Here is a 57671-nt window from a genome sequence, read left to right on the forward strand (position 1 = left end):
CGGCCAGCGACCAGCGCCAGGCCGGGGCCAGACCACCGTAGTCGGCGAAGATGTCCTCGACGATCTCCACGACCGTCCTGTCGTGGAACACATAGCTGTCCACCCGCTGCGACAGGAACGCCAGCCACGGCTGCAGGCGCAGCCGGTAGCGCGCCAGGCCGCCATTGCTGCCCAGCCGCTCGGCGGCGGTGATGCGTCCATGCAAGGGCCGCAGGCTGCCGTCGGCCTGCTGCATCTGCAGCAGCGCGCCCTGCCCGATCAGCGGGCCCAGCGGCAGGCCCGCATCCAGCGACAGCGCCGTGATCGTCCACTGGAAACCGATGCCGTCGATCTGTTCGACGCCATCCAGCGTTTCGGCTACCAGCACTTCGCTCCCCAGCGAGGTGTGCAGCCGCAGGAAGCGCTGTGCATGCGATGGGCCGGCCAGCGCTGCCCGCAGGTTGTTTACCAGGTCCATGGTGATTCCCCGACTTCCCGTGCTTCAAGGTGGTCTGCATGCGGCGTGCGCATCGGCTTCCTCCGGTTCCCGCTTCCGCGTGGCCTGCGCCCCTGTGCGGGGCGACAAGCTCACACGATCATCAGGCGGCCTGGACGATTTCTTCCAGCTGCAGGCGGACGCCTTCGCTGATCTTCAGGCGGTAATCGCGTCCACCGGCCGTGATCTGCAGTTCGCGCACGTTGCTCACCAGCTGCGGCTTGCCCACGACCGGGGCATCCATGTGGATGCGCCAGGAACCGCGGCTGATCTGCGCGGCCACGTTGCGGGCATCCTGGCGGGCAGCGGGCACCGCGGTCTCCAGCAGCTCGATCACATGTTCGGGGCGCAGCCGGTTCCAGGCACGCACACGGTCCAGCTCACGGCCAAGGCCGAGTTCCAGGCTGTCACAGTGGTTGAGAGCCGCTTCGCGGTCGAATCCATAGAATTCCATTGCCTTCTCCATTTGCTCAGTGTCAAGACACTTTGTATTTGAAGTCACCCTTCTTGCCGGCGGTGACCTTGATGGCGTTGATCCGGTTCCCCTCGGCCATCGCCGCCAGCACGCTCTCGGCGATTTCCGGCAGCAAGGTTCCATTGAGGATGTGGTCAACGTTGCGGGCACCTGAGTCCACTTCGGTGCAACGCGCAAGCACGGCCTCCACCAGACTGTCGTCCCAGCTGAAGGTGGCCTTGTGGTTGGCAATGACGCGGTCGCGGATGCGACCGAGCTTGAGCGTGATGATCCGCGCAAGCACGTCATCGTTGATCGGGTAGTACGGTACGACCTTGAGGCGGCCGAGGAAGGCCGGCTTGAAGCTGCGCATCAGCACCGGGCGCAGCGCGTCGGCGAGCGCGTCGGCCGCCGGAATCTCCTCGGCCGGCTTGTTCAGGCAGGCCTGCATGATCTGCGAGGAGCCGATGTTGGAGGTCAGGATGATGAGGGTATTGCGGAAGTCGATTTCGCGGCCTTCCGCATCATCCATCACGCCCTTGTCGAACACCTGGAAGAACATCTCCAGCACGTCGGGATGGGCTTTCTCCACCTCGTCAAGCAGCACCACGCTGTAAGGGTTGCGGCGCACGGCTTCGGTCAGCACGCCGCCTTCGCCGTAACCGACGTAGCCCGGCGGCGAGCCTTTCAGCCCGGACACGCTGTGCGCTTCCTGGTATTCGCTCATGTTGATGGTGATCAACTTGCGCTCACCACCATAGAGGATGTCAGCCAACGCCAGCGCGGTCTCGGTCTTGCCGACACCGGAGGGGCCGACGAACATGAAGACACCGCGTGGCTTATTCGGGTCTTCCAGTTTGGCCGTGGCGGTGCGCACGCGCTGAGCGATCGCATCCAGCGCGTGGTCCTGTCCGATCACGCGCTCGACCAGCAGGTTTCCGAGCGTGCGCACGGTACGGATCTCGTCCTTGACCATGCGGCCCAGCGGCACGCCGGTCCATGCCGACACGATCTCCGCGACCACGGTTCCGTCAACCTGCAGCGGTACCATCGGCGTCTCGCCCTGCAGCTCGCGCAGCTCGGCCTGCAGTCGCGCCAGTTCAGCGTGCTGCGGCGACAGTTCTGGCTTAGCCTTGCCGCGCTTGGCGGCCGGCTTGGCCACGGCGACGTCGCCCTCACCGTCATCGCTGGGCGCTTCGCCATCGGCCGCCTGGGCCTGGCCCTGCTCCATCTGCTGGCGCAGGGCGGCAATGCGGCTTGCCAGTTCGCGCTCGCGGGTGAGGCGCTCCTCATTGCTGGCCAGCACCGCCTGCGCTTCCGCCTGCTGGGCATGCAGCTCGTCCAGGCGCTCGCTGTGCTGTGCACTGCCCCCTGCGGTTTCGCGCTGCAGCGCGCTGATTTCCGCCTGCAGGCGATCCAGGTGCTTGCGGGTGTCTTCGATGATCGCAGGCGTGGCGCTCTGTCCAAGCGCGACCTTCGCGCAGGCGGTATCTAGGACGCTGACAGCCTTGTCCGGCAGCTGGCGACCACTGATGTAACGGTGCGACAGACGCACGGCTTCGGTCACCGCTTCGTCCAGCACGCGGATGTTGAAGTGCGACTCCATCAACCCGACCATGCCGCGCAGCATCGCTGCGGCCAGCACTTCACTGGGCTCTTCAACCTTGACCACCTGGAAGCGGCGGGCCAGCGCCGCGTCCTTCTCGAAGTACTTCTTGTACTCGCTCCAGGTGGTCGCCGCGATCGTGCGCAGCTCACCGCGGGCCAGCGCCGGCTTGAGCAGGTTCGCCGCATCGTTCTGGCCGGCGGTGCCCCCGGCACCGATCATCGTATGCGCTTCATCGATGAACAGGATGATCGGATGCGGGCTCTTCTTGACCTCGTCGATCACGTTCTTCAGGCGGTTCTCGAACTCGCCCTTGACGCTGGCACCCGCTTGCAGCAGCCCCATGTCCAGCGTGTGCAGCTCGACACCCTGCAACACCTCCGGCACGTCCTTGTCGGCAATGCGCCGGGCGAGACCTTCGACCACGGCGGTCTTGCCCACGCCGGCTTCGCCGGTGAGGATCGGGTTGTTCTGGCGGCGACGCATCAGGATGTCGATCACCTGGCGGATCTCGCCATCACGGCCGATCACCGGGTCGATCTTGCCCTCACGGGCGCGCTGGGTCAGGTTGGTGGTGAACTGGTCCAGGGCCGGCGTCTTGGACAACCCACCCTTGGCCTCGCCGGATACGGCTTCCTCGCCCTCACCGCCCTCTTCCTTCGCCGAGGCATCGGCGAAGCGGACGGTCTGCACCGCCTCCTGCGAGCCCTCGGTGAGCTTGGCGAAGTCGTGCTTGAGCTCTTCGCGCTTGAAACGCACGAACAGCTTCGAGCCACGGTAGGCCAACTGCGCCAGGTCCGGCTCGGTCAGCAGCGCCAGCAGCAGATGGCCGCTACGGATGCGGGTAGTTTCCGAGTCCAGCGAGGCGATCAGCCAGGCGTGCTCGAACAGCTTGGGAATGTGCTGGGAAAACACCGGCGTGCGGCCGTTGCCGGTCTTGAACTGACTGATCTCATCGTTGAGATCACGCTCCAGCGATTCCGGCAGGATGCCGCTGCGACGGGCAATCAACACGAAATCGCTCTGCGGCTGCTCGAGCAGGGCCAGGAACAGATGCTCCAGGTCCACCTCATAGTTGCCGCGGGCCATGCACAGGTTCGCGGCCCGCTCGGCCGCCTGGCGGCAGGTGTCGTCCAGCTTGCTGATCAGGGTCTTGAGGTTGATGCTCATGCGGAAACACGCACTCCTTGCTGGAACCGTTCGAGGACCGCAGGCACGGACGCCTGCGGCGGGTTGTCATTGCAGCGTGTGGATGCCATAGGTGGTGTCCTCACGCGATGTGGTCTGCGCCTGGGTGCACATGTAGCTGTCCCAGCCCAGCCGAGCGCCGCCGCCGCTGCCGAGGGCGCTGCCCTGCACATCCTCGGCGCGCAGCACCAGCCGCACTTCGTACTCGAGAACGCCGCCGGTCAACAACGACAACCACTTGGACAGGGCTTCGGCCGCACTGCCACCCGGCAGGAAGGCGTCGAACTGATCGCGCCGCAGCGGCCCGATACGCAGTCGCATGCGCAGGTCTCGCTGCCAGACGCGATCGCCAGCCAGGGCACTCGCCCCCAGCACCGCATTAGCTTGGCCCAGCCGCGTTGCCTGACCGGCGGGCACCCGGTACCACGCGCCGACAAACTGCTCCAGGTGCAACGGCACCTGGAAATAGTCCGACAGGATGCGCTGCATCAGCACGGCCGATACGGGGCGCTGGCGCACGGCACCGGCGTAATAGGCAACGGCCTGATCGAAGATCTCGCCCTCGCCCTCGTGCAGGCGATCGCGCAGCTCGCTCATGCCCATGCCGAGCAGCGAGAGCACCAGCGGCAGGAAGCGCTCGCGGCGATCCAGTTCGTACTGCAGCGCCAGCCGATGCTTCTTCCACGCCGCGTAGTGCAGCGATACGGAGCGTGTGGAGAAGATGTCCAGGAACGCGCGCGCGGTGCGGTCGCGCTGGTACAACTCGCGCAGCTGCAGGGTCTCGGTGTAATGCAGCGGCAATGCGCCAGCGGTGCCCAGCAGGCCCATGAACTGCGGAGTCAGGTGGACCTCGGCCAGTTCCTCGCCGTGCAGCGCCTGCTCGATGGCCTCGCGCCCCTCCAGCCGCTCGCCTTTCAGCGAGTAGACCTCACCCTCCGCGGACAACTCGGTGGCCGGGAAGCCCAGCGACAGCGAGTTGCGGAAGCGCACGCGCATCGGCACGGCCTGGCCGGGCTTGACGCCTTGCCGCTGGAACACCTGCTCAAGCAACCGCACCGCCTGGAAGAACTGGAAGCGGTGGGGCTCGGTGAGCAGCTGCTGGGCTACGCCAGGATCGATTCGCCGCTGCGCGCTGGGCATCGGACGATCTCCTCCCCGCTGTCGCCGGAAACCAGCACCAGACGGGTAAAGCTGTTGGCATGCACGTAAAGTGCGAAGAAGTGGTCCATCACCTGGGCAAAGGCGGCCACACCGGTACCCACGAAGTGGGCTTCATTGATCGTCAGGCGGATCTCCAGGCCACGCACCACCGAAGCGAACTGGCGACCATGCATCCAGGTGGTGGTCGGGGTCTGCTGCAGCTCAAGGATGCCGTCGATCTGGCGAGCGGAAACATTGCTGCCAGACAGGTCGTACAGGCGCAGCATCTCCTTCAGCGCTGGCAGGCCGCTGGCGGTCAGTGACAGCTGGTTCAACGACAGGTGCGAGATCAGGCGCCACTGCGCATTGCGGCCATGGCGGAAACGCAGCGGTTTGGTCGGCTTGCGCAGCAGGCTGATCGCCCTGGCCGGGCTGCCGCCCTCGATGTTCAGGTCACCACCGGCCACACCGAAGGCAAGCTGGTTGGGCAGATCGCGGTTGCTGCAGGTCAGCTCCAGGCTGACCGTGTCGGTCTGCGGAAGTACCGGATTGAATGACAGGTCAACGAAGCTGATCTCCGTCTCGAAACCGGGGCTCTGCCGTGCGACATCCTCATCACGACGTGCCACCCAGTACTGACCGGTCCGCTCCGGATCTTCACCGTGATGCAGCGAGTAGAACGGACGGAAGGCCTGGATCAGTTCGCCCTGCGGTGTCTGCCGGATGCGGTGCACCGAGTCGATCGAGTGCACCTCGTAGGCGAAGGCGCGACGCGCGTCGGCCAGCACCGGATAGTTGACCGTGCGATGGGTGACGCGGATCGGCTCGCCACTGGTCCTGAACAGGTTGACGATGGGGGTGCAGCCCAGGCGCACGTTGTGCGTTCCCAGCTCCTCCAGCACCATCGTGTTGCCCCGGTCCTGGCCCTGCGCATGCAGCACCAGGTGAAGCGTGAAACGACGGCTGGCGCCGGCGGTCACTGTGGGCAGGTGCAGATCGACGAATCCGAACTTCTCCGGATAGGCGAACAGCTCGGTCAGCAGCCGGTACGCCGGATGCGAGCGCGCCGGGAAGTCGATCAGCGCCTCATCCTCGGCAAAGCCCACCGGGCTCAGCGGGACCTTTTCCAGGCGTCGCCAGCGGCCATCGCCATCGGATTCGACATAGGCCGCCTTTACCCCGAGCATCAGCGCATCGCGCAGAGCGGCCCGCACCGACGGCTCGCCATCCAGGAACAGGCGAAGCTGATCGGTGCCCAGCTGGCCGAAGCCGAGCTGATCGGACAGCAGCTGGAAGCCCAGCGAGATCTGGCCGCCGGTGCCCGCCGGCAGCGTCGTGGCCATCGGTGCATCGGCGACACTGCGGTACACCACCTGCTGTACCCCGACCGGTGCCAGGACCACGTCGTAGGCGGTGCGGAAATCACACGGAACGCCACGCACGGGGCGGCTCTGCAGGGCGGTACCGCGGGGTACGCGCACCGGCGCGCTCAGTTTGGAGGCTACCCCTTCCATGTCGAAGTGGGCGATCGAGCACGACGGGAATGGGCGCAGGTAATGTGGATAGAGCACATCCAGCAGCGCGTCGGTGAACTCGGGATAGTCGTCCTCGATGCGCTTGGAAACGCGGGCACTGAGCAGCGCGAACGCTTCGATCAGCCGCTCGACATGCGGGTCCTGGCTGCCCTCCGCGGACAGTTGCAGGCGGCCGGCAATCTTCGGGTAACGCTCGGCGAACTCGCGTCCGTAACGACGGAGATAGGCCAGTTCGCGTTCGTAATAAGGAAGCAGGTCCTGCATCAGCCGGCCTGCGTGCGACGTGCGCGGGTGACCTGGTACTGCAGGGTCGAGGGCTGCAGCATCGCGTCGAAGCTGACCGGCTCGCGCGCCGGTTCCAGATCCAACAGCGCATGGATGGTGAAGTGCAGGCCGCCGGCAAACTGATTGCCGGCGTCTAGGTGCACGTTGACGTTGCGGAGCCGGCGCTCGTGGCGCGCCACGGCCTGCTCCAGGGAGCGGCAGATGGCGGCGCGATCATAGGCGTTGGCCAGGCTCATCGCGGAGAAATCGGCCAGCCCGTAGGTCAGCAGCGACTGCCGGCAGTTGGGGAACTCCTTCATGTCGCCTTCCTGGAACGCGGCGCGCGAATTCAGCAGCCCTTCCAGGTCACGGGCAATGGATTCCTTGTACTGCTCCAGCGAGACGGACTTGAATACCGGCCCGGCGCCCGGCTGCTTGGGGGCGTCGTCGAACAGTTTTTCCAGCAGGCTGGGTTCGAGTCCCTTCATTGGTCGATCTACTCAGGTTCGGCATCCGTGCGGGCGGCAGCGGTGCGGCAGAGACAGGGCCGTTCCTGGCCCTGCCCGACGATCAGACTGCGATGGCGCACGAGGCGCCATCGCAGTGACACAACATCACACGGTGTAGTTCGGGATGTTCTTGGTTGCGCTCCACTGCGCCACGGTCTTGCCACCAACGCCGCCTTCCGGCTTCTGCTGCTGGTAAGTCCACTTGATGGCGCCGAAGCTCAGCTGAACAACTTCCTGCGGCATGCCTTCCTTGTCCACCGTCGTGGTGACGCGGTGGACCAGCACGTTCAGCAGCTCGACCGTGTAGTAATTGATCGCGTTGCCGTCCTTGTCGGCGCGCATGAACTGGATCTGCGCCTTCGGGAAGGTGGTGCCGTTGGAGGCGGCCTGGTTCAGGGCCGTGGAGGCGAGGTCGATCGACTTGGTGATTTCGATCGGGGACAGGTTCACGCGGGCAGCGGTGGTGCCGCCGGAGGTCGACGCGGTGGCCGAACGCGGCTGCAACAGGTCCTGCGAGAACGACTGGATTTCAATCCAGTCCTTGTGCTTGTCGTCGTGCGACTCGCCCTTGATGGTGTCAATCGAGAGGAAAGCGTGCTGCATATCTGGTCTCCTAAATTCCGTTCTTCCGTGAGATTTGATGTGCCAGGCGGGGGCCTGGCGGTTAAGGGGGGCTGCGCCCTCTTGAAATAAGCGTCACTGCAATCCGGGGAGCGGACCCCCCTGGACGCTTCAGTTACAGCAAACCGTTACGACTTTTTCGCGGACGCCGGCAGTTCGGCGACCAGACGCAACGAAACAGACAGCTCATCGAGCTGGAAATGCGGCCTGATGAAGGCCACCGCGCGGTAGACACCAGGCTTGCCCGGCACCTCCGAAACCTGCACAGATGCCTCGCGCAACGGGAACTGGGCCTTGGCTTCCTGCGATGCGTTGTCGTCCAGCAGCACGTACTGGGCGATCCACCGGTTCAGGAATTCCTCGACGTTGCCCGCCGATGCGAAGCTGCCGATCTTCTCGCGCATCATCGCCTTGAGGTAATGGGCGATGCGCGACACCGCGAAAATGTACTGCAGCTGGGCAGACAGGATCGCGTTGGCGTTGGCCGAATCGGTATTGTACTTCTTCGGCTTCTGTGCCGACTGTGCGCCGAAGAACGCGGCGTAGTCGGTGTTCTTGCAGTGCACCAGCGGCATGAAGCCGAGGTCACTGAGTTCCTTTTCACGACGGTCGGTGATGGCCACTTCCGTCGGGCACTTCAGCGCGACTTCGCCATCATCGGTGCGGAAGGTATGGGTCGGCAGGTCCTCGACCAGGCCGCCACCTTCCACGCCACGGATTGCCGCGCACCAGCCGAAGTTCTCGAAGGCCTGGGTCAGGCGCGCACCCATCGCATAGGCGGTGTTGCACCACAGGAACTTGCTGTGGTCGGCCGCTTCGATCTCCTCGACGAAGTTGAAGCCTTCGACGGTGGTGCCATCCTTCGGGTTGTAGGGCAGACGGCCGAGGAAGCGCGGCATGGTCAGACCGACATAGCGGCTGTCCTCACTCTCGCGGAACGACTTCCACTTCGCGTACTCGACCGTGTCGAACACCTTGGCCAGGTCGCGCGGCTTGCCCAGATCGGTGAAGGTTTCCAGGCCGAACATGCCTTCACTCGCTGCCGAAATGAACGGCGCGTGCGCGGCGGCAGCCACGTGCGACATCTGCTCGATGAAGTACATGTCCTCCGGCTGGCGGCCGAGGAAGTAGTCGCCGATCAGTGCGCCGAACGGCGCGCCACCGAAGGTGCCGAACTCTTCTTCGTAGACCTTCTTGAACAGCGCGCTCTGGTCGAAGTCGATGGCCGACTTGAAATCCTTCACCAGATCCTTCTGCGGCGAATTGAAGACCTTGATCTTCATGTTCGGGCCGGTGGAGGTCTGCTGGCACAGGTAATGCAGGCCTCGCCAGCTGCCTTCCAGCTTCTGGAACGGTTCGGCATGCATGACGGCGCTGAGCTGCTCGGAGATGATCCGGTCGATCTCGGCGATGCGCGCATCGAGGGTGAGGTTGAGGTTGTCGGAGACGACCACGGTGCCGTCCAGGACTTCCTTCGCCAGCGCGGCGATGATGTCCTTGGCGCGGTCATGCTCGGTCTTCGACTTGGCGACCTTGCTCTTCTCGACGATCTGGTCGAGCAGGCCGACGTCTTCGGCAACGGCGGCCTGCGTGGCCAACGGGCTGGCTTCGGCTGACATCGGTCAGTCCTCCTTGGTCACGCCGAGCTTCTTCAGCTGCTCGGTGTTGTTGAGCACATCGGTCAGCAGGTCTTCCAGCTTCTCGTTGCCGGCCAGCTTGTTGCGCAGGTCGGCGAGCTTGGTGCGCGACTCGAGCAGGCGCCGCAACGGCTCGATCTGCTGGACCACCGCCTCGGGACGGAAGTCATCGATGGAGTTGAACTTCAGCTCGACGCCGAATTCGCCGCCTTCGTCGCTGATCTTGTTCGGCACGCGATAGACCGCACGCGGGGCGATGCCTTCCATCACTTCGTCGAAGTTGTCCATGTCGACGCTGACGAACTTGCGATCCTTGACCTTGGGCAGCGGCTGCTCCGGGTTGCCGCTGAAATCGCCCATCACGCCGACCACGAACGGCAGTTCCTTCTGCTCGATCGCGTCACCCTTCTCGACATCGTAGGTGAGCTGGACGCGCGGCGGGCGGATCTTCTGCAGCCGCTTCTGGATGCTTTCCTTCTTGGCCATGTGTGTCTCCTGACTGGGGCCGGGTCCGGATCAGTTGCCGATGTTCTGGAACGGATCGGAGTTGTTCGAGCGGGCAGCGGGCTTGGCCGGCTGTGCAGCGGGCTGTGCGGCAGCGGCGGGCGCGGCGGCACGGCCGGCACGGGCGCGGCTGCGCGGCTTCGGCTTGGGCGCCGGATCGAGAATGGCATCACCCATGGTGTTGCGCAGGGTGGTAGCCAGGGTCTGCGCTTCCTTGCGGGCAGTATCGGAAGCCAGCGCGCCGCGCCCCTGCAGGCGGGTCAGCGACTGGTTGGCAATGCGGAAACCGGCCACCGTGATCACGCCATCGGCGACCAGATCGCTGGGATCGCGCTGCAGCACTTCCTCGGCAGCCACAATGGCGCGGGCATACTGGCCCTGGTCGAACTGCAGCTGAGCGATGCGCACCCACGGCTCCTTGCGCGTCGGATCGGCCTTCGCCGCTTCCTCGAATGCGCTGATGGCGGCATCCGCGCCACCGGTGGTGACCTGTGCTTCGGCATTGCTCAGCGTCGTTTCGAACGGCACGACCTCGGCCTTCTTCGGTGCCGATGAGCAGGCCGCCAGGCCCGACAGCAACATCAGCGCGAACATCGGCCGGTAGACAGCCTTCCCCATTGCCTTCACTTCCATAGTGATCCCTCGTCGAAATTAGTTCCTAAAGGAAGCCGAATCGCCGCCGATACACCGCACGGGATTCCTGCCCCTGTCGGCGGCAGTGTACATTCGCGAATACGCATCGGTATAGTGAATTTCGTCAAGAATGTGGCGGTTTTGATAGACACATTCTTCACATTCCAATGTGATATCCGCGAGCGAAATCCGTTGCATACGTGACTTTCACCCCGCCCTTCGAGCCCGCCGACTCCAGATGAATGCGCAACTCTCCTCATTTCGCCGCGTGATATCCGTCACGATTTTCTCCTTCATTGTTTCGGGTTCCCTTGCCGGTTGCGCCAGCGACAGCAAGCTCGGGAAAGCGATGGACAAGACGCTGCAGGCCGTCGGCATCCGCGAGGAAAAGCCGAAAGCGCCACCGACCGTCCCATTGCGCCTGTATGCCGGCACCAACCTCAATGCCGGCAACGACAAGCGGGCGAGCGCGGCGGTGGTCAAGGTCTACCACCTGCGCAGCCTGCAACGGTTCGAACAGGCGCCCTTCAACGCATTCCTGGACCAGGCCGGAGAGCAGGCCGCCCTCGGTGCCGACCTGCTGTCGGTCAATGAGGTGGTGCTGACCCCCGGGGCCCGGCAGGAATTGTCCGAGCAGCTGAGTGAAGGAAGTGCAGTGCTGGGCGTGGTCGCCCTGTTCCGCGCCCCCGCCGAGAACCGCTGGCGGCTCGCGTTCGACACCAAGGGCAAGACCCTGCCGCAGGACGGTGTGACCATCGGTGTCCACGCCTGTGCCCTGACCAGCGACAGCAAGGCCCTGCTCACACGACTTTCCGGCGATCCGGGCAGTCTTGCCTCGATCCGCTGTGCAGGCGCGAAATAGGACCGCGTCGGAATTCTGGCACTCAAATTGCCGCAATGCGATAGTATCTTCCGCGCAACGTTTGCCCCGCCGCAATCAATGTGCGATGTGATTCACACTTTCACATTGCAAGGCAGGGCCTTCGCCGCAGCGGAACGCGAGGACGGCGGAACCGGCCCCCAAGGGGCAACCTTTCAAGGTATTTCCAAGGATTGAATGTGGCTTATGTAAGCAGGATGTCGAAGGTTCTCTGGGGTGAAGGGCTGTTCCTGCGGCCCCAGCATTTCCAGCGCCAGGACGCGTATCACGAGGCACGGCTGCAGGATCTTTCGCAGACGCTGCACCCGTACGCGTGGGGCGCGCGCCGCGTGCGTTTCGACCCCCATGCCTTGTCCGGCGGCACGTTGAGGCCGCTCGATCTGTCGGCGGTGTTTCCCGATGGCGAAACCTACGATGCCCCCGCCCACGACAGCCTGCCGGACGCGGTGTCGCTGCAGGATCTGCCGCCTGGCGTGCAGTCCACGGTGATCTACCTGGCACTTCCGCTGCTGCGCGATGACGGCGCCAACTGCACCGATGCGGAAGGCACGGTGCTTGCGCGCTATCGGCAGGCAAACCGCGATACGCAGGACCTGTTCACCGATGCGGTGGAGGCCGAACTGGCCTACCTGAGCAAGGCGGTGAAGCTGCTTACCGACGACCAGCCCCGTGATGCCTATGCCACCGTGCCGGTGGCGCGTGTGCGCCGCACCTCCAGCGGCGGCTTCGAGCTGGACGATGAGTTCATCCCGCCCTGCGCGCAGCTGCAGGCCTCGCCGTTCCTGCATCGTGAACTGCGTGCGGTGCTCGATGCGCTGCAGGCCAAGGTCGATGCGCTGTACGGGCTGCATCGGCAGACGTCGCAGAACATCATCGAATTCCGCTCGGGCGACATCGCGTCGTTCTGGCTGCTGCATACGATCAACAGTTCCTTCAGCGCGCTGGCCCATCTGCTGCATCATCCGCAGCTGCATCCCGAGCGCCTGCACCAGGAACTGCTGCGCATGGCGGGCGCACTGCTGACCTTCTCCAACGCCTACCAGCTGGGCGACCTGCCGGTGTACCGCCACGACCAGCCGGAAGCTTCGTTCCGCAAGCTGCTGGAGATCGTGCGGGCACTGCTGGATACGGTGATCTCCACGCGCTACTTCAAGATCGCGCTGAACGAGGTCAAGCCGTCCTACCACCTCGGTCGGCTGGACTCGCAGCGGATCGACGGGAACGCCTCGTTCTACCTGTCCGTCTCCGCCTCGCTGCCGGCGCAGGAGCTGATCCAGAGCGTCCCGGTGCGCTTCAAGGTCGGCGCGCCGGACGACGTCGAGAAGTGCGTGCTGTCCGCACTGCCAGGCGTGAAGCTTACCCACGCCGCGCAGGTGCCGGCAGCGATCCCGGTGCGCCCGGGCAGCCATTACTTCGAATTTGATTCGCGCGGTGCGCTGTATGAGCGCATGCTCAAGGCGCAGTCGGTGATGATCTATGTGCCGGCCGGCATTGCCGAGCTGAAGATGGAACTTGTGGCGGTGACCTCATGATGAATTCCCCCCTGCCCCCGACCCCGGGCCCGATGCCGTCGCTGACCGCCAATGGCGCGATGGTCAATCCGACGCCGCAGGCGGCCAATCCGCAGAGCCTGCAGGATCTGATGTCCGACGGCTTCTACCTGCTGCTTCTGCTCAAGCGTGGCCAGTTGCCGCACGACGCAGAGGGCTTCGTGCAGACGGTGCAGAAGTTCCTCGATGGCGTCGAACGCAACGCGATGCGGCTTGGCGTGGCGTCCGAAGATGTCTACGCCGCCAAGTACGCGTTCTGCGCCGCGGTGGATGAGGCGATCCTGTCGCAGCCGTCGCCGCTGCACGAAACCTGGGAACGCAATCCGCTGCAGTTGCGCCTGTTCGGCGAGCACCTCGCCGGCGAGCACTTCTTCGATCGGCTGGAAGAACTGCGCCGCCAGGGCGCGGCGCGCCTGCCGTCGCTGGAGGTCTATCACTACTGCCTGCTGATGGGCTTCGAGGGCAAGTACCGTATCGAAGGCACCGAGAAGCTGGGCTATCTGACCGCGCGCCTGGGTGACGAGATCGTCTACCTGAAGGGCAAGCGCCACGGCTTCGCCCCGCACGCGCTGCCGCCCGACAACGTGCGCCATGGCCTGCGCCGGGTCGTGCCGCTGTGGCTGCCGGCCGTGGTTGTCGGCTGCTTCGGCATCGTCGCGTTCTTCGGCATGCGCGCCTACCTTGGACACGAAACCCGTCAGCAGCTGGCCGCCTACAACGACGTGGTGCAGATGCCTGAGCGCACCGCCCACATTACGATCACCCTCCCATGAGCCTGACGATATGGACATCTCGCGCTCCACGCTGCTTGCTTCCCTCGCCTCGCTGTCGCATCGGGATCGCCTGATCCAGCTCAAGGGCCCCGACGAGGGCCTTGTGGTCGAGCGGTTTGAAGGCACCGAATCGGTGTGCGGTGACAACCGCCTGCAGATCGACTGCCTGGCCACCGATGCGTTCCTGGAACTGGAACCGTGGCTGGAGCAGCCGCTGACCCTGCAGCTGCGCCAGGCCGATGGCGCGCTGCGGCAGTGGCACGGGCTGTGCACCGAGGCGGCGCAGCTGGGAAGCGACGGCGGGCTGGCCCGCTACCGGCTCACCCTCGAACCCTGGACCGCCCTGCTGCGCCTTCGCCGCAACGCAGTGATTTTCCAGGACCAGGACACCCGCGCGATCTGCGAGCAGATCTTCGCCGACTACCCGCAGGCCGCCTTCCGCTTCGACGTGCAGGCCCAGTTGCCGGCCCGCGCGATCACCACCCAGTACCGCGAAACCGACTGGGCCTTCGTCACCCGCCTGCTGTCCGAGGCTGGCCTGGCCTGGCGCATCGAGCAGGCGCAGGAGGGCGATGCCGCCCACACCCTGGTGGTGTTCGAGCCCGGCGCCGAACTGCCCGATGTGGGCCGCGTGCGTTTCCATCGCGCCGACATGGCCGAGAGCAGCGATGGCATCACTGCCTTCGCCGAACGCCAGCAGCTGGTGCCCAACGCCAGTACCGTCGCCAGCTGGCACAGCGAACAGGTCAATGCCGTGGCGGCGCAGTCCAGTGCCGATGCCGGCACCCTGCCCGCGCTGGAGGTCTATGTGCAGCCGCGTGCCGGCCGCTTCGCCCAGCCCGCCTGGGCCGACGCCGAAGCGCAGGCGCGGCTGGACGCACTGCGCGTTGGCCAGGTGCTGTACAGCGGCAGCGGCAGCGAGCGCCAGCTGGCCGCAGGCAGCACGTTCAGCCTGGCCCAGCATCCGCAGCATGAGGGCCAGCGCTTCCAGCTGCTGGCCGTGCAGCATGTCGCCGTCAACAATCTGGACCAGGGCATCGCCGAGCTGCTCGGCAGCACCGATCTGGAGCGCGGCGCCTACCGCAACGCCTTCCTCGCCACCGGCGCCGGTGTGCCGCTGCGAGCCCTGCCGCAGGACCGCCCCACCCTGCATGGCCCGCAGACCGCACGCGTGGTGGGTGTGGCCAATGCGGCCGTCAGCCCGAACCGCGAACACCAGGTGCGCATCCAGTTCGGCTGGCAGCGCGGCAGCCAGCCCAATCCGGGCGGTCTGACCGACACCGGCAGCGCCCAGACCGGCCATGCGCCCGGCGACCACACCAGCGGCAGCTGGGTGTCGGTGGCCGAATGGGTGGCCGGCCCGAACTGGGGCACGGCCTTCCTGCCGCGCATCGGCAGCGAAGTGCTGGTGGAATTCCTGCACGGTGACATTGACCAGCCGCGCATCACCGGCCAGCTCTACAACGGTGAGGTCGCCCCACCCTTCGGCGGCGGCATCGATGAGAACGCGCGCCATCCCGGCGTACTCAGCGGCCTGCATACCCAAGCCCATGACGGCAGCGGCACCCAGCAATGGGTGATCGATGACACGCCGGGCCAGCTGCGTACGCGCCTGCACAGTTCGCTGGCCGACAGCCGGCTGGAGCTGGGCTACCTGATCGCGCACCAGAACACCGCCCGTGGCGCCCTGCGCGGCGAGGGCTTCGAGCTGGCCACGCAGGGCTGGGGCAATGTGCATGCCGCTGAAGGCCTGCTGCTGTCCGCCAGCGCGCAGGAGCGGGCTGCCTCAACGGTCATGGACAACGCCAGCGTAGTGGCGCAGCTCAAGGGCGCCGAGCGCAGCCTGGAGCAGATGCAGCAGACCCTGGCCCAGCAGCAGGTGCCCGGATTGACCGAGTTCGAGCGCACGAAGCAGCTGCGCGAGCAGATCGATCCGCAGGCACAGGGACGCTACGAAGGCGAGGTCAACGGACAAAGCGCGATGAAGCCGGGCGGCGATGGCCGCAGCCCGGGCGACCAGCCGGTGGAGCGTCTGGCCAAGCCGCTGCTGCTGGCCGAAGCACCGCACCACATTGCCTGGACCACGCCAGCCAGCGCGGTGGCCTACGCCGGGCAGAACCTGCAGATGACGGTGCAGCAGGATCTGCACATCAGCGCAGGCGAGACCATCGCCACGGTGTCCGGCGAGCACGTCTCACTGTTCGCGCAGAGCGGCCCGCTGCGGGTGATCGCCGCCCAGGGCCCGGTCAGCCTGCAGGCCAACGATGGCGAACTGGAGCTGCTGAGCGACCAGGCACTGACCATCACCGCCACCGATGACCGCATCGATGTGCTGGCGCAGAGCAAAGTGGTGCTGCAGGCCGGCAGCAGCGCGATCACCCTGGAGGGCGGCAACATCACGTTCAGCTGCCCGGGCGAGTTCAAGGTGAAGGCGGGCGAGCATCCGTTCATGGGGGGGGGAAGTGATGCGCCGTCCATGCCGGTACTTCCCAGTGGGCTGTACTCGTTCAAGGAAAGCCTGCGCTTCGCGCTGGAAGGCGCCGATGTACTGGCCACGGAAATGGGGTGGAAGGACAAGGCCTACCGCATCTTCAACAACGAAGGCGAACAGGTCGCCAGCGGAACCATCGGTGAGGACGGTCGGTTGCCCCGCGTGATGGCCGATGGCCTGGGTCGGCCGCTGACCTTGGAGGTTGGCGATGACACCTGGGAAATGTTGGTGTCGGCGCCGGGCCGCCCACCCGAGAATGACGGCGACACACCCGACAGCGACGGCAGCGACCCCTTCCTCGGGAACCTGGACGCGGCCGATGCGACCGGCGCCCTGACGTCCGAACAGATCCTGGAACTGCTCAACGAACCCCCGTCATCAACATGATCATCCGACACTTCCTGCTGCTGCTCGCATTGTGCATGGGCCCCTCCGCCAATGCGCAGCAGTATTCGACCGGCAGCACTGACATCAAGACCGCTCAAGGTACGTTGCGCGTGAATTCCGGGTATGTCAGTCATTCCAATGCCCACAGTTTCCATGTTTACAGCTTCCAGTACCGTCCGATTGCCAACGAAGCCGTGTGGAACCAGCTTCCGCTGCTCGCACGCAACGATGCGCCGCCGGTGGATTTCCTCGTAAAGGCGACGGCCACGGCTGACTTCCCGCTCCGCGATGCGCGTGTGCGGGTCGAGGCGGGCAAGGTGGTCCTCTACATCGCTGAGTTGTCCTTCAAGGACACGCCATACGACGACGACGCTGCCGTCGAGCTGAAACGCTACCTTCTCAAGCAGCAGCCCGACGAGGAGCGCTGGGTACTGGTGCTCGATTCCACCCGCCGTCTGCCCCAGGGCGTTGATGTCGCACAGGCCCTGAGCACGCTGACGCCCCGATAGGACGACACGGAATGCCTACCTACATCAGCGCGGTTTTCAACAAGGATACGCGCACTGTGGAGTTCACCGCCGACAACGGTGACAAGCTCATCCGCAGTGGCGGCTCGCTGGCTTGGCTGCTCAACAACCCCGGCAACCTGCGTCCAGGCGGAAAGTACGCCAAGATGATCGGCCAGGCCGATACGAAGAGCGGCAAGTTCGCCATTTTTCCTACGGCCGAGGATGGCCGCGCCGAGAAGCGCGCACTGCTGCGCCGCAAGTACAACGACATGACGTTGTACAACGCCATGCATACCTATGCACCGGAATCGGAAAACGACACAGCGGCCTATCTGGCATACGTGCGCAAGCGATCTGGTGCCACCGACCAGACGGTCATCAAGGACATGACCGATGAGCAGTTCAACGGCATGATCGCTGCGATGGAGCAATATGAGGGCTTCAATGCAAAGCCTGAGACACGCAAGGAACGGATCGTGCACGCCACGCAGGTCACCTTGTCTGACGGCGCCCGACCGATGCCGGCAACGCCCGTGATCGTGCGTAGCAGCAATACGGGCGAGAAGAAGGTCACCACCAATGAGCACGGGGCGCTGCCGACATTCATCACCCGCCAGCCAGGAGAAGTGATAGAGCTCTTCCTTGAGGAATCAGGCAAGATTGGAAGCCGAATCGGCCAGTTTGCGCTTCAGCAGGCCTCAGCGTCCCTGGTATTTGCGCGCAACATGATGACGGTCGGCGGGAATTCGCAACCACACACTCCAACGCAGCCCAGCAAGGAGAAGCGCACACCGCTGCGCTACGTGGTGCAGCCAGGCGACACTCTCGCCTCGATCGCCAGCAGGTTCAAGACCTCAGTTGACGATCTGGTGAGCAACAACCATATCCGCAACCGCAACCGCATCTATCCCGGTCATGTGGTTTGGATCTACGGAAAGGCGCCGGCTGACGCAGCCAACGACGGCGCCCCGGCGACTCCAACAAGGTCACGTCAAGCCAGCTACAGCGTTCGCTCCGGCGACACGCTGAGCCGAATTGCAGACCGCCATCACACCAGCGTCGATGCGCTGATGGCCGCCAATCCGTCGATCAGCAATGCCAATCGAATCAACCCTGGCCAGAAAATCACGCTGCCTGTTGGGGTCGAAGCCGTGCCCCCGTCAGCGGCCGGGTCTTCCCGGCGAGCGGGCAACAGCGGGAATCCGCAAACGTCTGATCGGCCCTCGCTGGTGAAGCCTCCGCCGGAAACACCTGCTGCTGTGCGGCCGCCGGCGTCAGTACAGGCACGGGATACCCGAAGTCGCGAGGGCGAAGGCCACCCAATCGCAATCATTCCGTTTTCGCAGAAGCGCGCACCTTGGGTGGAGCACGCCTATGCACAGGCGCGCAAATGGGCGGGCAAGAAAGAGGCTGAGATCAGCCGCACCATCAACTTCCATTCCGAACTCGGCTACGGGAAGCAGTTCACTACGCTGGCCGGAAGCTCCAACGCTTGGTGCGCATCGTTCGTGAACTGGTGCCTTCGCACGGCCGGATACGCTGTATCATCTCCACACCCGTACCGCGCGCGTTCGTTCGCCGCCGACACCACGCGCTTCAGCCAGATCGACGAACCGGTGTTCGGCGCGGTCGCCCTGGTCGGTACGTCGCACGTAGGGTTCGTCTACGCCATGGACCGCGGTCGACCTGTGCTGCTGGGTGGCAACCAGAGCGACCAGATCAATTTTGTCCGCTTCAACCCTGCAACGCTGCGTTACTACGTGCCGAAAAGCTATCTGCCATTCGCGCAGAAGGAACTCAAGGAAACCAAACTCGATGAACTGGCAGCCACGGACCTCAACGCGGCGCTCGGCATTGTCGTGGCCAAAAAGGCTGGCGACAATACGCGCTGATCAGCTGCGACTTGCCGTGCTGGCCGTGCTTGCACTCGGTGCAGTCGGCTGCGGTGCGCCGTCCTCACCGGTTGCAGATGCAGCAGACGATGCCGCAACGAATGCACACGCACTTCCCGGGCAGGTGGCCGTGCCCGCTGGTCGACTGGAGCTGTTGCCCGCCCTGGCAGATGCGGAACTGAAAGACCTCTACTCGGGCACGCTGCTGAAGCAAGTGGTGTTCAATGACATCGACGGGCCGGGCCTGCTGCTTCTTTCGCGCAGCGAGCAGACAGTGCCGGCGCAGGGCGATGAAGAGGCGATGGATCAGATCACGTTGCGTGCGGAGCTGTTCCGGCGCGCCGGACAAGCGGCTCCTTGGGCCTCGCGGTGGAGCGTGGAAGATCCGGTTCAATGCGAAGGTCTGGATCTGGAGGCCGGCTACTTCCTGGACCAGGTGACTGCAACGGACCTGGACAAGGATGGCCGCGCCGAGTTGACGCTGGCCAGCCACAGCTTCTGCGGCGGCGGCGTCGATCCGCAGCAGCTGCGCATTGGGCTTCGCCAGGGCGAGCAGTATTACGAAGTACGTGGTGAATCTCTGGTGGAGGTGGAGGGCGATGAACCCTTCGGCGGCGACCGGCAGGACGATCCCGCGCTGGCTTCGGCTGCGCCCGTGCTTCGCGCGCACGTAGACAAGGTGTGGGAGGCGATCAAGCGCGGAAGCTCACCGTGACGTCGTCACGATGCCAGCGCCAGCATCAGGCTCTCCTGCTGCTGGCGCTCTCCGCTGCCGCGGACGTCGCCATCGCGCGCACTCCGCCGCCCGGCTCGCTGCAACGCGCGTGTGCAACCGCCATCGATGACAGGATCGAACTGGTGCCGGTGGAGGGGAAGCGCGTCAGTGCATGTCCACCGGGGAATGACGAGGAGTGCCCATACAGCGGTCAGCAGGGAAAGACCTTCTTGAACGACACGCCCGATCTCAACAACGACGGGCGCGAGGACGCGATCCTCATCTACTTCGGCAGCAGCTACGGCGATGTCGATGTCGCCGATAAACTGATCCTTGCCCAGTGTGCGGATGGAACCTATATCCGTCTGTTGGAGGGCAGGTTCACGACATTGACGGCCCCTGTCGCGCCGCATGCTGTCTGGCCAGCACTGGACGCGACACGGGACTGCCCGACTGGGCAGAATGACACCATCCGTACCGGGAAGATCCAGCTGCAGTTCGACCCGGCGACGATGCGCTATCGCGGTCCAGCCGGCATTGACCTGATCCAGGTCTGCAGTGAATAGCGACAGATGCGACGCGAAACCGATAGGCCGAATGCCAGGATAATGCTGGGTTGACTTGCAACGTGCAGACGCGCTCCATGCGCTCCGCAGGCGTGAAGGGTCACCGCCAGAACGCGCCAACTTCGTCAGTGCCAGTGCTCCCGAGCCCCCTCCTTTGATCCAACGCATGCCGTCGCCACGGGCAGGGTGCTATGGTGGCGCCACCATCTCGCAGGAGCGCCGCTCATGACCCGTTTCCGTTCCGTCGGCCTTGCACTGGCCGCAGTCGCCACGCCGATGCTGCTCGCCGCCTGTGTGAGTACGCCCGGGCCGGAGGTGAAGGGCACCGGCCGCTGCGACGCCAGCCAGCTTGGCTGGGCAATCGGCCAGCCGGGCAATGAGGAGAACATGCGTCGTCTGTCGCGAGAGAGCGGCGCCGGCCTGGTCAACCCGATCGGCCCGACCACGATCACCACCAAGGATATCCGTCCGGATCGCCTGCGCGTCTACATGGACAAGGACAACATCATCACCGCCGCCCGCTGCGAGTAGCCACCGCGCGGGCGACTGTAGAGCCGAGCCCACGCGCGGCTGCCACTGAACAGCAGCCGAGCGTGGGCTCGGCTCTACACAGAACGCGCGTCGGGCATGGACCAGCGTGACAGGGCTCAGGGTTCGGTATAGCCCGCACAATCCGGCAGTGGCTGGTCGGGGTGAAAACGGCCCTCACTGAAACGGAAAAGACGCGAATAGCTGCACGCCGGGTCCTGCTCGGTGCGCAGGTCCTTCGTCTTCAACGGCCCCTTCGCCAGCGAATCCTCGAAACGCGATGCACCTGCGGGGAAGCGGGTCGCCACCGTCTGGTAACGAAGCACCGGCATGCCCTGCACTGCCGGATCCAGCCCCAGCTTTGCCGAGAATCCATACTCATCGTGGCAGGCACCGGCACGCTGCCTGATGTCCTGCTCGCTGAAGCAGGCACGGATCATCGCGTTGCCCACCCACGGCACGGTCAGCACATCATCGTCCACCTGGATGCCATCCTGCAGGTGGCGAACGCGTGCCAGCTGCAGCGTCGATGCGTCTGCCCCACCGCCGGAGTACATCATGCTGAAGGTGACCGTGGCGCCTACCAGTACGTTCTGGCGGGCACGCGGCTGCGGGTCAATCACGTCCTCATCCGCGCCGACACCGGGTGCCAGGCGTACGATCCACGGCCACAGCTTCAGTTCGCTTTCCTGCGGCACGTCAATGCGGACGTGGTAGCTGTGCGGTTTGCCCTGGCCCGGCACCTTCTCAAGCACTTCCAACACGGTGGGCCGCTGCCCCTCTTCGGCCACCGGTTGCACGCGTACGCACCAGTTGCCGTCCCGGGTGCACTCATAAAGTCCTGCCGGGCCCGCCTCCCGGGTGATCAACACCTGCCCCAGCGGCTCCATCACATTGCCGGCGGCATCGCGCTGCTGTGGCAGGATGGCGTTATGTGCCAGTGCCAGTAGCGGCGTCGCCAACAACACGACGCACAGAAAGGTGCGAGCAACGGCAATGGGCATCGAGGGCGGCTCCGGCATGAGGAATCTCGATGGTAGCGCAGGGAAACCGGGACGTTCGCCAGTCGCTCCAGTCAACCGGAACCCAACCGACGCACTGCCCGGCATAACGGCGCTTCCGACTACGCCCCGCCAGCAGTCCGGAGAATGGCCGGAGGAGCGAAGCCGTCATCAGTTGGCGACTCGAGATTCTCACCATCCCAGCGGGCGTGCCTGATCCACGCCACGGCCTTTTCAGCGAACTCAGCGAACGTGGAAGCAAGAAGGTACTTGGTGTCTTCATCCGCACCAAAGGCAATCATTTGGCCTTCAGCACCGCCGATGTCTGGGTCGAAATCCAATCCCATATGATTGCCACCACCATCGTGGGTCAACGGTATCCAGCGTGCGTTGGTGTACATTGGCTTCACCACCCCACCAGGGCTCGATGCCATGAATTCGGCACAGTGCTCGTTCATGCCGTCGGCCTCGATTTCACGCCAACCTTGCCATTTCCGCAAAATCTCCGTCGCCGAGAGCATCTGACTCCCAAACAGAAACCCGGCCCCATCCTGCCCGTCGTGAATCTTCAGAAGCTGCCTCAGCAGATCTGGCAGGGGGACTCCAAGCTGAGCTTCCAATTCAACCAGTTCGCCTTCAGAGGCTCCCGACCGTAGCTGTACTTCATTCAGACAGCCCTTCTCGAAAAGCGACGCTTTGATGGAAGCCCATATCTGATCTGCGCTCTGCATTGATCCTGTATCCGTCTCAGCCAGGATTTCAGCCTAGTACCAGCCCGATCACTGAGGAATGCAAGAAATCCGAATTCTCAGCGGGTACGTCACGGATGCCCATCGCAGTCGCAGCCACCCCAGCCCTTGGCCTTCGAAGTCTGCCCGATGCCCGGGTTGAAGGTGTTGCTCGGGTCCAACTGTCGGTAGAACCCAGCCAGCGCCGGCTTGGCCGGGTACAGGTGACCGACGTTGTGCTCGGCCGGATACTCGGCCCCGCGCCGGTCGAGCAGTGCCCACATCGCGTGCTCGATCGCCATCGGATCTTCGCCCTTGCGTGCGATGTAGTCCTGGTGGAACACGTGGCACAGGAAGTGGCCGTAGTACAGTTTGTGCAGCAGGCGGCTTTCGATGGCGGCGGGCAGCTGCTCGAACCAGTCTGCGTCGTCGCGACGCAATGCGATGTCGAGCGCGACGATGTCCTGCACCTGTTGGCGATGCACCTCGCGATAGCGCACGGCAGCACCGGCCACGGCAAAGCGATGCAGGAAGGCCTTGCGCCCTTCTTCGGCCGTGCAGTGGAAATAGCCGCCTTCGTGCTCGGCGAAGAATTGCTGCAACCAGGCCTCGGTCTCCGCTGCATCCTGTGCGGAGACCTTCAGCAGCAGATGATGCTCGTAACGCTGCCGGAACTCGCCCATGCGCTGGGGCAGGTGCGAGGGCAACAGGCCGGTCAGCACCTGCATCACCCGGTCGGTCACGCCGCGCAGGCCCAGCCGCTCGAACCAGCCGTCAACCCTGCTCTTCAGTGCAAATGCCGCGGGCACCCGTGCGGTCCCGAGCCGGTCGATCAGCAGGAATGTGTCCTTTCCATAGCGCTCGCCGATATCGTAGGCGTCTCGGTGGATGTACTCACCGGCGATCGGCAGGCGATCGAAGCCGGTCAGCAGTTGGCGGCGGATGGCGGTGAAACTCCCGGTACGGTTGCTGCCGATGTAGAAGACCTCGGCGGGCTCCTTCTCAAACGTATCCAGGCGCACCGCGAACACCGCCAGTTTGCCGGCTGAACCCGCCGCTTCGTAGTGACGACCGGGATCGGCATTGAAGCGCGCCGGTGTATCGGCATCGACCCTGCGCACCTCGTCGGCGTAGCGCGGGTCGGACGCGGAACGGCCGTCGCCGTCGCTGACATCGGCGGCATCGTAGTCACCGGCCTGCAAGCGCTGCAGGATCTGCTCGGGCGTATCGCCCAGCGCGATGCCCAGGTGGTTGACCAGCTGCAACCGGCCCTGCGCATCAACCTGCGCATATAGCGCCAGCTCGGTATAGGCGGGGCCACGCCGCACCAGCGCACCGCCGGAGTTGTTGCAGATGCCGCCCAGCACCGAGGCGCCGATGCAGGACGAGCCGATCACCGAATGCGGCTCGCGCCCCAGCGGCGCCAGCGTCTGCTCCAGCCGGTCCAGGGTGGCGCCCGGCAGACACACCACCTGGCGGCCCTCGTTCAACAACTGGATGCCGGTCAAGCGCAGGGTGCTGACCAGCACGACCGGGCGCCCATAATCATTGCCATACGGGGTCGAGCCGCCGGTCAGGCCGGTATTGGCGGCCTGCAGGATGATCGCTGCCCCACCCTGCACCGCCGCCTGCAGCACACGCCACAATTCCAGCAACGTGCCCGGACGCACCACGGCCAGCACCGCGCCGTCGCCGAAGCGATAGCCCCGGCGGAAGCGGCGGGTCGCCTTGTCGCGGGTCAGCACATGGCGGCTGCCGACAGCAGCACGCAGCTGCGACAGCATGGCCCCGTGGCCAATCATGGCAGCCGCACCAGTGAATCTCGGCCGATGTCGGTAATGCGGTGTGCGCCGGTCAGCGTCATTGCCACGCGCATCTCCCTGGCGATCAGGTCCAGCAGGTTGGCCACGCCGGCCTCACCCTGCGCCGCGAGCGCATAGACGAAGGCCCGCCCCAGCAGCACGGTGTCAGCGCCCAGCGCCAGCATGCGCACCACGTCCAGTCCGGTGCGGATGCCGGAATCGGCGAGGATCTTCAGGTCGCCCTGTACCGCGTCAGCGATGGCCGGCAGCGCGCGTGCGGTGGACAGCACACCATCGAGCTGGCGCCCCCCGTGATTGGAGACCACGATGCCGTCGGCACCGAATGCAACCGCGTCGCGTGCGTCTTCCGGGTCGAGGATGCCCTTGATCACCATCGGTCCCTTCCAGAACTCGCGGATCCACTCCAGGTCCTTCCACGAAATGGATGGATCGAAGTTGCTGCCCAGCCAGCCGATATAGTCCTCCAGCCCGGTGGGGTTGCCGCGATAGGTGGAGATGTTGCCAAGATCGTGCGGACGTCCGAACAGACCCACGTCCCAGGCCCAGCGCGGATGGGTGATGGCCTGGCCGATGCGGCGCAGCGGAGCATTCGGACCGCTCATGCCGGAGTGCGCGTCTCGATAGCGCGCACCCGGTACCGGCATGTCCACGGTGAACACCAGCGTCGTAACGCCCGCCGCCTGGGCGCGCTCCAGGGCGTTGCGCATGAAGCCGCGATCGCGCAGCACGTACAGCTGGAACCACATCGACCGCTGGATCGCCGGGGCCACTTCCTCGATCGGGCACACCGACACGGTGGACAGGGTGAACGGAATGCCGCGGCTGTCAGCTGCCCGCGCCGCCTGCACTTCACCGCGGCGTGCATACATGCCGGTGAGGCCGACCGGCGCCAGTGCCACCGGCATCGCAAGCGTCTCGCCGAACAGCTCGGTCTCCAGGCTCAGGTCGGACATGTTGCGCAGGATGCGCTGGCGCAGTGCGATGTCGGACAGATCCGAAACGTTGCGCTTCAGCGTGTGCTCGGCATAGGCGCCGCCATCGATGTAGTGGAACAGGAACGGCGGCAGCCGGCGTTTGGCTGCGGCGCGGTAATCGGTGGAGGCGGAGATGATCATGGGGTCAACCGTGTGGGGAAGGCAGGCGCGAGGCCCGCGCGCGCCGGGCTTCGTTGTCGTCGAGCGTGCGCAGCGTGGTGTGCACGAACTCGAGGTGGGCATGCGCGGCGGCGCGCGCGCGCTCCGGATCACCGGCCAGCACCGCATCCATCATCTCGCGGTGCTGGTCGGACAACGGCGAGAAGGTCCTCGCCGAGGTATAGAGTTTCTCGCGGCTCTGCGAGATGTTGGTCTGCAGCAGATCGAACAGGCCACGCATCACCTGCAGCAGCACCAGGTTGTGCGACGCTTCGGCGATGGACAGGTGGAAGGCCGCATCGGCCTCCGCCTCGCCTGAAGGATCATCCTTGCCATGCGCATCCATCATGGTCTGGAAGGCCTGGGCGATGCGCGCCCGATCCTCGTCGGTGGCACGCAGCGCTGCATGCCAGGCCGTCGCTCCTTCCAGCGCGTGACGGATCTCCAGCACGTCGAAGCGGTATTCCGGGTCGCCCTGGAACAACGGCAGGTACGGAGCCAGGGATTCATCCAGCGCCTGCCGCGCGCGCGTGGCCGGCTCCGCCACGTAGGTGCCGCCGCCCACGCGTGCACTCAGCAGGCCCTGGCTGGACAACTGCGCGATGGCCTCGCGCAGCGCCGTGCGCGAGACACCCAGCTGCACCGCCAGCGCGCGCTCGGCCGGAAGCCGGTCACCCGGCTGCAGCTGCCGCTCCTGCACCAGACCACGCAGCTGCGCGGCCACCTTGTCTGAAATCCGTTGCGTGCTCATGGCGCCATTGTGGCCCGAAGCGCCTGGCAGGTGCGGCCCATGCTGCGCGGATAGGTCGTCGGCTGCATGGCTCAGGGAATCATCCAGGTCAGCCAGTACGCCTGCGCGGTGGTGATCAGGCCGACCATCACGGTGAAGATCAGACTGTGCTTGACAGTGAAGCGGAACAGGTCCGATTCCTTGCCGGCCAGGCCGACCGCGGCGCAGGCGATGGCAATCGACTGCGGCGAGATCATCTTGCCGGTGACGCCGCCGGTGGTGTTGGCCGCCACCAGCAGCACCTCGGACACGCCGATCTGCTGCGCAGTGGTGGCCTGCAGGGCCGAGAACAGCGCGTTGGAGGACGTGTCCGAACCGGTCAGGAACACGCCCAGCCAGCCCAGGAACGGCGAGAAGAAGGTGAATGCCTTGCCGGTGTGGGCCAGCGCCAGCGCCAGCGTGGCCGACAGGCCCGAATAGTTGGCGATGAAGGCGAAGGCCAGCACCATGCCGATCGAGTAGATCGGTGTGCGCAGCTCGCGCACGGTCTCGCCGAAGGTCTGCAGCGCCGCCTTGGCCGGCATGCGCAGGGCGAGGATGGCAATCACTGCGGCGAGGATGATCGACGTGCCGGTGGCCGAGAACGCGTCGAATTTATAGACCGCCTCGTAGCTCAACGGCGCAGGCACGATCGGTGGCATCTTCTGCACCATCTGGTCCAGGCCCGGCACCGGGATCTTCAGCACCCAGCTTTCCAGCGGGCCACCCGCCGCGAACAGCGACTTGAACGGCTTGATGCTCCACAGCGTGACCATCGCGGTAAGGATCAGGAACGGCGACCAGGCCTTGGCGATCTGGCCAACGCTGTAGCGCGGCGCTTCCAGCGCCTGGGCGGCCGCCTCGGCGCTGGTTTCGGTATCGAAGCGGAAGATCCGTACCGGCTTCCAGCGGCGCAGGAACAGGGTCAGGCACACCAGCGACGCCAGCGACGCGGTGATGTCCGGCAGCTCCGGCCCGATGAAGTTGGAGGTCAGGTACTGGGCAATGGCGAACGACCCGCCGGCCACCAGCACCGCCGGCCAGGTTTCCCTGACGCCACGCCAGCCATCCATGATCGCCATGATCCAGAACAGCACGATGATGGTCAGGAACGGCAGCTGGCGACCGGCCATCTGGCCGATCTCGAAGGCCTCCAGCCCGGTGACCTGTCCCGCCACGATGATCGGAATGCCCATCGCACCGAATGCCACCGGCGCGGTATTGACGATCAGGCACAGGCCCGCTGCATACAGCGGCTTGAAGCCCAGCCCGACCAGCAGCGCTGCGGTGATCGCCACCGGCGCGCCAAACCCCGCCGCGCCTTCCAGGAAGGCACCGAAGGCGAAGCCGACCATCAGCATCTGCAGGCGCTGGTCTTCGGTCACCGACAGGATCGAAGCACGGATGATGTCGAACTGCCCGGTCCTGACCGAGACCTTGTACAGGAACACCGCGCCGATGATGATCCAGGCGATCGGCCACAGCCCGTAGACGAAACCGAAGCCGGCCGCGCCAAACGCCTGGGTCAGCGGCATGCGGTAGAACAGCAGGGCCACGGCCAGTGCGATGGCCACGGTGATCGTGCCGGCCAGCCAGCCTTTCATGCGCAGCACGGCCAGGGCAACGAAGAAGAACGCGATCGGCAGCAACGCGATCAGGCTGGACAACCACAGGTTGCCGGCGGGGTCGTACAGGTGTTGCCAGGGCTGCATGGAGGCTCTCGACGGGGGCGGAATGTTTCCCCACCGCATGCGGTGGGACGCCGTGGTCACGATTATTGGTATTACCAATAATCAGATTCATCGGACCACTTGAAGCGGATTGAACCGCCATTTCGACGAAGAGCCTATTAGACCATAGAGTTACCGGGCATATTGGTATTACCAATAAAGCGCCACATGACAGAAGCTCGAAGGTGCTGCCCCGCTAGAGCCTGTCCGCCAACCGTCGCATCACCGCCAGCACCAGCAGGCACAGCACGCTCACACCAAGGGCGATGACGTACTTGCCGATGCCCACCGCAATCCCGATGGCGGCGGCCATCACCAGCGAACTGGCCGTGGTCAGCCCGCTGACCTGGTCCTCGCGGCTGCCACGCAGGATGGTGCCTGCGGCAACGAAGCCGACGCAGGCCACCACCGCTTCGATCAGGCGCACCGGGTCGACCTGCAGCAGGTCGCGGTAGCGCTCCTGCTGGAAATGCTCGGCCACGGAATCGCCGAGACCGACGATGAGGGCTGCGGCGCCGGCAATCATCATGTGCGTGCGCAGGCCCGCCGCATGCTTGCCCATCTCGCGCTCGATACCGAGCACGCCACCGAACAGCATCGCGGCGGCCACGCGCAGCAGGATCGATACATCCTGGTTGAGTTCCATCGACGTCTCCGGGAGTTTCCCGGAGCGTTGCGCGTCAGCCGTCGGATCGCGGTGAAGGACGCACCACGGCCCGTTCACCCGGTAGCGCCGGGCCATGCCCGGCACCACCGTCCCTGCGGTCACCGCATCACTGCGCCAGATAACCGCCATCGATCGCGTAATAGGTGCCGGTCGCGAACGAGGCATCGTCGCTGGCCAGCCAGGCCACCAGCGCCGCCACTTCCTCGGCCTTGCCCAGGCGCTTCAAGGCGTGGCGGTCTTCCAGCGTGGCGCGCACCTTCGGATCCATCTTCTCCAGCAGCGGCGTGGCGATGAAGCCCGGCCCCACCGCGTTGACACGGATGCCATCGGCGGCGTGCTCCCACGCCGCGGTCTGCGTCAGGCCGACCACACCATGCTTGGCCGCCACGTACGCGGTCGAACCGGCATAGCCCACCTGGCCCAGGATCGAGGCCATGTTGATGATGCTCCCGCCCTTCCCGGCCGCGCGCATGGCCTGGATCTGCGCGCGCTGGCACAGGAATACACTGGTCAGATTCACATCGACCACCCGCTTCCAGCCATCGATGGGATAGTCGCCGCTGCTCGCCGCCGGGCCGCTGATGCCGGCGTTGTTGACCGCGACGTGCACGCCGCCCAGCTCCTTCACTGTGCGCTGCACCGCCGCCTCCACGGCAGCCTCATCCGTGACATCCAGGGCGATGCCGATGGCGCGGCTGCCACGCCGGGCCAGCGCTTCCACGGTAGCGTCCACCGCGTCCTGCTTCAGGTCCCACACTGACACCGCAGCACCGGACGCTGCCAGCAGTTCGACCACGGCCAGGCCGATGCCGGAAACGCCACCGGTCACAATCGCCGTCTTGCCGCCGAGCTGATAGTCGATCATCTGTGTTCTCCATCTATCGGGAATCGATGTGGACACGCGTCCACCCGCGGCCCACGGTACGCCCCGCCGTGTTACGGCCGCGCCACTTCCCGGCGCTGCAACGAACCTTCCCATCGCTGCAACGCGTTCGACCGTATGCTCGACCTCACCCTCCCCTGCTGTGGAAACTCCAATGAATCCCGCTGACGCCCTGCTGTTCACGCCCACTCACCTGGGTGACATCGCTGCTGCGAACCGCATCGCCATGGCACCGCTGACGCGCAACCGCGCCCTGCCCGACCGCGTCCCTTCTCCACTGGCGATCACCTATTACCGCCAACGTGCCAGTGCCGGCCTGATCATTGCAGAAGCCACCCAGATCAGTCCTCTTGGCCAGGGCTACCTTGATACGCCGGGCATCTACAGCGCCGAGCAGGTCGCTGCGTGGAAATCCATCACCGACGCGGTACACGCCGAAGGTGGCCGCATCGTGCTGCAGCTGTGGCATGTGGGTCGCATCTCCCACACCAGCCTGCTGCCGGAAGGCGAAGTGCCGGTGGCACCCAGCGCCCTCCGCGCCAACGGCAAGACCTTCACCGCCAATGGATTCGAGGATGTCTCCGCACCGCGCGCATTGGCGCTGGAGGAGATCCCGCAACTCATCGAGGATTACCGCATCGCCGCGCGCAATGCCATTGCCGCAGGCTTCGATGGCGTCGAGGTACATGCAGCCAACGGCTACCTGATCGACCAGTTCCTGCGCGATGGCAGCAACCACCGGGACGATGCCTACGGTGGAAGCATCGAGAACCGTACGCGGCTGCTGTTCGAGGTGGTCAGCGCGGTCGCCGAAGCAATCGGCGCCGGCCGCACCGGCGTGCGCCTGTCACCGGTCACGCCGGTCAATGATGCCCATGACAGCAACCCGCAACCGCTGTTCAACCTTGCAGTGGAGCGCCTGGACACGATCGACGGCCTGGCCTTCATCCATGTCATCGAGGGTGCAACCGGTGGCGATCGGGACAACATCCCGTTCGACTACCCTGCGCTGCGCGCACGCTTCCGTGGCGCCTGGATCGCCAACAACGGATACGACGCTGAGCGTGCCGGGCAGGCCCTTGCCAGCGGCTATGCCGACATGATCGCGTTTGGTCGGCCCTTCATCGCCAACCCGGATCTGGTCGCGCGACTGCGCAGCGGTGCGCCGTTGGCCGAGCTCGACCCGGCCACGTTGTATGGCGGTGGCGAACACGGCTACATCGACTACCCGGCACTGGATGCCTGACGACGGGTGCATGCACGGTCCACCGCGACCGGGCATGGCCCGACGTTGCCCATGGAAGGTGGCGCCGGGCCAGGCCCGGCGTTGCCCGCCCCGTTTCAGTACACCGGCAGATCGATGTAGCTGGCCTGCGCCGCGCTGTGCCAGACCCGCTGCGTGGCCTTCTGGTAGTCGCCCGGCTTGGCCAGGTAGATGTTCGGCACATAGGTCTGCGGGTTGCGGTCATACAGCGGGAACAGGCTCGACTGCACCTGCACCATGACCCGGTGCCCCTTCTGGAAGGTGTGGTTGGCGTTGGGCAGGTCGAAGCGGTAGGGCAGCACCTGGTTCGCCGCCAGCGGCTTCGGATCGCTGAAGCTTTCGCGGTAGCGGCCACGGAAGATCGCCAGTGACACGGGCAGCTCGTAGCCCCCCATCTCCGGCGTCGATGCTTCCTGGTCCGGGTACACATCGATCAGCTTCACCACCCAGTCGCTGTCGGTGCCGCTGGTCGAGGCCTGCAGGTGAACCACCGGCGCGCCGCCGATGCGCAGCGGCGCCGTCAGCGGTTCGGTGATGAAGGTCAACACGTCCGGGCGACCATCGACAAAGCGCTGGTCCTTGACCAGCCAGGTGGTCCACATGTCGCGGTCGCCGAAGCGGATCGGGCGCGGCACGAACGGCACCGGCTTGGCGGGGTCGGACACGTACTCCTCGAAGTCACCCTCGCCCGCCGCTGGCGCCTGGAACGCCAGCTTGCCGCCGGCACGCAGATAGAGCGGCTTGCTGCTGGCGGCACAGCCCTTGTCGCAGCTGCGCGGCCACCCTTTCAGGCGGTCCCAGTGGTTTTCGCCGGTGTTGTAGATCAGCACCGGCGGTGTGTCCGCCTTCGGCGCGCCGTCCACCAGGTACTGGTCGAAGAACGGCTTGAGCACATCGCGGCGGAACTGCAGCGCGGTATCGCCGTCGAACTTCAGCGCGCCCAGTTCGCTGGCGCTGTAGTTCACCTGGCTGTGGCGCCACGGGCCCATCACCAGGTAATTGCGGTTGTTGCCGCTGTCGCGCCCTTCCATCGCCTGGTAGGCGTGGTTGGCGCCCCACATGTCTTCCTGGTCCCACAGGCCCTGCAACCACAGGGTCGGCACCTTCAACGGCGTCTTGGCCATCACCGCATCCAGCGCCTGGCCCTGCCAGAAGGCGTCATACGCCGGGTGCTCGACCAGCTTCTTCCACCAGGTCAGCTGGTCCACGCCGGTGAAACGGGCGTAGTCGCCAGCCGAACCGATGCGCAGGAACGTGCTGTAGTCGTCATAGCCCAGGCTCGGCAGCGGCGTGCCCTTGCCGCGCTTCTCGGTCTGCATCGCGAAGTAGTTGAAGTTGACCTGGCGGAAGGCACCGTAGTTGAGCCAGTCGTCGCCCATCCAGCCATCGACCATCGGGCTCTGTGGTGCCGCCACCTTCAACGCCGGATGCGGATCGGTCAACGCCATCACCACGGTGAAACCTTCATAGGACGAGCCCAGCATGCCGACCTTGCCGTTGCTCTCGGGCACGTGCTTCACCAGCCAGTCGATGGTGTCCCAGGCGTCGGTGGAGTGATCCACCTTGGTGTTGTTCAACGGCCCGCGCAGCGGCCGGGTCATCACGTAATCGCCTTCGGAGCCGTACTTGCCACGGATGTCCTGGAATACGCGGATGTAACCGCTGTCGACGAACACCTCGTCGCCCTGTGGCAGCAGGTCGCGCATGCGCGGCGAGTCACTGCGGTTGGCGCGGCCGGCAGCATCGTAGGGCGTGCGGGTCAGCAGGATCGGCGCGTTACGGGCGCCCTTGGGTACCACGATCACCGTATACAGCCTGGTGCCATCACGCATCGGCACCATCACCACGCGCTTGTCGTAGTCGCGCCCCACATCCGGGGCAACGAAAGGCTTGCCGCTGATGTCCGGGGTCATCGGCGGAGTATCGGCAGCCAGCACGCTGCTGGACAGGCAAAGGGCGATGGCTATTGCAACGGCACGCACACGCATGGACAACCCCTTCCGGCGGGAAAGTTCCAAGCCTACTCCTGACCTGCCCTGTGAAGGGTGTGACGGCTTTGCATTCTGGGGCGGATGCGGGCAGGACTGATGGCACATGTGCCTATGCTGCCGCTGCGCTCGCCGGGCATGGCCCGGCGCTACCGTATTCCTCGGCCCATCGTTGCGCCGCCGGGCATGGCCCGGTGCTACCGCATTCCTCTGCCCATCGTTGCGCCGCCGGGCATTGCCTGGCGCTACCGCTCGTGCGGGTCATGGCGTAGCGCCGGGCCATGCCCGGCGAGCGCAGCGGCAGGCCGCAAACAGACACGGCCCCTTGCGGGGCCGTGTCTGCAAGCGTGAGTACCACGCGGTGTCAGCGCAGCACCTGCTCCACCAGCTGCACGTCCGCGCTCTGCAGCGGTTCGGCGGCATTGCGCGACAGCTGCACCTGGTAGGTGCCACCTTCAATCTTCCACTGGCGGGCCTGCGCATCGTAGTGGGCCAGGGTCTTCGGCTCGGCTTCGATACGGATGCGGCGCTGCTCACCCGGCTGCAGCTGCACCTTGTCGTAGCCGATCAGCCGGATCGGCGTGCTGCTGCCCGCCGGCAGCTTCAGGTACAGCTGGGCCACGTCGGCACCGGCGCGCTTGCCGGTGTTGCGGATGTCCACGCTGGCGACCAGGCGCGAACCTTCCACGCTCACCTTCAGGTTGTCGTAGGCAAAGGAGGTGTAGGACAGGCCATGGCCGAAGGCGAAGGTCGGAGTCAGGCCCTTGGCGGCCATCCACTTGTAGCCGACGTTGGCGCCTTCGATATCGAAATCGAACACATCACCGAACGGTTTGGCCGGCTTGAAGCCCAGGCCATCGATATGCGGGCGCGGCAGCTGCGACTCGTCCGTCACCCAGGTCACCGGCAGGCGGCCGGACGGATTGGCCTGGCCGGTCAGCAGTGCGGCGATGCCCTCGCCACCGCGGATGCCGGGATACCAGGCCTGCAGCATCGCCGGCACCTGCGCCAGCCACGGCGTGCGCACCGGGCCGTTGGTTTCCAGCACCAGCACGGTCTTCGGGTTGGCCTTGGCCACCGCCGAAATCAGCGCATCCTGATTGTCCGGCAGCTGCATGTCCGGCAGATCCACCGATTCGGCGGCCCACTGCGTGGCGAACACGATGGCGACATCCGCCTGTGCGGCGGCCTTGGCTGCAGCCGCGGCATTGTTGCCGTCCACATACGCGATGGTGGCGTCCGGGCGCGCTGCACGCAGCGCCTCCAGCGGCGAGGACGGATGGAACATCACCGGGCCCGGCCAGGTGGTCGGCATCACGCCCGGCACCGCGTTGGTGCCCTTGGCGGTCACGCCCACCATCGACGAACCGCCACCACCGATCACGCCCTTGTCGGCATGGCCGCCGATGATGACGATGCGCTTCACGCTGTCGGCCAGCGGCAACAGGTTGCCTTCATTGCGCAGCAGTACGCTGCCCTCTTCCACCGTGCGCTGTGCCACGGCAAAACCGGCCTCGGCATCAACCTTCTGGTGCTGTGGCGGGTTGTCGAAGTTGCCGTGCAGGAACATCGTGCGCAGGATGCGCGCCACCATGTCGTTCAGGCGCGCCTGCGGCACCACGCCGCCGTGCACGGCCAGGCGCAGCGGCTCGTCGAAGAACACCGCCGCGTCGAACACTTCACCGGCCGACTGCTGGTCCAGGCCGGCCAGCGCCGCCTTTGAGCCACTGTGCACGCCACCCCAGTCGGACATCACGAAACCAGGGAACTTCCATTCCTGCTTCAGCACCTGGTTCATCAGGTAGCCGTTCTCGCAGCCGTAGGTGCCGTTGATCTTGTTGTACGAGCACATCGCCACGCCCGGGCGGCCGGTCTCCAGCGCGATCTCGAAGGCCAGCAGGTCGGACTCGTGCATGGCCTGTTCGCCGATGCGTACGTCATGGAAGTTGCGGCGGGTCTCCATGTCGTTCAGCGCGAAGTGCTTCATCGAGGAGATCACGTGCTGGCTCTGCACGCCCTGGATCAACGCGCCGACCATCGAGCCTGCCAGCAGCGGATCTTCGCCGGCGTACTCGAAGTTGCGGCCGTTGCGCGGATCGCGCTGCAGGTTGACGCTGCCGGAAAGCAGGATGTTGAAACGCTGCTGCCAGGCCTCGCGGCCCATCGTCGCGCCGCCTGCGAAAGCCACTTCGCGGTTCCAGCTCGATGCGGTGGACGGGCCGGAGGGCATGGCGGTGGCGAAGTCGCCGGGCCGGATGCCGCCGGGGTTGGTCACACCGACGCCGGCGTCGGCCGACTGCTGCGAGGGAATGCCCAGGCGTGGCACGCCCGGCACGAAACCGGCCGAACCGACCGCGCCGTCCGGCAGCGGGCCGCCGTCCTTGCCCAGCCCGAAGTAGCTGTGCAGCATCTGGAATTTCTCATCCTCGGTCATCGCCTTCAGCAGCAGCGCAGCGCGGGCGTCGGCGTTGAGGGTGGTGTCCATCCACGGCGCATCGCCCCCCTTGTCGGCGGCATAGGCCAAGGTCAGCAGGGTCGCGCGCAGGGCGCTGCCCTCAACCTTGAACGGCGCACTGCTGGCGGCCTGGAAGCCATCGCTGAAGTAGCTGGCATCGGCTTCCGGGGCCACCCGCGCCGGATCGAAACCGGCAGCCTTGGCGGAATCGCCAGCAACAGCGCCGAGCAGCACCGCCGGCGCACCCAGCCGCGAACGCGACACCAGGGCCGGCAACTGCAGGGCACCCGCGCCGGCATCGGTGTAGACCGCAACGGTGTGGCGACCGTCATCCAGGCGCAGGTAGTTCAGCCCCGGCTGGTCCGGGCCGGATTCCGCCGCGATCGGCAGCCGGGTCAGCACGGCCTGACCGCGCTGGGTCCGGCCATCGTCCTTCCCGGCGGCGATGAAGCGGTATTCGTAGCCCAGGCCATCAGCCAGCAGCTGCAGCGGATCGACCTGGTCGATGCTGCGCTGCACCTGCCGCACACTCACGGCATCCACCTGCAGGGATCCAAGCTGGGTGGCCAGGGCCGGCATCGCTTCGGCCGGCGGCGCCTGCTCCAGGGTCAACACGGTGAACGCGGCGGGATCGGCCCACGCCGGCGCGATGACGGCGGCGGACACGGCGAGGGACAGGGCAAGCGGCTTTGTAAACGTTTTCATCGACGGGCGTAATTCCGTTGCCAAGGCAATCGGTCCAGGGAAAATGCCGCCGAAGGGTGCAGCGTTCATGCCGTACAGGCGTTGCCGGGCAACACCTCAGGCCGGAGGGCGGACCGGTCTGCGCGCGGGACCCTCCTCCCGGCGTGACAACCTGCCTGCCCGGGCCACGCACGTGGCCCAACCTGTGAAGATTGTGCGAGGGCGTTCATGCCTGTCAACAGGACCTAAGGCACAGGCCAGCCCCTGCACGCCGGTTATCAGTCCATCACCGGCGGTCATCAGTAGGGTGCGCGGCGCTGCCGATAATGGAAGCCCCTGGCCACGGATCACGCCCATGAACGTACATCGCGACTTCGACCATCTCTGGCGCGACCGCTGTGACACCTCCAGCCAACGCAGCCCGCGCGTGCTGATCCGCGTATTCGTCGCTCCCGGCGAACTGGAGCGCAGTGTGGCGTTCTACGAGCAGCTGCAGGGTGTGGTCGCCGATGCCGGGTTTCCGTTTCCCGATGCAGGACTGCGCCTGGCCATGGTCGGTGCCTTCCTGCTGATCGAAGGCAGCGAGACCGCACTGGCACCCTTCACCTCGACCACGGGCACCCTGCTGGTCGACGATGTCCGGCCCTATCACGACAAACTGATCGCTGCCGGAGCCGAGATCATCTTCCCGCTGCAGATCGTCCCGACCGGTGCGGCGTTCAATGCAGTCCATCCCGATGGCACCGTGGTCGAGTACGTGCACCACCGCCCGGATCCGCAGGGGCGGTGAGTGCGGGGCACGTTGATCGATGAACCGCGCCCGCTCTTCAGCAACCTGAAACGCGGCGCTCGAATTCATTAGTAATTCTACTCACGAGGCGAGTAGCATGTCCGGTCTCAGCCCTTGATACCGGCCTGTCGATACTCGCTCCATGCCAGCCGTTTCCGACAACTATTGTCGCTCTCAGCCAGCCCCCACGCGTTTCCGGACGGTGGGCTGATGGGTGCGGTCATTGCCCTCGACCGTCTCCTGGACGGTCGCCAGCTATGGCGCGGTCCGGCGCGGCACGGCCCGGCCAGCGACCATCTGGCCAGTGGCCACCCCGCCCTGGATGCACGCCTGCCCGGGGGGGGATGGCCGGCCAGCGGGCTGTGCGAGGTGCTGCAGGGCGCGCCGGGTGTAGGCGAACTGGCGCTGGTCTGGCCGGCATTGGCAAAGCTGAGCCGCCGCGAGCGGCCGATCGTGCTGGTCGCGCCGCCTTACCGGCCGCATGCGCCGGCCTGGGCCGCGGCCGGGCTGGATCTGGCGCAGCTGCAGATCATCCAGGCCGGGCCGAAGCAGGCGCTGTGGGCCACCGAACAATGCCTGCGCTCGGCGGCCTGCGCGGCAGTGCTGTGCTGGCCACAGCAGGTCGACGACCGCGCCCTGCGCCGCCTGCAGGTAGCCGCCGACAGTGGCCAGTGCCTGGGCTTCGTGTTCCGCGAGGCGCGTGCGGCCCGCAACCCGTCCCCGGCCAGCCTGCGCCTGCAGCTCGACCACGGCCAGGTCCGGGTCCTGAAGTGCCGTGGCGGATTGCCGCCGGCACAGCCGCTGCCACTGGCCATCGCCCACTGAGGCGGCCGCATGGACTGGGCCTGCCTGTTGTTGCCGCAGCTGGCGCTGGATTGCGTGCTGCGCCTGCAAGCGGATCCGCAGCGGCCACTGGTGCTGCTGCAGGGGCCGGCGCAGCGTCGCGTGCTGCGCGCCGTCAGCCCTGCTGCGCGTGCAGCCGGCCTGCGTCCGGGCATGCTGTTGTCGGCCGCACAGGTACTGGTGCAGGACCTGCAGCTGCATGACTACGATCCGGCCACCGAGCTGCACACCCGCCAGTTGCTGGCCAGCTGGCTGTACGGCTTCAGTTCGCAGGTCAGCCTCGACTTTCCCCATGCCCTGGTCCTGGAGATCGGTGCCAGCCGTGCCCTGTTCGGCGATTGGCTGGCAATCGAACGGCGCCTGCGTGATGGCCTGCATGAACTTGGATTCCGTCACCGCCTGGTCGCGGCGCCCAATCCCCATGCCGCACGGGTGCTGGCCAACGTGCATGATGGCCTCGGTATCGATGCAGGACAGTTGCCAGCCCTGTTGGCGCAGCTGCCCTTGCCGCGCAGCGGATTGCCGGCCGATGCGGTGACCGTGCTTGGCCGCTCCGGGCTGCGTACGCTGGGGGCAGTGTTCGACCTGCCGCGCGAAAGCCTGGCGCGTCGCTTCGCGCCGGACGTGCTGCAGCAGCTGGACGCGCTGCGTGGCCAGCCCACCGCACCCCTGCGCTACTACCAGCCACCAGACCGTTTCGACGCACGCATCGAATTCGAGTACGAGATCGAATCCAGCCAGGCCCTGCTGTTTTCGCTGCGACGCCTGCTGCTGGATCTGGCGGCCTTCCTGTGCTCGCGCGATGGCGGCGTGCAGCGTTTCGACCTGCATTTCGAACACGACCTGCTGCCTGCCAGCGTGCTGACCATCGGCCTGCTCGCACCCGAGCGCGATGCCGCGCTGCTGTTCGAGATCGCCCGTAACCGCATGGAGGCTTTCCCGCTGCCGGCGGGCAGCCGGGCCCTGCGCCTGCAGGCCGAACAGCTGCCGCCCTTCGTGCCCGCCGCACGCGATCTGTTCGACACCCGCCCGGCACAGGCGATGCCGTGGACCCAGCTGCGCGAGCGCCTGCGTGCACGGCTCGGCGATGACGCCGTGCAGCCCCTTGCCGTGCAGGCCGACCATCGCCCCGAACGCGCCAGTGGCACCCAGGCACCCGCCAGGCCACCGGCGTACTGGCCGCTGCGCCCCGGCTGGTTGCTGGACACACCACAGGTGCTGCGTGACCCGCGGCTGCGCATCGTCACCGGGCCGGAGCGGATCGAATCAGGCTGGTGGGACCACGCCGATGCGCGCCGTGACTACTACGTGGTGGAAACCGCACACGGCCAGCGCGGCTGGGCCTTCCGCGAGCGCAATGATCCACATGCACCGTGGATGCTGCACGGCTGGTTCGGCTGAACCACCATGCATGATGAACTGCCCGGCTATGCCGAACTGCACTGCCTGTCGGCCTTCAGCTTCCAGCGCGGTGCCTCCACCGCCGAGGAACTGTTCGCACGTGCCCGCGGCCAGGGCTACCGCGCGCTGGCGATCACTGACGAGTGTTCGCTGGCTGGCATCGTGCGCGCCTGGCAGGCAGCGAAGACACAGGGCGTGGCGCTCATCGTCGGTGCCGAGTTCCAGGTCGAAGAGGGACCGAAGCTGGCGCTGCTGTGCACCGACCAGGCTGCCTACGCCGGGTTGTGCCAGTTGATCACCACCTGCCGGCGGCGGGCCGGCAAGGGCGAGTACCGCTGCCTGCGCGATGACCTGTCCGGCCTGCCCGACGGCCTGTTGTGCCTGTGGCTGGACCGGCAGCCCGCCGCCACCGATCTGCCACTGCTGCGCGCAGCCTTCAAGGACCGCCTGTGGCTGGCGGTGGAACTGCATCATGAGCACGACGACGCGCGCCGCCTGCAGCAGCTGCAGGCGTTCGGCGAACGCCACGGCCTGCCGCTGGTCGCCAGCGGCGATGTGCACATGCATGTGCGCCGCCGCCGCGCGCTGCAGGACACGCTGACCGCGATCCGTCACCGCTGCAGCGTGGCCGAAGCCGGCTGGCGCCTGTTCCCCAATGGCGAACGCCATCTGCGCCCGCGCACCGCGCTGGCCCGGTTGTACCCCCCTGCACTGCTGGCCGAGACCGTGCGCATCGCCGAGCGCTGCCACTTCACCCTGGACCAGTTGAAGTACACCTACCCGCGTGAACTGGTGCCGGAAGGTCATGACCCGGACAGCTGGTTGCGCGAGCTGGTGGAAGAAAAGATTCCCTGGCGCTGGCCGGAGGGCATCCAGGAACCACAGCGCAGGCAGATCGAGCACGAGCTGGCATTGATCAAGAAGAAGAACTATGCCTCCTACTTCCTCACCGTGCACGACATCGTGCGCTTCGCCCGCAGCCAGGACATCCTCTGCCAGGGCCGCGGCTCGGCCGCCAATTCAACGGTGTGCTTCGTACTGGGCGTGACCGAGATCGACCCCGCGCGCAGCAATCTGCTGTTCGAGCGCTTCATCTCCGCCGAGCGGAATGAACCACCGGATATCGATATCGATTTCGAGCATGAACGGCGCGAGGAAGTCCTGCAGTACGTGTTCAAGCGCTATGGCCGCGAACGCGCCGCGTTGACGGCGGTGGCGATCAGCTATCGCGGCCGCAGTGCGATCCGTGATGTCGCCCGCGCGCTGGGACTGCCGATGGACCAGGTCAATGAACTGGGCGCGGCGATGGACCATTGGGGTGGCAACATTCCGCTACCGGAAACCCTGCGCGAGCGCGGCTTCGACCCGGAGACGCCGCTGATGCGGCGACTGCTGTCATTGACCGCCGAGCTGATCGACTTCCCGCGCCACCTGTCGCAGCATCCGGGCGGTTTCGTGATTTCCGAACACCCGCTGTCGACGCTGGTGCCGGTGGAGAACGCAGCGATGGCCGACCGCACCGTCATCCAGTGGGACAAGGACGATCTGGATGCCACAGGCCTGATGAAGGTCGACTGCCTGGCGCTGGGCATGCTCACCGCCATCCGCAAATGCCTGGCAATGCTGAAGCAGCATGGCCTGCACGAAGGACGCATGGATGCGATCCCGCCCAAGGATGCGAAGACCTTCGACATGATCTGCGCCGCCGACACCATCGGCGTGTTCCAGATCGAATCGCGCGCGCAGATGGCGATGCTGCCGCGCATGCAGCCGCGCACGTTCTATGACCTGGTGATCGAAGTCGCGATCGTGCGACCCGGTCCGATCCAGGGCGACATGGTGCATCCCTATCTGGAGCGGCGGCGGATCCTGCGCGAGCACGGCCCTGATGCACTGAACGATCCACACAATCCGCTCTACCCACCGCGGCTGGAACGCGTGTTCGCACGTACGCTGGGCGTGCCATTGTTCCAGGAACAGGTGATGCAGCTGGCGGTGGATGCGGCCGGTTATACCCCGGGCGAGGCCGATGCCCTGCGCCGTTCGATGGCGGCCTGGAAGCGCCGCGGCGGGCTGGAGCCGCATCGCGAGAAGCTGTTGGCCGGCATGCTGGAGAACGGCTTCAGTCGCGAATACGGCGAGCACCTGTTCGAGCAGATCAAGGGCTTCGGCGATTACGGCTTCCCGGAAAGCCACGCCGCCAGCTTCGCCCTGCTGACCTATAACAGCTGCTGGCTGAAGTGCCATCATCCGGCCGCGTTCACCGCCAGCCTGATCAACAGCCAGCCACTGGGGTTCTACAGCCCCGACCAGCTGCTGCAGGATGCGCGCCGGCACGGCATCATCGTGCTGCCGGTGGACGTGCGCCACAGCGACTGGGACTGCACGCTGGATTTCAGCAGGGGTCCCGCGGCGATCCGGCTGGGCCTGCGCCTGGTCGATGGCTGCAACGAACAGGTGGCACAGGCCATCATGCGCGAACGCGCGCGACGGCCATTCGACGATGTCGGCGATCTGTGCCAGCGCACCGTCCTGGACCGGCGCCATCAGGGCCTGCTGGCCGATGCCGGCGCGCTGCGCGGCCTCAGCGGGCATCGTCATCGTGCGCGCTGGGATGTCTCCGGCGTGGAAAACCGCCTGCCGCTGTTCGATCAGGCCCGCACCACCGCTGAAGCACGCGTGCCATTGCCGTTGCCCAGTGCGTGGGAAGACATGCAGGCCGACTACCGCAGCATCGGCACTACCCTGGGTCGCCATCCCATGTCATTCCTGCGCACGCAGCTGCGCAGCCGCGGCTGCCTCGACGCCGCACAACTGGCCGGCCACGGCCATGGCCGCCGCGTACGCATCGCCGGGCTGGTACGCATGCGCCAGCGTCCCCAGACCGCCAGCGGCGTCACCTTCCTTACCCTGGAAGATGAAACCGGCATGGTCAATGCCGTGGTCTGGCGGCACCTGGCCGACCGGCAGCACCGTGTACTGGTCGATACCCAGCTGATGCAGATCGACGGCCGACTGGAGCGTGTCGATGGCGTGCAGCATGTGATCGTGCAACGCATGCACTGCCTGGATGAACTGCTGCAGGGCCTGCGCAGCCGAAGCCGCGACTTCCACTGAGGACACACCGCGTCACACAGCGAACTGGTCATGAGCGGCCCGCTTCCGTTATCGTCGGCACATCCAAGGAAGGACGATCCGATGCCCCGTGCACTCACGCTGACCACGCTGCTGGTCTCCACCCTCGCCCTGCTCGTTTCCGGCTGGACTGCCTGGAGCCTGCATCGCAGCCAATCGCCGCAGCGGGTGATCGAAGCCCGGGGCCTGGTCATCCACGATGGCGCCGGTCAGGCGCGGGTGATCCTGGGCGCCCCGGTGCCCGACCCGCGCAGTCGCGGCCAGGTGCAGGGAACACGTGCCAGCGCCCTGTCCGGCCTGGTTCTGCTGGGTCCAGACGGCTCCGAACGCGGCGGCTACGGCACGACCGACCACGGTGGCGAAGCCCTGCTGACGCTTGACGACGCAGCCGGCACCACCGAAGTGTTCAAGGTGGTCGCCAACCCCGACCGCGGCGCCAGCCTGATGGTCAAACACCAGAACAACACCGGCGCGATGCTCACCTCCTGGCAGGGCAAGCCGGAGTTGATGTTCGTGGATGACAGCGGACAGTCCTACTACGTGCGCCCCGGCGTCAGTGCCGCGCCCTGAAGGACGCGGGTTCATCATCCCAGCACGGCCGCCAGGTCATCGGCCAGCTGTCGCTGCTGCGGTGTTCCCAGCGCCGCACAGGTGATGCGCAGGCCATGACCGGGGGCGGAAACCGCGAACACTTCGCCGGCACGCACATGCCAGCCGCGGGCGGCCAGCGCCAGTACCTGCGGGCGGCTGTCATCCGGCAGAGGCAACCACAGGTTCAACCCCTCCATCGGCACGGCCTGCTGCACGCCCCGCGCCTGCAGCAGCATCTGCAGCGACTGCAACCGCTGCTGGTAACGCACGCCGGCCGAAGCGATCTTCGCCCGCTGCGTGGCTGATTCCAGCACCGAGACCGCCGCGTCCTGCAGCAGGTGGCTGACCCAGCCGGTTCCCGCTGCCAGCCGCAGGCGCAGCCGTACCGCGGTTTCCTCATCGCAGGCCAGCCACGCCAGGCGCAGATCCGGGCCCAACGGCTTGGACAGCGAGCGCAGCAGTGCCCAGCGCCGGCCATCGACGGGCAGCACTGAGTGGTAGGCCTGCTGCGAGAGCAACGCGTAATGATCGTCGATCAGCACCGCCACCTGCGGGTAGCCGGCCAGCAGCTGGCGCAGTGCCCGCGCCCGCTTCGCATCCAGGCTGGCGCCGGTAGGATTGTGTGCGCGCGGCGTCAGCAGTACCGCGCGTGCGCCAGCCTCCAGCGCCCGCCGCAGCGACGCCACCTGCATCCCATGCGTGTCCACCGCCACGGGCAGCGGCGTGTGGCCAGCGGCATTGAGCACGTTGAGGCTGCCAAGGAAGCAGGGATCCTCTACAGCGATGCGGTCGCCGGGCAGCAGCCAGGCAGCCAGCAGGCGTTCGATGCCATCGACGGCACCGTGGCTCAGCTCCAGGGCGTAGCCCTGCGGACAATCGGCATCCAGCGACGCACGTGCCAGCCGCTGCATGCGCGGGTCGACCGTACCCACGCCATACAGCCGAGGTGGCGCCGGTGCCAGGCGCAGGCTCGGCAACAGCCGTGGGTCCGGATTGCCACCTGCCAGATCGTGCAGCGCCAGCCCCGGCGGACTGCCTTCGCGCGCGACGGGGGCCGACACGCCACGCACCGTGGTACCGCGCCGCCCCCCCGTACTGGCCAGGCCCGCCGCGTCCAGCCGCTTGTACGCGGCCGCCACCGTGTTGCGGTTGACGCCCAGCCGCTCGGCCAGTTCGCGTACCGGCGGCAGCACGCTGCCCGCGGTCAGCCGCCCGTCGCCGATGCCCTCGCGGATGCTGTCGAAGATCGATTCGGCACTGTGCCCGGTGATTTTCATTTTGTCCTATGCCAAAATAAATCTTGTCCTGTGCCAGTGTATCCCACCCTGGCCACCCTGCATTGGAGGTGCACGCATGCCCCTTGCCGCCGCCGACTGGCCTGTCGCCCAGTCCGTCGAACAGATCGCCACCAACCTGCTCACGGTGCGCCAGCGCATCGCGCGGGCCTGTGCCCGCGCGGGCCGCGACCCGCAGAGCGTGCGCCTGCTGCCGGTCAGCAAGACCGTGGATGAGGCGCGCATCCGCATGGCCGTGGCTGCCGGCTGCCATGAGCTGGGTGAGAACAAGGTGCAGGAGGCACAGCGCAAGGCCGAGTCGATGGCCGACCTTGGCGTGCACTGGTCTGTGATCGGCCACCTGCAGACCAACAAGGCCCGCCATGTGGCGCGCTTCGCCAGTGAATTCCAGGCGCTGGACAGCCTGCGCGTGGCCGAAGCGCTGCAGCAGCGCCTGCTGCTGGAGGACCGCACTCTGGACGTGTTCGTGCAGGTCAACACCTCCGCCGAACCCAGCAAGTACGGCCTGGAGCCCGGCGCCGTCGAGGCTTTCGTGCAGCAGCTGCCCATGTTCGACCGCCTGCGCGTACGCGGATTGATGACCCTGGCCATCTTCACTCCGGAGGTGGAACGCGTACGCGCCTGCTTCGTCCGCCTGCGCACGCTGCGCGACCAGCTGCAGCGCAGCGCGCCGACCGGCATCGACCTGTCGCAGCTGTCGATGGGCATGTCCGGCGACTTCGAGGTCGCCATCGAGGAGGGCGCCACCGTGGTCCGCGTCGGCCAGGCCATCTTCGGAGCACGCGCGACACCGGACAGCGCCTACTGGCCCACCCGTGGAGGGGCCGCATGAAGCACGCGGTCGTCCTGCAACACATCGCCTTCGAAGACCTCGGCACGCTGCAGCCGCTGCTGTTGGCCCAGGGCTGGCAGCTGCACGTGCTGCAGGCCGGCATCGATGCGCTTGACGCGGCCGAAGCGGCTGATCTGCTGGTCGTACTGGGAGGCCCGGTCAGCGTCAACGATGGCCTGCTCTACCCCTTCCTGGCTGACAGCATCGCGCTGCTGCAACGGCGCCTGCACCTGCAGCGGCCGACCCTCGGCATCTGCCTGGGTGCGCAGCTGATGGCACGTGCGCTGGGGGCGGAGGTGGCGCCCAGCGGAGGCAAGGAAATCGGATTCGCGCCACTGCTGCTGACCGACGAGGGCCAGCGTTCTCCCCTGCTGGCATTGCAGGGCATTCCTGTGCTGCATTGGCATGGCGAAGCCTTCGAACTCCCGGACGGTGCGCACCGTCTTGCCAGCACACCCGCCTGCCGCCACCAGGCCTTTTCCATCGGGAAGCATGCACTGGCCCTGCAGTGCCACCCGGAACTGGACGCGCGGCAGTTCGAACGCTGGCTGATCGGCCACGCGCTCGAGCTGGCCCAGGCGGGCATCGACCCGAACGATCTTCGCGCGCAGGCACGCCGCTATGGCGCCCCGCTGGCCGCAGCCGCCACTGCGATGTTCAACCACTGGCTGCAGGAACTACCGGAGAACGCACGATGAACTACCGCCTGCTGGTCCACCGTCACGGCGCCTACTGGGGTCATTTCGACTGCCAAGGGGCCGATGCGCTGCAACGCCTGGAGACCATCGCCGCGCACCTGCCCAACGCAGCGGGATTCCAGCTGCAACGCCAGAAGGGCATTGGCGAAGAACGCATCCTGTCCAGCAGCGCCGAAGGCCTGCGTGTGCTCGCTGCACAGATCCAGTACCGCGACCTCTGACGCAGAGCGCGCTGCCGGCCCGCTCGCCTTCGATGCGCCGGCACCATGGATGCAAATGATTCTCTTTTACTGTAAGGTGCAGGCGCTGCCCTTGCCGCCGCGGGCTGTTCCCTTTCCCAGTTGTAGCCCGCCCCGTGTCCACGCCTGTCGAACCGACGGATGTCGCGCATCTGTGCGCCGCCCATTACCGGCCGCTGCACGCCCACGTCCGCCGCAAACTCCCGCAACGCAGCGATGCCGATGACGTCGTCCAGGAGACCTGGCTGCGTGTCGTCAAGGTCGCCGCCAGTGGCCTGCTCAGCAATGGCCGCGCCTACCTGTACCGCGTCGCCCACAACCTGATCGCCGACCATTACCGGCAACGCCAGCGCCGCCGGGAAGACCCGCTGGACGAAGCATCTCTGACCACCCTCGCCGATCCGGCGCCCCTGCCGGAACAACGCCTGCTCGATCTCGAACAACTGCGTCACCTGGACGCGATCATCGCCGCCCTGCCGCCGCGCTCGCGGCAGGTGTTCCTGCTGGCCCGGGTCGAACAGATGGCCTTGGCCGAAATCGGTCGCCAGCTCGGCATCAGCCGGCAGACCGTGCATGGACACCTGCTGCGCGCGCTGGTCGCGCTGCAACAGGTGCCCGGCCCATGAGTCAGGACACGATCGCACGCGAAGCCGCACGCTGGTGGCTCGACGGCCATGACGGTACGCGCGACGAGCGCGCGTTCGCCCACTGGTATCAGGCAGACCCGCGCCATGCAGCACAGTACCTGCACCTGCAGCAGCTGTGGCAGGCCGGTGCCGGCCTGCCCAGCCTGCAACGCCAGCAGCAGCGTCACCGCCGGCGTGCCCTGCGCGAGGCGGGCATCGGCGCCCTGCTGCTGTGCGTGCTGGGCCTGTCGCTCCGCCAGGACGCACCGCCGACAGAACTGGTGCTGCGCACCACCGTCGGCGAGATCCGCGAGACACCCTTGCAGGACGGTTCGCGCGTCGTACTGTCTCCGGGCAGCGAGGTGCGCGTCCGCATCGACGGACAGCGCCGGCAGCTGCAGCTCAAGAAGGGGCAGGCCTGGTTCCAGGTTGTCGCCGATGCCGACCGGCCGTTCCAGGTGCGCACGCCGCATGGCAGGGTCACCGCGCTGGGCACCGCATTCGATGTCGCCGTGCAGAACGGCAGCAGCGTGGTGACCGTCACCGAACACCAGGTGCGGGTGGACAGCGGCAGCGGCAGCGGAGAGGCAAGCCAGGGCGAACAACTGCGCTTCGATGGCCAGACACCGGGCACCCCGTCGGCCGCACCGGCAGGCGTGCTCGCCTGGCGCGAGCGGCGCCTGCACTGGGTATCGGCACCATTGGAGGATGTCGCCCGGGGGCTGGACCGCTGGGACGGTGGGCACACCTGGATCATGGGCGCGCGCCTGCGCCAGCAGCGGGTCACCGTGCTGGGCAATGCCACCGGCGCCACCGGCACCCGCGACCAGCTCGCCCGGCAATTGCAGGTCCGCGTGCTGCGCATCGGTCCCGGACTGCAGCTGTGGCTGTCATCAACGCACGGCAGCGGCCATGCACCCTGACATCGTCCCTGCCCGTGCGTCTTCCCAGGCTGACGACGCTCTGCGTCACTCCCTGGAGACCTCGATGCTGTCCCACCGCCCCCTTGTCCTGGCCTTGTCGCTGGCCTGCGCCAGCCCGGTTCCATTCCTGTCCGGCCATGCCCAGGCACAGACCGCAACCCGCCACTACGACCTGCCTGCACAGCCGCTGGCCGGCGCACTGGATGCCTACAGCCGGCTCACCGGCATCGATCTTGTAATCGGTGGCGCGCTGCCCCAGCGCCAGATGGCGCCCGCCCTGCGCGGCAACTTCGACGACAGGCAGGCGCTGTCACAATTGTTGGCCGGCACCGGCCTGCGGCCCCGCTTCATCGATGCACGGCGTGCCACCCTCGAGCCGGCGCCTGCCGAGTCCAGCGATGGCAGCCGCCGCACCGGTCCGTTGCGCGTGCAGGGCACTCCTGCACAGGGCCATGCGCCCGGCACCGGCGCCAGCCAGTACGTCCCCGCCACCCGCGATGGCTTCGCGCCAGCCGTTGGCAGTGAACGCGTGGCGATGGCCGAACGCCAGGAGGGCAACAGCCTGCTGCGCTCGATGCCCGGCACGCACAGCTTCCACTCGCGCAGCCAGCCCGGCCTCCAGGTCAACATCCGTGGCATGACCGGCGCCGGCCGCGTCAACACGATGATCGACGGTGTCACCCAGACCTTCCGCAACAACGCCGGGCACGGCTCCGGGGGCCCGTTCGCCTATGTCGATCCATTCCTGCTGGCCGGGGTGGATGTGCAGCGCGGTGCCGTCGCTGGCGGCGATGGCGCTGGCACCCTGGCCGGTACCGCCAACTTCCGCACGCTGGATATCGATGACCTGCTGGGTGAGAGCCGCGACTGGGGCCTGCGCGCCGGCTACCGGCACGGCGACAACGGCTATGGCAGTGGCCGCACCTTCGCCGGCGCCTGGCGCCACAGCGAGGAAGGCGGTGACCGTCAGTTCGGCCTGCTTGCGGCGGCCAGCAGCAGCCGCAGCAGCGAGTACGCGACCGCCAACGGGCAGAAGAACAGCGCCGACCCGGGCAGCCAGCACCCCAGAAGCTGGCTGCTCAAGGCCCGCCTGCAACCCAGTGAGCTGCACCGGCTGGACCTGAGCCACATGCGCTACGAGAACGACTTCTATCACAACTACCCGTGGCAGATTTCGGCACGCAACCAGCGCGCCAGCTATCACTACACGCCCTACACGCCCTGGATCGATCTGCGCGCCAGCTTCGCCGCCAACAAGACGCGGCTGTTCTATCCGCCGGTGGAAGTATCCAGCTACATCGGCCGGCGTACCCACAGCAGCCTGAGCAGCTGGAACATCGACAACACCAGCCGCTTCGAGATCGGCTCGCTGCAGGCACGCTGGAACACAGGCCTCAAGCACCAGTCGGACATTTTCGTTGCTGATACGCCCACCCTGCGCGGCGCCAACCCGCAGGGGCGCAGCCAGCTGGACAGCGTGTTCAGTACGCTCGAACTGCAGTACGGCATCTACGCACTGACCACCGGGCTGCGCCAGGATCGCTACGGCATCCGCGGGCACATCCCGGCCTGTTCGGATGTGCCGGGCCAGTGCACCCGGATCAACGGCGGGGGCATCGACATCCGCCGCCGCCAACATGCACTCAGTCCCAGCCTCTCGGTTTCGTTGCAGGCAACCGACTGGCTGCAGCTGTACGCCGAGGCCTCGCGAACATCGCGGCCGCCACGCGTGCAGGAGATGTTCTTCGAGAAGATTCCGCTGGAAGGCATGAGCGATGCCGATGGCGTAGGCGCCAATCCATTCCTGCGTCGCGAACGCTCGCGCAACCTGCAGTTCGGCGCCAATCTCAGCACCGACTCGCTGCTGCGCGACGGCGACCTGGCCCAGTTGCGGGTAACCCGCTTCGACAACCGCATCCGCGACTACATCAAGCCGCAGTACCTGCTGATCGTGCATCCACCGGAAATCGAGCCCGTCGTGGTACCGATCGACAGCGACCCGCAGCTTTCGGCCTGGACCGATGCGCTGGATGTGGACGACTTCAGCGTCACCACCCGCTGGATGAACGACCCGGGCGTGGTGCGCATGCGTGGCATCGAGCTGGAGGCCCACTACGCCAGCGAGCACTATCACGCGACGCTGAGCTGGACACGATCACACACCAGCGCGCCCGCCATCGAGTTCGTCAACCTGGAAGACATCACCGCGCTTCCCGACCGCTACTGGACGCTGGACGTCGGCGGTCGCTGGTGGCAGCAGCGCGTGCAGGCCGGCGTGCGCGCCGAATACTCCGGCCCCACCGAGGAAGGCTACGACTTCTTCCAGACCCGCAAGACCCGCGGCACGGGTGTGCTGCTGGACTTCTACGCCAGCTTCAAGCCACAGGCCAGCACCACCGTATGGCTGAACATCGAAAACCTGCAAAACAAAGCCTATGACAACAATGCCTCGATCGACAGCATCTTCAGCCCGATCCTGGACCGCGGCAACGGCCGCGGCCGCACCGTCTCGATGGGCGTCAACGTGGCGTTCTAGCCGACGCTGGTTGCCGCTGTGCCTGCTTGCCGTGCTGGCGACCGGGCAGGCCCAGTCGATGCCCGGCACGGTGATCGACCTGGCCAGCGGCCGGCCGTTGCAGGAAGCGGCGTTCGTGCAGCGCGTCGCCGCCGCCCGGCACCTGCTGCTGGGGGAACGCCATGACGTCGCCGCCGACCATGCCGCCGAACGCTGGCTGTTGCAGGCCCTGCACCAGCAGCGACCACAGGGTGCGCTGGTCCTGGAGATGATCGGCAGTGAACGCCAGCCCCGCCTGCAGCGCGTGCAGCGCTGGCTGGACAAGGGCAACCGTGCCGACGGGCAACACCTGCAGGAACTGCTGGGCTGGGACCCCCGTTGGCCGTGGTCGGCCTATGGCGGACTGGTGCAGGATGCCGCCGCTGCAGGCATCGCCCTGCACGGTGGCAACCTCTCGCGTGCGGAGGTCGACGCGCTGCTCGCTTCGTCGGCACCGGCGCGCTTCCCGGTGCCTGGCGCACGCCACCGCCTGTCGAACGTAGTGCTGGCCCAGCACGCCGACGCCGCACCGCTGCTGGAAGGCATGCTGGCCGTTCAGCAGGCCCGCGATTCGCGTATGGCGCAGGTACTGGCGGCCGCACAGACACCCGCGCTGCTGGTTGCCGGCCGCTGGCATGTGCTGCGCGGCACCGGCGTACCGGGCTATCTGCCCGCATCCGCGCCTGCGCTGGTGGTCGCTCTGGCATCGGCGGAAGAAGCCATCGACGCCAGCGACGCCGACCTGCTGTGGGTGATCGCAGATGAGTGAACGCAGGCAACACTGGCAGGCAATGGCGATCACCGTCGGGGTCCACCTGCTGCCGCTGCTGCTGCTCGTGCACTGGGTGGCAGCCCCGCCTACGCTGCCGCCGCCAGAGCAGGATGTGCGCATCAGCCTGCGCCTGCTTGCGCCGGCTGCACCGCCACAGCCTGTGGAGGAACGCCAGGCCGAACAGCCCAGCCAGGCGCAACAGGCGCGCGCCGCGCAGCCACGGAAATCGCCGCCGCCACCCGCGCCGACCCACGCGCGTGAAGGCGAACTGGCCGCCAGCGAGATCGCCGGCGCCGGCCGGCAACCCACGCAGGTCGCCCCACCTGCGGCCGCGGCCGATGCCCGTCCCGCACCGGCATCGATCACGGCCGCGCCGCCTGCTCCGGACGCCCCACCCGCGGACGTCCAGGCCGGCGCTGCCAGCGACCAGTGGGAAGCGCGGCTGATGGCACGACTGGAGCGATACCGCTACTACCCCTCCAGCGCTAGATCGCGGCGCCAGCAGGGCACCAGCTGGGTCCGCGCCAGCATCGACCGCGACGGACGCCTTCTGGCGCTGCGCCTGGAGCAGTCCAGCGGCCAGTCCCTGCTCGATGACGCGGCGCTGCAGACCTTCCGCCGCGCACAGCCGCTGCCACGCATTCCCGACGAAATGAAGGCACCGCAGGAACTGGTGGTGCCCGTGGAGTACTACCTGCGCTAGACGGTCCGCGCCTCCGCTACGATCTCGGCCAACCACTGCCAGATGCGGCAACCGGATCAACGCGACGGTGCACCGGGCCCCCTCCTTGGCAGTCCTCCGCACCGCGACGCGTGCGGAGGACCACGGAGTGGCTCAGGCCTTCAGCACTTCCACCTTGTACGAAACGGTCTCGCCGTCGTGCTCGATGATCAGTCCGTGCACGTCCGACTCGAAGCCCGGGAAGCGCGCATTCTGCTCGCGTGCGATGCGCAGCGACTCGATGATGGGCTCATCGCTGGCACCGAAGCGCTCGCCCGGCATGATGGTGGGAATGCCGGGCGGGTACGGCACCAGCATGGTCGCCGCGATGCGGCCACTGAGCTGTTCGATGTCCACCCGTTCGATTTCCCCCTTCACCAGATGGTTGTAGGCATCGGCCGGGGTCATCACCGGCGTCGGCAGGTCCACGTACATCTCGCGCATTACCCGGGCCACTGCGAACTCCTGGTTGAAGGCGTGCAGCGCATCGCAGAGGTCGCGCAGTCCCCAGCCGGCGTAGGCAACGGGATAGTCCGCCGCCAGCGTCGGCAGCGCCTGGCTCAGGGGGGCGTTGCGGTCATACAGCTCCTTGAACGCCATCAGCTCGGTGACCAGCGTGCTCCACTTGCCCTTGGTGATCCCCATCGAGAACAGGAACAGCACCGAGTAGAGGTTGGTCTTCTCCACAGTGATGCCACGACCCCACAGGAACTTGCTCAGCACCGCCGCTGGAATGCCCAGCCGGCCCATTCCGCCATCCATCGACAGGCCGGGGGTCAGCAGGGTCACCTTGATGGGATCGATCAGTACATAGTCGTCCACCAGGTTCTCGAAACCATGCCAGTGCCCATCCGGCTGCAGGTACCACTCCTCCCGCTTGGCCACCATCGGCGCCGGCGTGTCGCCCTTGTCAAGGCTGCGCTCGACCTTGGTCGGCTGCCACACGCTGAACCACCAATCATCACGGCCGAGATCGTCGCGCACATGCAGCATGGCGCGTCGGAATGCGATCGCTTCGTCGTGCATCTCCTGCACCAGCGAGCGACCGGCCTCGCCTTCCATCATCTTCGAGGCAACGTCACAGGCGGCGATCACACCGTAGTGCGGGCTGGTGGAGGTGTGCATCATGAACGATTCGTTGAAACGCTCGGCATCCAGATTGCGCTGTGCCGAGTTGCGCACATGGATCATCGAGGCCTGCGAGAACGCGGCAAGCAGCTTATGGGTGGAGTGCGTGGTGAAGATGATCGCATCCTGCTCGCGCGGCTTGCCCTTGGCCATGCCGTAGTGGTTCTCGTAGAAGGGATGGAATGCGGCGTAGGCATACCAGGCCTCATCGAAGTGCAGAAAGTCCACCGCACTGCCGATCTCGTCGGCGATCTTCTCGGCGTTGTAGCACAGGCCATCGTAGGTGGAGTTGGTGACCACGGCGATACGCGGCTTGGAGCCCGCCGTGTATGCCTTGCTCGCCAGCGGGTTCGCGGCGATACGCTGCTGCAGCGATTCCGGAGTGAACTGTTCCAGGCTGATCGGGCCGATGATGCCGTGCGCGTTGCGGCTGGGCGTGAAGTACACGGGTACCGCGCCCGTCATGATCAGCGCATGCAGGAGCGACTTGTGGCAGTTTCGGTCGACGAACACCACATCGCCCCGCGCCACCGTGCCGTGCCATACGATCTTGTTGGCCGTGGAGGTGCCATTGGTCACGAAGAACGTATGGTCGGCGCCGAAGTTGCGGGCCGCTTCGTTCTCGGCGTCCTTGATCGGCCCGGTGTGGTCCAGCAGCGATCCCAGCTCCGGCACCGAGATCGACAGATCACTGCGCAGCGTGTTCTCGCCATAGAACTGGTGGAATGCACGGCCAACCGGCGATTTGGTGAAGGCCACGCCACCGGCGTGGCCAGGCGTATGCCAGGAGTAGTTCGACTCGGCGGCATGATGGATCAGTGCCTTGAAGAACGGCGGCAGCAGGTGCTGCATGTAGTCTTCAGCGGCCCGCATCACCTGCCGGGAGATGAAGTTCTTGGTGTCCTCGAACAGGAAGATGAAGCCGTGGATGTACTTGAGCAGCTTGCTCGGTACCTTCTCGATGGTGCGGCGTTCGCCGTACAGGAAGACCGGCAGGTTCGCGCGGCGCGCGCTCTGCTCGCGCAGGAACGCGGTCAGGCGCTGGAACTCGCCATCGACTTCCTCGCTTCCATCGATCGATATCAGCACGGCTGACGCCGCAACATAGGTGCGTGCTCCTGCACGGGCATCATCCAGGTTCAACCCGCACAGCACGCGCTGGTCGTTGCTGCGCAGCTCTTCCACCAGAGCGCGGATCAGGATGCCGCCGATGCGTGGTGAGTCGTAATCACCGTCGATGACTATGATCGGATAGTCCAATGACTTGAAATACACGTTGTTTCTCCTTGTCCGAATCAGGAATGCTGCGCGCCGGCAGAAATCGCCGCCGCCTCGCGGGCACGCTGCCGCTGCTGGCGGCGCTCCTCGCTGAAGAAGGGATAGAACACGGTGATGAACAGGACGAACAGGAAGGCGTACTGCACGATCGTTCCCGACGAGCCATAGATCGCCCACAGGCAGTACACGACGGTGAGGCTGGTCAAGGTCCAGAACGCGCCGGTATGCACCAGGGTGTGCGAGCGTTCGACCACGAAGTAGCAGGCCACGCAGGAATAGATGTAGGGCAGCAGGGTCAGCACCACCGCGGCCGAGGTGATCACATCGAACTGCGCGGATGCCGTTTCCGAGGTGGAAGTGACCAGCACGGCCAGCGTCATCAGCACCGCCACGATCAGCACGCCCTTGACCGGCACGTCATCCTTGTTGGTTTTGCTGAAGATGCTCGGGAACAGGCCATCATCCGATGCGGCCTTCGCGCTCTGTGCGGTCAGCAGGATCCAGCCACCGAGCGAGCCGGCCGCACCGATGAACGCGCACAGGCTGACCAGCGCACCGCCCCACCCTCCCACGGCCTTGGCCGCCGCCAAGGCGAACGGCGCGTCCGAAGTCTGCAGTTCACCGTTGGGGACCATGCCCATGATCACCGACGAACTGGCGATGTAGGCGATGGCCGCAAGGAACACGCCGGCCAGCGTAGCGCGCGCGACATTCTTCTCAGGGTTCTCGACCACGCCGGCGGTCACCGACGCTGACTCCACGCCGATGAACGCCCACAGCGTCAGTGCGGCTGCACTGGAGATCGCACCGAAGTTGGATTCACCGGAGACGTTGTAGGCCCCTTTGAAGATGTCGGCATCGAAGAAGAACCAGCCGAAGATGGCGATGCCCAGGATCGGCACCAGCGCGAAGCTGGTGGTGACGGTCTGCACGCGGCTGACGAAGGCCGGACCGATCACGTTGGCGAAACTCAGCGCCCACACCAGCACCAGGACCGCGATGCAGCGCACCAGCGGCTCGGACAGGATCGGGAAGAAGTAGCTGAAGTAACCCACCGCCGCGATCGGGATGGCGACATTGCCGATCCAGTTGGCGAACCAGTAGATGGTATTGGTCTGGAAGCCCATGTAGGGGCCGAACCAGTCGCGCGCATAGGCATAGGGGCCGCCGGCCTTCGGGGCCAGCTTGCCCAGTTTGGCGAACACGAACGCCAACAGCAGCGCACCCGCCGTGGTGATCAGCCAGCCCCAGATCGAGGCGGTACCGATCTTGGCCAGGCTGGAGGGCAAGAGGAATACGCCTGAGCCCATCATGTTGCCCGCGACGAGGAAGGTGGCTCCCACCACACCGATCTTCTTTGCTTCTGCCATGACAATCTCCTGTACCGGCATCAGCCCGGTTGCGCCGGGCATGGGGGTTGGCTGCGCTGGCGTGCTGCCGCTGGCGCCTATTTGATGAAGTTGTACTGCAGGCTGCCCTGCACTCTTACTGTGTCGCCGCGTGCACCGTCCTGCTGCTGCAGGCGGCCGTAAAGCAGCTCCATGCCCATCGTCCACGAGGGCGCGGGGCTCCAGATCAGGTTGAAGACGCCGTAACGGCTTTGCCGGAACGCGTCACTGGCAAGAGCGGCATTCCGCTCCAGCGTGAGCTGTCCGAAAATCAGATTCGAGCGCCACAGATCGGACCAGTAATGGGTGTAACCGACGAAGCCGCCGTGCAGATCCAGTGCCTCCAAGCGACCGTCCGCATCCACCACGGCATCCAGGCCGGAGCCGGTCAGATCAGCGGTGTAGCGGCTCAGGCCGCGGCCGCCCAGCACGCCGAACAGCAGCAGGTCGCGCGCGCCCACGGAAGCAGAACCGCTGAGCTGCAGGCCGCCGGCGATGCGCCGGTCGCGCTGGTCCTGGCCGTCATAGGCCAGACTGCGGGCCACCGCACCCATCTGCAGGTGGCCCCAATCGCGCTCCATGCGCGCGGTTACCGTGACATCCGGCAGCCGGTTCACCGCCGCCAGCGTCTCGCTGGCCCCGGCCAGTTCCGTCTCCGGGTCTTCGGCGGCGATCGTCAGCGTGCTTCCCTTGCCCAGCGCGAAACTGTGGTGGATGCCGGCCACCAGCAGGTAGCCAGCACCTCCCGGGCCTGCGAAATCCAGCGTATCGGGCAGGCTGTCGGCATCCATGAAGGTGGAGTAGCCATAACCGGCATAGGTATTGCCAAGCTGCCCATAGGCGTGGCGCAGGCGGAACTGGTATCCATCGCTGCTGCCGAAGAAATCATTCTCCAGATAGAAGCGCAGGTTGCCGTGCGTGGTCGGCCGGCGCGCCTCGAAGCTGAACCGCGTCTGCTTGGCGTGGATGTTGAAGTTGGAAACGTCGCGATGGCTGTCCCCTACCGGCATCGATGAAGGGATGAACTGGTCCTCGTCCCCCGCCCGGCGCGAGTCGGCGATGGCATCGAGCTTGGCATAGCCGCCGATGCGGATGACCGTGTCGGTTCCGGGGATGGCAAAGAAGCCTTTCAGATCTGCGTCGGTGGGGCTGGCAGCGTTGTCTGGACGCGAGGCGGCCGTCGACGGATCCGCCACTGATTCGCGCGCCGGCAGCACCGGTTGCGCCACGCCGGGCACGCGGGTGGGCTGCAATGTGGCGGCCGTCGTCGCCGGAGCTGGGGACACGGGCGTAGCCGTAGCAGCAGGCGCGACGCCCGCATCATGCCGCTCGAGCTGGTCCAGGCGTTGCTGCATGCCTTCCAGGGCCTGTCGCATCGCCGCAATCTCACGGCGCAACGCCTGCGCGTCGTCGTCGGCTACTGCCTGCGCCTGCAGCGGCGCAGCGGCCAGCGCGCCCAGGCAGGCAAGACTCAGTACTGCCATGCGCATTGCATCCCCCGTGCACGAACACTCGCCACGCGATGCCGGACCGCACGCGTGCGCCGTCCTGGCTTCGCTCCGCCGTTGCTGGAAATACGGATACTGCGATTAAGACAGACGGTCGTCGGCAGGTTCGCACCGCCGATGAGGCAGCGACCGGAGCAGTCTGGGTAGCAAGCGCAGAGTGAGAGTGTCGTGAATTGCGATGCAGGCATGCTCTGTGTAGAGCCCTGCGTGTGCAGCAGTGCAGAAGCGATATCGCTGTATTTCATGCGTCACAGGCTAGTGCGCACGTCGTTTTTGGCCTTGATTGGAATCAAGGCACGATGCTTGATCTCAGTCACGATTCAGACGTGACGGCGAGCAAGCACTGCGCAGCCGTTCACACCGTTATGGCCGTACGAACGCAGCAGGCCCGCACGTCTCCGCGCGGGCCTGTCGATGACAGCCTGCATGCAGGATCACTTTTCAGCGTGGACCCAGCACCGTCTGCAGATCAGCACCCTGTGGAAGACCGGAGCGACGCTGCACCTGGCCCTGTGCATCCTGGAACAGGATGCCCGGCGTACCCTGGAAGCCCATCTCGATCATCAGGACCTGGTTGGCATCCAGCTTCCCCGCGATCTCGCGGCTGATGTTCGGCAGCGGCTTGATGCCACCGCGGTCGAACTGGCGCTCGTTCTCCAGCAGCGCCGCGCTGGGGTCGCGTGCGGCCAGAATCGCGGCCGCCTTGGCCGGGCTGTCCTCGCGTATCACACCGACCATCACATGACGCAGCTGCACCTTGCCGGCATCCACCCATGGGCGTGCCGCCTCCCAGAACTTGTGGCAGTACGGGCAGTTGGCATCACTGAATGTGTAGACCACGCGCGGTGCGTCGGCCTTGCCATCCCGCACCCATGCACTGGCGTCCAGCTTGCTCCACATCTTGGCCGACATCGGCGCGGCCACCAGCTTTTCCACTGCATCAGCGGCGACATCGTTACCCTCGGCA

At 66.2% G+C, this 57671-nt stretch carries 48 protein-coding genes (1 of these 48 running past the window's edge); 23 read left to right on the forward strand and 25 right to left on the reverse strand.

Annotated features, from left to right (window positions below):
* From IMX13_RS17165 to IMX13_RS17210, 10 genes are all read right to left on the reverse strand, one after another.
* On the reverse strand, window positions 1-457 hold a 457-nt coding region (locus IMX13_RS17165), incomplete at its 3' end, for a contractile injection system protein, VgrG/Pvc8 family (RefSeq protein ID WP_264464702.1).
* Window positions 458-578: 121 nt separating this feature from the next.
* Window positions 579-929 carry a hypothetical protein gene (locus IMX13_RS17170; RefSeq protein WP_053520392.1) on the reverse strand — a complete coding sequence of 117 codons (351 nt, stop codon included), beginning with the start codon at window positions 927-929 and terminating at the stop codon, window positions 579-581.
* Between the two features lie 22 nt (window positions 930-951).
* Entirely contained in the window at window positions 952-3705 is a 2754-nt protein-coding gene (gene tssH / locus IMX13_RS17175; RefSeq protein WP_193396805.1) for a type VI secretion system ATPase TssH, read from the reverse strand.
* Window positions 3706-3771: 66 nt separating this feature from the next.
* Complete coding sequence (gene tssG / locus IMX13_RS17180) at window positions 3772-4863, reverse strand: type VI secretion system baseplate subunit TssG (protein ID WP_193396806.1); 1092 nt, start codon at window positions 4861-4863, stop codon at window positions 3772-3774.
* Window positions 4827-6662: a type VI secretion system baseplate subunit TssF gene (tssF, locus tag IMX13_RS17185; protein ID WP_053520395.1), complete on the reverse strand. Its 1836-nt coding sequence runs from the start codon at window positions 6660-6662 to the stop codon at window positions 4827-4829. Before tssF ends, tssG begins: the two co-directional genes overlap by 37 nt.
* The gene (gene tssE, locus IMX13_RS17190) at window positions 6662-7150 is read right to left on the reverse strand and encodes a type VI secretion system baseplate subunit TssE (RefSeq protein ID WP_180877011.1); all 489 of its coding nucleotides are present in this window, start codon (window positions 7148-7150) and stop codon (window positions 6662-6664) included. The genes tssF and tssE overlap by 1 nt, the downstream gene beginning before the upstream one ends.
* A 126-nt stretch (window positions 7151-7276) precedes the next feature.
* Window positions 7277-7774: a type VI secretion system tube protein Hcp gene (locus IMX13_RS17195; protein WP_006465355.1), complete on the reverse strand. Its 498-nt coding sequence runs from the start codon at window positions 7772-7774 to the stop codon at window positions 7277-7279.
* Window positions 7775-7920: 146 nt separating this feature from the next.
* A complete protein-coding gene (tssC, locus tag IMX13_RS17200; RefSeq protein WP_053517619.1) occupies window positions 7921-9411 on the reverse strand; it encodes a type VI secretion system contractile sheath large subunit in 1491 nt (496 codons plus the stop codon).
* A gap of 3 nt (window positions 9412-9414) precedes the next feature.
* The gene (gene tssB, locus IMX13_RS17205; protein WP_053517620.1) at window positions 9415-9915 is read right to left on the reverse strand and encodes a type VI secretion system contractile sheath small subunit; all 501 of its coding nucleotides are present in this window, start codon (window positions 9913-9915) and stop codon (window positions 9415-9417) included.
* Window positions 9916-9945: 30 nt separating this feature from the next.
* Complete coding sequence (locus tag IMX13_RS17210; RefSeq protein ID WP_227255495.1) at window positions 9946-10551, reverse strand: tetratricopeptide repeat protein; 606 nt, start codon at window positions 10549-10551, stop codon at window positions 9946-9948.
* A gap of 253 nt (window positions 10552-10804) precedes the next feature.
* On the opposite strand from IMX13_RS17210, the gene tssJ reads away from it, so the two are divergent.
* From tssJ to IMX13_RS17255, 9 genes are all read left to right on the forward strand, one after another.
* Window positions 10805-11428: a type VI secretion system lipoprotein TssJ gene (gene tssJ, locus IMX13_RS17215; protein ID WP_053517622.1), complete on the forward strand. Its 624-nt coding sequence runs from the start codon at window positions 10805-10807 to the stop codon at window positions 11426-11428.
* Window positions 11429-11643: 215 nt separating this feature from the next.
* Window positions 11644-12978, forward strand: coding sequence for a type VI secretion system baseplate subunit TssK (gene tssK / locus IMX13_RS17220; protein ID WP_053517623.1), 1335 nt, complete (start codon window positions 11644-11646; stop codon window positions 12976-12978).
* Entirely contained in the window at window positions 12975-13769 is a 795-nt protein-coding gene (gene icmH / locus IMX13_RS17225) for a type IVB secretion system protein IcmH/DotU (protein WP_181452092.1), read from the forward strand. Before tssK ends, icmH begins: the two co-directional genes overlap by 4 nt.
* A gap of 10 nt (window positions 13770-13779) precedes the next feature.
* Complete coding sequence (locus tag IMX13_RS17230; RefSeq protein ID WP_227255496.1) at window positions 13780-16647, forward strand: type VI secretion system Vgr family protein; 2868 nt, start codon at window positions 13780-13782, stop codon at window positions 16645-16647.
* On the forward strand, window positions 16644-17156 hold the full coding sequence (locus IMX13_RS17235; RefSeq protein ID WP_164151854.1) for a hypothetical protein: 513 nt from the start codon (window positions 16644-16646) through the stop codon (window positions 17154-17156). The genes IMX13_RS17230 and IMX13_RS17235 overlap by 4 nt, the downstream gene beginning before the upstream one ends.
* Before the next feature lie 11 nt (window positions 17157-17167).
* Window positions 17168-19048: a TIGR02594 family protein gene (locus tag IMX13_RS17240; RefSeq protein ID WP_193396807.1), complete on the forward strand. Its 1881-nt coding sequence runs from the start codon at window positions 17168-17170 to the stop codon at window positions 19046-19048.
* 16 nt (window positions 19049-19064) lie between these two features.
* Window positions 19065-19763 carry a hypothetical protein gene (locus IMX13_RS17245; RefSeq protein WP_193396808.1) on the forward strand — a complete coding sequence of 233 codons (699 nt, stop codon included), beginning with the start codon at window positions 19065-19067 and terminating at the stop codon, window positions 19761-19763.
* The gene (locus IMX13_RS17250) at window positions 19760-20329 is read left to right on the forward strand and encodes a hypothetical protein (RefSeq protein WP_193396809.1); all 570 of its coding nucleotides are present in this window, start codon (window positions 19760-19762) and stop codon (window positions 20327-20329) included. Before IMX13_RS17245 ends, IMX13_RS17250 begins: the two co-directional genes overlap by 4 nt.
* 225 nt (window positions 20330-20554) lie before the next feature.
* Window positions 20555-20860 carry an I78 family peptidase inhibitor gene (locus IMX13_RS17255; protein ID WP_053517630.1) on the forward strand — a complete coding sequence of 102 codons (306 nt, stop codon included), beginning with the start codon at window positions 20555-20557 and terminating at the stop codon, window positions 20858-20860.
* A gap of 116 nt (window positions 20861-20976) precedes the next feature.
* Here the strand turns inward: IMX13_RS17255 and IMX13_RS17260 are convergent, their stop codons facing one another.
* From IMX13_RS17260 to IMX13_RS17295, 8 genes are all read right to left on the reverse strand, one after another.
* Window positions 20977-21861 carry a hypothetical protein gene (locus IMX13_RS17260; protein WP_193396810.1) on the reverse strand — a complete coding sequence of 295 codons (885 nt, stop codon included), beginning with the start codon at window positions 21859-21861 and terminating at the stop codon, window positions 20977-20979.
* A 119-nt stretch (window positions 21862-21980) separates the two neighbouring features.
* Complete coding sequence (locus tag IMX13_RS17265) at window positions 21981-22589, reverse strand: SMI1/KNR4 family protein (RefSeq protein ID WP_193396811.1); 609 nt, start codon at window positions 22587-22589, stop codon at window positions 21981-21983.
* An 89-nt stretch (window positions 22590-22678) separates the two neighbouring features.
* Entirely contained in the window at window positions 22679-24388 is a 1710-nt protein-coding gene (gene dld / locus IMX13_RS17270; RefSeq protein ID WP_193396812.1) for a D-lactate dehydrogenase, read from the reverse strand.
* Complete coding sequence (lldD, locus tag IMX13_RS17275; protein ID WP_053517634.1) at window positions 24385-25524, reverse strand: FMN-dependent L-lactate dehydrogenase LldD; 1140 nt, start codon at window positions 25522-25524, stop codon at window positions 24385-24387. Before lldD ends, dld begins: the two co-directional genes overlap by 4 nt.
* Window positions 25525-25528: 4 nt before the next feature.
* Complete coding sequence (gene lldR / locus IMX13_RS17280) at window positions 25529-26293, reverse strand: transcriptional regulator LldR (RefSeq protein ID WP_193396813.1); 765 nt, start codon at window positions 26291-26293, stop codon at window positions 25529-25531.
* 71 nt (window positions 26294-26364) lie between these two features.
* Window positions 26365-28023 carry an L-lactate permease gene (gene lldP / locus IMX13_RS17285; protein ID WP_193396814.1) on the reverse strand — a complete coding sequence of 553 codons (1659 nt, stop codon included), beginning with the start codon at window positions 28021-28023 and terminating at the stop codon, window positions 26365-26367.
* Window positions 28024-28237: 214 nt separating this feature from the next.
* Window positions 28238-28687 (reverse strand): MgtC/SapB family protein, encoded by a 450-nt coding sequence (locus IMX13_RS17290; protein WP_053517640.1) that lies wholly within the window; start codon window positions 28685-28687, stop codon window positions 28238-28240.
* 127 nt (window positions 28688-28814) lie between these two features.
* Window positions 28815-29573, reverse strand: a complete 759-nt coding sequence (locus tag IMX13_RS17295) for an SDR family NAD(P)-dependent oxidoreductase (protein ID WP_193396815.1) — start codon at window positions 29571-29573, stop codon at window positions 28815-28817.
* 172 nt (window positions 29574-29745) lie between these two features.
* Here IMX13_RS17295 and IMX13_RS17300 point away from each other — a divergent pair, with 172 nt between their 5' ends.
* Window positions 29746-30837 carry an alkene reductase gene (locus tag IMX13_RS17300; RefSeq protein WP_193396816.1) on the forward strand — a complete coding sequence of 364 codons (1092 nt, stop codon included), beginning with the start codon at window positions 29746-29748 and terminating at the stop codon, window positions 30835-30837.
* A 95-nt stretch (window positions 30838-30932) separates the two neighbouring features.
* Here IMX13_RS17300 and IMX13_RS17305 read toward each other — a convergent pair whose 3' ends face one another.
* Window positions 30933-32843 carry a CocE/NonD family hydrolase gene (locus IMX13_RS17305; protein WP_193396817.1) on the reverse strand — a complete coding sequence of 637 codons (1911 nt, stop codon included), beginning with the start codon at window positions 32841-32843 and terminating at the stop codon, window positions 30933-30935.
* A 364-nt stretch (window positions 32844-33207) separates the two neighbouring features.
* Window positions 33208-36003: a glycoside hydrolase family 3 C-terminal domain-containing protein gene (locus IMX13_RS17310; RefSeq protein WP_111185970.1), complete on the reverse strand. Its 2796-nt coding sequence runs from the start codon at window positions 36001-36003 to the stop codon at window positions 33208-33210.
* Between the two features lie 334 nt (window positions 36004-36337).
* Between IMX13_RS17310 and IMX13_RS17315 the strand changes: the two genes are divergently transcribed.
* The 5 genes from IMX13_RS17315 to IMX13_RS17335 all read left to right on the forward strand — a co-directional run bounded on the left by IMX13_RS17315 (window position 36338) and on the right by IMX13_RS17335 (window position 42721).
* Entirely contained in the window at window positions 36338-36772 is a 435-nt protein-coding gene (locus IMX13_RS17315) for a glyoxalase/bleomycin resistance/dioxygenase family protein (protein ID WP_053517644.1), read from the forward strand.
* A gap of 210 nt (window positions 36773-36982) precedes the next feature.
* Window positions 36983-37597 carry a translesion DNA synthesis-associated protein ImuA gene (gene imuA / locus IMX13_RS17320; RefSeq protein ID WP_193396818.1) on the forward strand — a complete coding sequence of 205 codons (615 nt, stop codon included), beginning with the start codon at window positions 36983-36985 and terminating at the stop codon, window positions 37595-37597.
* A gap of 9 nt (window positions 37598-37606) precedes the next feature.
* Window positions 37607-39016, forward strand: a complete 1410-nt coding sequence (locus IMX13_RS17325) for a DNA polymerase Y family protein (RefSeq protein WP_193396819.1) — start codon at window positions 37607-37609, stop codon at window positions 39014-39016.
* A 6-nt stretch (window positions 39017-39022) separates the two neighbouring features.
* Complete coding sequence (locus IMX13_RS17330) at window positions 39023-42133, forward strand: error-prone DNA polymerase (RefSeq protein ID WP_180876980.1); 3111 nt, start codon at window positions 39023-39025, stop codon at window positions 42131-42133.
* Window positions 42134-42214: 81 nt separating this feature from the next.
* Entirely contained in the window at window positions 42215-42721 is a 507-nt protein-coding gene (locus tag IMX13_RS17335; protein WP_053517653.1) for a hypothetical protein, read from the forward strand.
* Between the two features lie 14 nt (window positions 42722-42735).
* Here the strand turns inward: IMX13_RS17335 and ptsJ are convergent, their stop codons facing one another.
* A complete protein-coding gene (ptsJ, locus tag IMX13_RS17340) occupies window positions 42736-44019 on the reverse strand; it encodes a transcriptional regulator PtsJ (protein WP_193396820.1) in 1284 nt (427 codons plus the stop codon).
* A gap of 76 nt (window positions 44020-44095) precedes the next feature.
* Here ptsJ and IMX13_RS17345 point away from each other — a divergent pair, with 76 nt between their 5' ends.
* From IMX13_RS17345 to IMX13_RS17380, 8 genes are all read left to right on the forward strand, one after another.
* A complete protein-coding gene (locus IMX13_RS17345) occupies window positions 44096-44869 on the forward strand; it encodes a YggS family pyridoxal phosphate-dependent enzyme (RefSeq protein WP_193396821.1) in 774 nt (257 codons plus the stop codon).
* Window positions 44866-45567, forward strand: coding sequence for a glutamine amidotransferase (locus tag IMX13_RS17350; RefSeq protein WP_065182743.1), 702 nt, complete (start codon window positions 44866-44868; stop codon window positions 45565-45567). Before IMX13_RS17345 ends, IMX13_RS17350 begins: the two co-directional genes overlap by 4 nt.
* A complete protein-coding gene (locus IMX13_RS17355) occupies window positions 45564-45788 on the forward strand; it encodes a hypothetical protein (protein WP_065182742.1) in 225 nt (74 codons plus the stop codon). Before IMX13_RS17350 ends, IMX13_RS17355 begins: the two co-directional genes overlap by 4 nt.
* A 134-nt stretch (window positions 45789-45922) precedes the next feature.
* Entirely contained in the window at window positions 45923-46432 is a 510-nt protein-coding gene (locus IMX13_RS17360; protein WP_053517659.1) for an RNA polymerase sigma factor, read from the forward strand.
* Complete coding sequence (locus tag IMX13_RS17365) at window positions 46429-47355, forward strand: FecR domain-containing protein (protein WP_193396822.1); 927 nt, start codon at window positions 46429-46431, stop codon at window positions 47353-47355. Before IMX13_RS17360 ends, IMX13_RS17365 begins: the two co-directional genes overlap by 4 nt.
* Before the next feature lie 64 nt (window positions 47356-47419).
* Window positions 47420-49891: a TonB-dependent receptor gene (locus IMX13_RS17370; protein WP_193396823.1), complete on the forward strand. Its 2472-nt coding sequence runs from the start codon at window positions 47420-47422 to the stop codon at window positions 49889-49891.
* 10 nt (window positions 49892-49901) lie between these two features.
* Window positions 49902-50678, forward strand: coding sequence for a ChaN family lipoprotein (locus tag IMX13_RS17375; protein ID WP_065182739.1), 777 nt, complete (start codon window positions 49902-49904; stop codon window positions 50676-50678).
* Window positions 50671-51384 carry an energy transducer TonB gene (locus IMX13_RS17380; RefSeq protein ID WP_193396824.1) on the forward strand — a complete coding sequence of 238 codons (714 nt, stop codon included), beginning with the start codon at window positions 50671-50673 and terminating at the stop codon, window positions 51382-51384. Before IMX13_RS17375 ends, IMX13_RS17380 begins: the two co-directional genes overlap by 8 nt.
* A 132-nt stretch (window positions 51385-51516) precedes the next feature.
* Here IMX13_RS17380 and IMX13_RS17385 read toward each other — a convergent pair whose 3' ends face one another.
* The 4 genes from IMX13_RS17385 to dsbG all read right to left on the reverse strand — a co-directional run.
* On the reverse strand, window positions 51517-53805 hold the full coding sequence (locus tag IMX13_RS17385) for an Orn/Lys/Arg decarboxylase N-terminal domain-containing protein (protein WP_193396825.1): 2289 nt from the start codon (window positions 53803-53805) through the stop codon (window positions 51517-51519).
* Window positions 53806-53825: 20 nt separating this feature from the next.
* A complete protein-coding gene (adiC, locus tag IMX13_RS17390) occupies window positions 53826-55178 on the reverse strand; it encodes an arginine/agmatine antiporter (protein WP_053517667.1) in 1353 nt (450 codons plus the stop codon).
* A gap of 77 nt (window positions 55179-55255) precedes the next feature.
* On the reverse strand, window positions 55256-56686 hold the full coding sequence (locus IMX13_RS17395) for a DcaP family trimeric outer membrane transporter (protein ID WP_193396826.1): 1431 nt from the start codon (window positions 56684-56686) through the stop codon (window positions 55256-55258).
* Between the two features lie 459 nt (window positions 56687-57145).
* A protein-coding gene (gene dsbG, locus IMX13_RS17400; RefSeq protein ID WP_053517670.1) for a thiol:disulfide interchange protein DsbG crosses the window boundary here: on the reverse strand, window positions 57146-57671 show its 3' portion. Its footprint extends 317 nt past the window's final position; 526 of the gene's 843 nt are visible here — the last part of the coding sequence; its start codon lies off the right edge, out of view; the stop codon is at window positions 57146-57148.

It is taken from the genome of Stenotrophomonas sp. B2, assembly GCF_014947095.1.
GTDB lineage: Bacteria > Pseudomonadota > Gammaproteobacteria > Xanthomonadales > Xanthomonadaceae > Stenotrophomonas > Stenotrophomonas maltophilia_P.

Bases quoted from the DNA above. Each gene is read 5' to 3' on its own strand.
- IMX13_RS17170 (WP_053520392.1), bottom strand. From the start codon at position 929: ATGGAATTCTATGGATTCGACCGCGAAGCGGCTCTCAACCACTGTGAC.
- tssH (WP_193396805.1), bottom strand. From the start codon at position 3,705: ATGAGCATCAACCTCAAGACCCTGATCAGCAAGCTGGACGACACCTGC.
- tssG (WP_193396806.1), bottom strand. From the start codon at position 4,863: ATGCCCAGCGCGCAGCGGCGAATCGATCCTGGCGTAGCCCAGCAGCTG.
- tssF (WP_053520395.1), bottom strand. From the start codon at position 6,662: ATGCAGGACCTGCTTCCTTATTACGAACGCGAACTGGCCTATCTCCGT.
- tssE (WP_180877011.1), bottom strand. From the start codon at position 7,150: ATGAAGGGACTCGAACCCAGCCTGCTGGAAAAACTGTTCGACGACGCC.
- IMX13_RS17195 (WP_006465355.1), bottom strand. From the start codon at position 7,774: ATGCAGCACGCTTTCCTCTCGATTGACACCATCAAGGGCGAGTCGCAC.
- tssC (WP_053517619.1), bottom strand. From the start codon at position 9,411: ATGTCAGCCGAAGCCAGCCCGTTGGCCACGCAGGCCGCCGTTGCCGAA.
- tssB (WP_053517620.1), bottom strand. From the start codon at position 9,915: ATGGCCAAGAAGGAAAGCATCCAGAAGCGGCTGCAGAAGATCCGCCCG.
- IMX13_RS17210 (WP_227255495.1), bottom strand. From the start codon at position 10,551: ATGGGGAAGGCTGTCTACCGGCCGATGTTCGCGCTGATGTTGCTGTCG.
- tssJ (WP_053517622.1), top strand. From the start codon at position 10,805: ATGAATGCGCAACTCTCCTCATTTCGCCGCGTGATATCCGTCACGATT.
- tssK (WP_053517623.1), top strand. From the start codon at position 11,644: ATGTCGAAGGTTCTCTGGGGTGAAGGGCTGTTCCTGCGGCCCCAGCAT.
- icmH (WP_181452092.1), top strand. From the start codon at position 12,975: ATGATGAATTCCCCCCTGCCCCCGACCCCGGGCCCGATGCCGTCGCTG.
- IMX13_RS17230 (WP_227255496.1), top strand. From the start codon at position 13,780: ATGGACATCTCGCGCTCCACGCTGCTTGCTTCCCTCGCCTCGCTGTCG.
- IMX13_RS17235 (WP_164151854.1), top strand. From the start codon at position 16,644: ATGATCATCCGACACTTCCTGCTGCTGCTCGCATTGTGCATGGGCCCC.
- IMX13_RS17240 (WP_193396807.1), top strand. From the start codon at position 17,168: ATGCCTACCTACATCAGCGCGGTTTTCAACAAGGATACGCGCACTGTG.
- IMX13_RS17255 (WP_053517630.1), top strand. From the start codon at position 20,555: ATGACCCGTTTCCGTTCCGTCGGCCTTGCACTGGCCGCAGTCGCCACG.
- IMX13_RS17260 (WP_193396810.1), bottom strand. From the start codon at position 21,861: ATGCCCATTGCCGTTGCTCGCACCTTTCTGTGCGTCGTGTTGTTGGCG.
- IMX13_RS17265 (WP_193396811.1), bottom strand. From the start codon at position 22,589: ATGCAGAGCGCAGATCAGATATGGGCTTCCATCAAAGCGTCGCTTTTC.
- dld (WP_193396812.1), bottom strand. From the start codon at position 24,388: ATGATTGGCCACGGGGCCATGCTGTCGCAGCTGCGTGCTGCTGTCGGC.
- lldD (WP_053517634.1), bottom strand. From the start codon at position 25,524: ATGATCATCTCCGCCTCCACCGATTACCGCGCCGCAGCCAAACGCCGG.
- lldR (WP_193396813.1), bottom strand. From the start codon at position 26,293: ATGAGCACGCAACGGATTTCAGACAAGGTGGCCGCGCAGCTGCGTGGT.
- lldP (WP_193396814.1), bottom strand. From the start codon at position 28,023: ATGCAGCCCTGGCAACACCTGTACGACCCCGCCGGCAACCTGTGGTTG.
- IMX13_RS17290 (WP_053517640.1), bottom strand. From the start codon at position 28,687: ATGGAACTCAACCAGGATGTATCGATCCTGCTGCGCGTGGCCGCCGCG.
- IMX13_RS17295 (WP_193396815.1), bottom strand. From the start codon at position 29,573: ATGATCGACTATCAGCTCGGCGGCAAGACGGCGATTGTGACCGGTGGC.
- IMX13_RS17300 (WP_193396816.1), top strand. From the start codon at position 29,746: ATGAATCCCGCTGACGCCCTGCTGTTCACGCCCACTCACCTGGGTGAC.
- IMX13_RS17305 (WP_193396817.1), bottom strand. From the start codon at position 32,843: ATGCGTGTGCGTGCCGTTGCAATAGCCATCGCCCTTTGCCTGTCCAGC.
- IMX13_RS17310 (WP_111185970.1), bottom strand. From the start codon at position 36,003: ATGAAAACGTTTACAAAGCCGCTTGCCCTGTCCCTCGCCGTGTCCGCC.
- IMX13_RS17315 (WP_053517644.1), top strand. From the start codon at position 36,338: ATGAACGTACATCGCGACTTCGACCATCTCTGGCGCGACCGCTGTGAC.
- imuA (WP_193396818.1), top strand. From the start codon at position 36,983: ATGGGTGCGGTCATTGCCCTCGACCGTCTCCTGGACGGTCGCCAGCTA.
- IMX13_RS17325 (WP_193396819.1), top strand. From the start codon at position 37,607: ATGGACTGGGCCTGCCTGTTGTTGCCGCAGCTGGCGCTGGATTGCGTG.
- IMX13_RS17330 (WP_180876980.1), top strand. From the start codon at position 39,023: ATGCATGATGAACTGCCCGGCTATGCCGAACTGCACTGCCTGTCGGCC.
- IMX13_RS17335 (WP_053517653.1), top strand. From the start codon at position 42,215: ATGCCCCGTGCACTCACGCTGACCACGCTGCTGGTCTCCACCCTCGCC.
- ptsJ (WP_193396820.1), bottom strand. From the start codon at position 44,019: ATGAAAATCACCGGGCACAGTGCCGAATCGATCTTCGACAGCATCCGC.
- IMX13_RS17345 (WP_193396821.1), top strand. From the start codon at position 44,096: ATGCCCCTTGCCGCCGCCGACTGGCCTGTCGCCCAGTCCGTCGAACAG.
- IMX13_RS17350 (WP_065182743.1), top strand. From the start codon at position 44,866: ATGAAGCACGCGGTCGTCCTGCAACACATCGCCTTCGAAGACCTCGGC.
- IMX13_RS17355 (WP_065182742.1), top strand. From the start codon at position 45,564: ATGAACTACCGCCTGCTGGTCCACCGTCACGGCGCCTACTGGGGTCAT.
- IMX13_RS17365 (WP_193396822.1), top strand. From the start codon at position 46,429: ATGAGTCAGGACACGATCGCACGCGAAGCCGCACGCTGGTGGCTCGAC.
- IMX13_RS17370 (WP_193396823.1), top strand. From the start codon at position 47,420: ATGCTGTCCCACCGCCCCCTTGTCCTGGCCTTGTCGCTGGCCTGCGCC.
- IMX13_RS17380 (WP_193396824.1), top strand. From the start codon at position 50,671: ATGAGTGAACGCAGGCAACACTGGCAGGCAATGGCGATCACCGTCGGG.
- adiC (WP_053517667.1), bottom strand. From the start codon at position 55,178: ATGGCAGAAGCAAAGAAGATCGGTGTGGTGGGAGCCACCTTCCTCGTC.
- IMX13_RS17395 (WP_193396826.1), bottom strand. From the start codon at position 56,686: ATGCGCATGGCAGTACTGAGTCTTGCCTGCCTGGGCGCGCTGGCCGCT.